The sequence below is a fragment of the Bradyrhizobium manausense genome (assembly GCF_018130615.1).
GTDB lineage: Bacteria > Pseudomonadota > Alphaproteobacteria > Rhizobiales > Xanthobacteraceae > Bradyrhizobium > Bradyrhizobium manausense_A.
The window spans coordinates 1-55,243 of sequence record NZ_JAFCKB010000004.1; the positions used below are offsets into that span (position 1 = coordinate 1).

Annotated in this window: 60 protein-coding genes; 7 read left to right on the forward strand and 53 right to left on the reverse strand. The window is 63.4% G+C overall.

Going from position 1 to position 55,243, the window contains the following annotated elements:
• On the reverse strand, window positions 1–185 hold a 185-nt coding region (locus tag JQ587_RS08795), incomplete at its 3' end, for a carboxyl transferase domain-containing protein (RefSeq protein WP_283815604.1).
• Between the two features lie 145 nt (window positions 186–330).
• Between JQ587_RS08795 and JQ587_RS08800 the strand changes: the two genes are divergently transcribed.
• The 3 genes from JQ587_RS08800 (at window position 331) to JQ587_RS08810 (ending at window position 2,561) form a co-directional block, all read left to right on the forward strand.
• Complete coding sequence (locus tag JQ587_RS08800) at window positions 331–735, forward strand: DUF4260 domain-containing protein (RefSeq protein ID WP_212301580.1); 405 nt, start codon at window positions 331–333, stop codon at window positions 733–735.
• 165 nt (window positions 736–900) lie between these two features.
• Window positions 901–1,497 (forward strand): hypothetical protein, encoded by a 597-nt coding sequence (locus tag JQ587_RS08805; RefSeq protein ID WP_212425053.1) that lies wholly within the window; start codon window positions 901–903, stop codon window positions 1,495–1,497.
• 71 nt (window positions 1,498–1,568) lie between these two features.
• Window positions 1,569–2,561, forward strand: a complete 993-nt coding sequence (locus JQ587_RS08810) for a dienelactone hydrolase family protein (protein ID WP_212425054.1) — start codon at window positions 1,569–1,571, stop codon at window positions 2,559–2,561.
• Window positions 2,562–2,683: 122 nt separating this feature from the next.
• Here the strand turns inward: JQ587_RS08810 and JQ587_RS08815 are convergent, their stop codons facing one another.
• From JQ587_RS08815 to JQ587_RS08825, 3 genes are read right to left on the reverse strand one after another with little or no spacing between them, the layout of a single operon-like run.
• Window positions 2,684–2,947, reverse strand: a complete 264-nt coding sequence (locus JQ587_RS08815; protein WP_212425055.1) for an EscU/YscU/HrcU family type III secretion system export apparatus switch protein — start codon at window positions 2,945–2,947, stop codon at window positions 2,684–2,686.
• A complete protein-coding gene (gene fliK / locus JQ587_RS08820; protein WP_212425056.1) occupies window positions 2,944–4,584 on the reverse strand; it encodes a flagellar hook-length control protein FliK in 1,641 nt (546 codons plus the stop codon). Before fliK ends, JQ587_RS08815 begins: the two co-directional genes overlap by 4 nt.
• A 54-nt stretch (window positions 4,585–4,638) precedes the next feature.
• Window positions 4,639–5,433: an ATP12 family chaperone protein gene (locus tag JQ587_RS08825; protein ID WP_212425057.1), complete on the reverse strand. Its 795-nt coding sequence runs from the start codon at window positions 5,431–5,433 to the stop codon at window positions 4,639–4,641.
• 75 nt (window positions 5,434–5,508) lie between these two features.
• Between JQ587_RS08825 and JQ587_RS08830 the strand changes: the two genes are divergently transcribed.
• Window positions 5,509–5,955 carry a hypothetical protein gene (locus JQ587_RS08830; RefSeq protein ID WP_212425058.1) on the forward strand — a complete coding sequence of 149 codons (447 nt, stop codon included), beginning with the start codon at window positions 5,509–5,511 and terminating at the stop codon, window positions 5,953–5,955.
• Between the two features lie 145 nt (window positions 5,956–6,100).
• Here the strand turns inward: JQ587_RS08830 and JQ587_RS08835 are convergent, their stop codons facing one another.
• From JQ587_RS08835 to JQ587_RS08855, 5 genes are read right to left on the reverse strand one after another with little or no spacing between them, the layout of a single operon-like run.
• Complete coding sequence (locus JQ587_RS08835) at window positions 6,101–7,318, reverse strand: RluA family pseudouridine synthase (protein ID WP_212301586.1); 1,218 nt, start codon at window positions 7,316–7,318, stop codon at window positions 6,101–6,103.
• Entirely contained in the window at window positions 7,315–7,632 is a 318-nt protein-coding gene (locus JQ587_RS08840; RefSeq protein ID WP_212301587.1) for a HigA family addiction module antitoxin, read from the reverse strand. Before JQ587_RS08840 ends, JQ587_RS08835 begins: the two co-directional genes overlap by 4 nt.
• 9 nt (window positions 7,633–7,641) lie before the next feature.
• On the reverse strand, window positions 7,642–7,926 hold the full coding sequence (locus tag JQ587_RS08845; protein WP_212425059.1) for a type II toxin-antitoxin system RelE/ParE family toxin: 285 nt from the start codon (window positions 7,924–7,926) through the stop codon (window positions 7,642–7,644).
• A gap of 57 nt (window positions 7,927–7,983) precedes the next feature.
• Window positions 7,984–9,318: a replication-associated recombination protein A gene (locus tag JQ587_RS08850; RefSeq protein ID WP_212301589.1), complete on the reverse strand. Its 1,335-nt coding sequence runs from the start codon at window positions 9,316–9,318 to the stop codon at window positions 7,984–7,986.
• Window positions 9,315–10,721, reverse strand: coding sequence for a DegQ family serine endoprotease (locus tag JQ587_RS08855; RefSeq protein ID WP_212301590.1), 1,407 nt, complete (start codon window positions 10,719–10,721; stop codon window positions 9,315–9,317). The genes JQ587_RS08850 and JQ587_RS08855 overlap by 4 nt, the downstream gene beginning before the upstream one ends.
• Window positions 10,722–11,037: 316 nt before the next feature.
• Between JQ587_RS08855 and JQ587_RS08860 the strand changes: the two genes are divergently transcribed.
• Complete coding sequence (locus JQ587_RS08860; protein WP_212425060.1) at window positions 11,038–12,669, forward strand: OprO/OprP family phosphate-selective porin; 1,632 nt, start codon at window positions 11,038–11,040, stop codon at window positions 12,667–12,669.
• A 156-nt stretch (window positions 12,670–12,825) separates the two neighbouring features.
• Here the strand turns inward: JQ587_RS08860 and JQ587_RS08865 are convergent, their stop codons facing one another.
• Entirely contained in the window at window positions 12,826–13,203 is a 378-nt protein-coding gene (locus tag JQ587_RS08865) for a winged helix-turn-helix transcriptional regulator (protein WP_212425061.1), read from the reverse strand.
• A 121-nt stretch (window positions 13,204–13,324) separates the two neighbouring features.
• Between JQ587_RS08865 and JQ587_RS08870 the strand changes: the two genes are divergently transcribed.
• On the forward strand, window positions 13,325–14,338 hold the full coding sequence (locus JQ587_RS08870) for a zinc-binding alcohol dehydrogenase family protein (RefSeq protein WP_212425062.1): 1,014 nt from the start codon (window positions 13,325–13,327) through the stop codon (window positions 14,336–14,338).
• A 48-nt stretch (window positions 14,339–14,386) separates the two neighbouring features.
• Here the strand turns inward: JQ587_RS08870 and JQ587_RS08875 are convergent, their stop codons facing one another.
• From JQ587_RS08875 to rpsL, 34 genes are all read right to left on the reverse strand, one after another.
• A complete protein-coding gene (locus tag JQ587_RS08875; RefSeq protein WP_212301822.1) occupies window positions 14,387–14,893 on the reverse strand; it encodes a hypothetical protein in 507 nt (168 codons plus the stop codon).
• 107 nt (window positions 14,894–15,000) lie between these two features.
• Entirely contained in the window at window positions 15,001–15,789 is a 789-nt protein-coding gene (locus JQ587_RS08880; RefSeq protein ID WP_212425063.1) for an SDR family NAD(P)-dependent oxidoreductase, read from the reverse strand.
• A gap of 198 nt (window positions 15,790–15,987) precedes the next feature.
• On the reverse strand, window positions 15,988–16,827 hold the full coding sequence (locus tag JQ587_RS08885) for a c-type cytochrome (RefSeq protein WP_212425064.1): 840 nt from the start codon (window positions 16,825–16,827) through the stop codon (window positions 15,988–15,990).
• Between the two features lie 123 nt (window positions 16,828–16,950).
• On the reverse strand, window positions 16,951–17,367 hold the full coding sequence (rplQ, locus tag JQ587_RS08890) for a 50S ribosomal protein L17 (protein WP_057745449.1): 417 nt from the start codon (window positions 17,365–17,367) through the stop codon (window positions 16,951–16,953).
• A gap of 143 nt (window positions 17,368–17,510) precedes the next feature.
• Window positions 17,511–18,542, reverse strand: a complete 1,032-nt coding sequence (locus JQ587_RS08895) for a DNA-directed RNA polymerase subunit alpha (protein WP_212301596.1) — start codon at window positions 18,540–18,542, stop codon at window positions 17,511–17,513.
• A 112-nt stretch (window positions 18,543–18,654) separates the two neighbouring features.
• Window positions 18,655–19,044, reverse strand: a complete 390-nt coding sequence (gene rpsK / locus JQ587_RS08900; RefSeq protein ID WP_007603045.1) for a 30S ribosomal protein S11 — start codon at window positions 19,042–19,044, stop codon at window positions 18,655–18,657.
• A 128-nt stretch (window positions 19,045–19,172) separates the two neighbouring features.
• Window positions 19,173–19,541, reverse strand: a complete 369-nt coding sequence (gene rpsM / locus JQ587_RS08905; protein ID WP_014494511.1) for a 30S ribosomal protein S13 — start codon at window positions 19,539–19,541, stop codon at window positions 19,173–19,175.
• Between the two features lie 189 nt (window positions 19,542–19,730).
• Entirely contained in the window at window positions 19,731–20,621 is an 891-nt protein-coding gene (locus JQ587_RS08910; protein WP_212425333.1) for an adenylate kinase, read from the reverse strand.
• Between the two features lie 269 nt (window positions 20,622–20,890).
• Window positions 20,891–22,222 carry a preprotein translocase subunit SecY gene (gene secY, locus JQ587_RS08915; RefSeq protein WP_212301597.1) on the reverse strand — a complete coding sequence of 444 codons (1,332 nt, stop codon included), beginning with the start codon at window positions 22,220–22,222 and terminating at the stop codon, window positions 20,891–20,893.
• Between the two features lie 150 nt (window positions 22,223–22,372).
• The gene (gene rplO, locus JQ587_RS08920; protein WP_212301598.1) at window positions 22,373–22,858 is read right to left on the reverse strand and encodes a 50S ribosomal protein L15; all 486 of its coding nucleotides are present in this window, start codon (window positions 22,856–22,858) and stop codon (window positions 22,373–22,375) included.
• Between the two features lie 75 nt (window positions 22,859–22,933).
• Window positions 22,934–23,140, reverse strand: coding sequence for a 50S ribosomal protein L30 (rpmD, locus tag JQ587_RS08925; protein ID WP_092294155.1), 207 nt, complete (start codon window positions 23,138–23,140; stop codon window positions 22,934–22,936).
• A gap of 25 nt (window positions 23,141–23,165) precedes the next feature.
• Window positions 23,166–23,762: a 30S ribosomal protein S5 gene (gene rpsE, locus JQ587_RS08930; protein ID WP_092228454.1), complete on the reverse strand. Its 597-nt coding sequence runs from the start codon at window positions 23,760–23,762 to the stop codon at window positions 23,166–23,168.
• Between the two features lie 44 nt (window positions 23,763–23,806).
• Window positions 23,807–24,169, reverse strand: a complete 363-nt coding sequence (rplR, locus tag JQ587_RS08935; RefSeq protein WP_007603036.1) for a 50S ribosomal protein L18 — start codon at window positions 24,167–24,169, stop codon at window positions 23,807–23,809.
• An 11-nt stretch (window positions 24,170–24,180) separates the two neighbouring features.
• Window positions 24,181–24,714: a 50S ribosomal protein L6 gene (rplF, locus tag JQ587_RS08940; RefSeq protein ID WP_212425065.1), complete on the reverse strand. Its 534-nt coding sequence runs from the start codon at window positions 24,712–24,714 to the stop codon at window positions 24,181–24,183.
• A gap of 16 nt (window positions 24,715–24,730) precedes the next feature.
• Complete coding sequence (gene rpsH / locus JQ587_RS08945; protein ID WP_188104669.1) at window positions 24,731–25,129, reverse strand: 30S ribosomal protein S8; 399 nt, start codon at window positions 25,127–25,129, stop codon at window positions 24,731–24,733.
• A gap of 14 nt (window positions 25,130–25,143) precedes the next feature.
• The gene (gene rpsN, locus JQ587_RS08950) at window positions 25,144–25,449 is read right to left on the reverse strand and encodes a 30S ribosomal protein S14 (RefSeq protein ID WP_014494504.1); all 306 of its coding nucleotides are present in this window, start codon (window positions 25,447–25,449) and stop codon (window positions 25,144–25,146) included.
• 46 nt (window positions 25,450–25,495) lie between these two features.
• Window positions 25,496–26,053, reverse strand: coding sequence for a 50S ribosomal protein L5 (rplE, locus tag JQ587_RS08955; RefSeq protein ID WP_212301600.1), 558 nt, complete (start codon window positions 26,051–26,053; stop codon window positions 25,496–25,498).
• Window positions 26,046–26,360, reverse strand: a complete 315-nt coding sequence (gene rplX / locus JQ587_RS08960) for a 50S ribosomal protein L24 (RefSeq protein ID WP_011088142.1) — start codon at window positions 26,358–26,360, stop codon at window positions 26,046–26,048. Before rplX ends, rplE begins: the two co-directional genes overlap by 8 nt.
• Window positions 26,360–26,728 (reverse strand): 50S ribosomal protein L14, encoded by a 369-nt coding sequence (rplN, locus tag JQ587_RS08965; RefSeq protein ID WP_007603030.1) that lies wholly within the window; start codon window positions 26,726–26,728, stop codon window positions 26,360–26,362. The genes rplX and rplN overlap by 1 nt, the downstream gene beginning before the upstream one ends.
• Before the next feature lie 84 nt (window positions 26,729–26,812).
• Window positions 26,813–27,061: a 30S ribosomal protein S17 gene (rpsQ, locus tag JQ587_RS08970; RefSeq protein WP_212301601.1), complete on the reverse strand. Its 249-nt coding sequence runs from the start codon at window positions 27,059–27,061 to the stop codon at window positions 26,813–26,815.
• A 13-nt stretch (window positions 27,062–27,074) separates the two neighbouring features.
• Window positions 27,075–27,281, reverse strand: a complete 207-nt coding sequence (rpmC, locus tag JQ587_RS08975; RefSeq protein ID WP_027535297.1) for a 50S ribosomal protein L29 — start codon at window positions 27,279–27,281, stop codon at window positions 27,075–27,077.
• Between the two features lie 5 nt (window positions 27,282–27,286).
• Entirely contained in the window at window positions 27,287–27,700 is a 414-nt protein-coding gene (gene rplP / locus JQ587_RS08980; RefSeq protein ID WP_008136349.1) for a 50S ribosomal protein L16, read from the reverse strand.
• 30 nt (window positions 27,701–27,730) lie between these two features.
• Window positions 27,731–28,456 (reverse strand): 30S ribosomal protein S3, encoded by a 726-nt coding sequence (gene rpsC / locus JQ587_RS08985; protein WP_128951223.1) that lies wholly within the window; start codon window positions 28,454–28,456, stop codon window positions 27,731–27,733.
• 18 nt (window positions 28,457–28,474) lie between these two features.
• A complete protein-coding gene (rplV, locus tag JQ587_RS08990) occupies window positions 28,475–28,864 on the reverse strand; it encodes a 50S ribosomal protein L22 (protein WP_057745488.1) in 390 nt (129 codons plus the stop codon).
• A gap of 10 nt (window positions 28,865–28,874) precedes the next feature.
• A complete protein-coding gene (gene rpsS, locus JQ587_RS08995; protein ID WP_008136357.1) occupies window positions 28,875–29,153 on the reverse strand; it encodes a 30S ribosomal protein S19 in 279 nt (92 codons plus the stop codon).
• A gap of 12 nt (window positions 29,154–29,165) precedes the next feature.
• On the reverse strand, window positions 29,166–29,999 hold the full coding sequence (gene rplB, locus JQ587_RS09000; protein ID WP_128951222.1) for a 50S ribosomal protein L2: 834 nt from the start codon (window positions 29,997–29,999) through the stop codon (window positions 29,166–29,168).
• Window positions 30,000–30,011: 12 nt separating this feature from the next.
• Window positions 30,012–30,314: a 50S ribosomal protein L23 gene (locus tag JQ587_RS09005; protein ID WP_027535292.1), complete on the reverse strand. Its 303-nt coding sequence runs from the start codon at window positions 30,312–30,314 to the stop codon at window positions 30,012–30,014.
• Window positions 30,311–30,931 carry a 50S ribosomal protein L4 gene (gene rplD, locus JQ587_RS09010; RefSeq protein ID WP_011088150.1) on the reverse strand — a complete coding sequence of 207 codons (621 nt, stop codon included), beginning with the start codon at window positions 30,929–30,931 and terminating at the stop codon, window positions 30,311–30,313. Before rplD ends, JQ587_RS09005 begins: the two co-directional genes overlap by 4 nt.
• Window position 30,932: 1 nt before the next feature.
• The gene (gene rplC / locus JQ587_RS09015; protein WP_200293126.1) at window positions 30,933–31,649 is read right to left on the reverse strand and encodes a 50S ribosomal protein L3; all 717 of its coding nucleotides are present in this window, start codon (window positions 31,647–31,649) and stop codon (window positions 30,933–30,935) included.
• 53 nt (window positions 31,650–31,702) lie between these two features.
• Window positions 31,703–32,011, reverse strand: a complete 309-nt coding sequence (rpsJ, locus tag JQ587_RS09020; protein WP_002712302.1) for a 30S ribosomal protein S10 — start codon at window positions 32,009–32,011, stop codon at window positions 31,703–31,705.
• An 82-nt stretch (window positions 32,012–32,093) separates the two neighbouring features.
• Window positions 32,094–33,284, reverse strand: coding sequence for an elongation factor Tu (tuf, locus tag JQ587_RS09025; RefSeq protein ID WP_212301602.1), 1,191 nt, complete (start codon window positions 33,282–33,284; stop codon window positions 32,094–32,096).
• A 40-nt stretch (window positions 33,285–33,324) separates the two neighbouring features.
• Complete coding sequence (gene fusA / locus JQ587_RS09030) at window positions 33,325–35,397, reverse strand: elongation factor G (protein WP_018322261.1); 2,073 nt, start codon at window positions 35,395–35,397, stop codon at window positions 33,325–33,327.
• Window positions 35,398–35,427: 30 nt separating this feature from the next.
• Window positions 35,428–35,898, reverse strand: coding sequence for a 30S ribosomal protein S7 (gene rpsG / locus JQ587_RS09035; RefSeq protein WP_092294138.1), 471 nt, complete (start codon window positions 35,896–35,898; stop codon window positions 35,428–35,430).
• A 15-nt stretch (window positions 35,899–35,913) separates the two neighbouring features.
• A complete protein-coding gene (gene rpsL / locus JQ587_RS09040) occupies window positions 35,914–36,285 on the reverse strand; it encodes a 30S ribosomal protein S12 (RefSeq protein ID WP_007603006.1) in 372 nt (123 codons plus the stop codon).
• A 663-nt stretch (window positions 36,286–36,948) separates the two neighbouring features.
• Here rpsL and JQ587_RS09045 point away from each other — a divergent pair.
• Window positions 36,949–38,199: an FAD-dependent oxidoreductase gene (locus JQ587_RS09045; RefSeq protein WP_212425066.1), complete on the forward strand. Its 1,251-nt coding sequence runs from the start codon at window positions 36,949–36,951 to the stop codon at window positions 38,197–38,199.
• On the opposite strand, the gene JQ587_RS09050 is transcribed toward JQ587_RS09045, so the two are convergent.
• The 9 genes from JQ587_RS09050 to rplK form a co-directional block, all read right to left on the reverse strand.
• Complete coding sequence (locus JQ587_RS09050; RefSeq protein ID WP_212301604.1) at window positions 38,115–40,142, reverse strand: ABC transporter ATP-binding protein; 2,028 nt, start codon at window positions 40,140–40,142, stop codon at window positions 38,115–38,117. The two genes, JQ587_RS09045 and JQ587_RS09050, sit on opposite strands and share 85 nt — an antisense overlap.
• A gap of 134 nt (window positions 40,143–40,276) precedes the next feature.
• Window positions 40,277–42,340, reverse strand: coding sequence for an FAD-dependent oxidoreductase (locus tag JQ587_RS09055; RefSeq protein WP_212425067.1), 2,064 nt, complete (start codon window positions 42,338–42,340; stop codon window positions 40,277–40,279).
• A gap of 192 nt (window positions 42,341–42,532) precedes the next feature.
• Window positions 42,533–46,729, reverse strand: coding sequence for a DNA-directed RNA polymerase subunit beta' (gene rpoC / locus JQ587_RS09060; protein WP_212301606.1), 4,197 nt, complete (start codon window positions 46,727–46,729; stop codon window positions 42,533–42,535).
• 129 nt (window positions 46,730–46,858) lie between these two features.
• Window positions 46,859–50,983 (reverse strand): DNA-directed RNA polymerase subunit beta, encoded by a 4,125-nt coding sequence (rpoB, locus tag JQ587_RS09065; protein ID WP_128951215.1) that lies wholly within the window; start codon window positions 50,981–50,983, stop codon window positions 46,859–46,861.
• A 484-nt stretch (window positions 50,984–51,467) separates the two neighbouring features.
• Window positions 51,468–51,845, reverse strand: coding sequence for a 50S ribosomal protein L7/L12 (gene rplL, locus JQ587_RS09070; protein ID WP_212301607.1), 378 nt, complete (start codon window positions 51,843–51,845; stop codon window positions 51,468–51,470).
• Between the two features lie 54 nt (window positions 51,846–51,899).
• Entirely contained in the window at window positions 51,900–52,418 is a 519-nt protein-coding gene (rplJ, locus tag JQ587_RS09075) for a 50S ribosomal protein L10 (RefSeq protein ID WP_092192758.1), read from the reverse strand.
• Between the two features lie 581 nt (window positions 52,419–52,999).
• Window positions 53,000–53,953: a 2-hydroxyacid dehydrogenase gene (locus JQ587_RS09080; protein ID WP_212425068.1), complete on the reverse strand. Its 954-nt coding sequence runs from the start codon at window positions 53,951–53,953 to the stop codon at window positions 53,000–53,002.
• Between the two features lie 90 nt (window positions 53,954–54,043).
• A complete protein-coding gene (gene rplA, locus JQ587_RS09085; protein ID WP_063682741.1) occupies window positions 54,044–54,736 on the reverse strand; it encodes a 50S ribosomal protein L1 in 693 nt (230 codons plus the stop codon).
• A 6-nt stretch (window positions 54,737–54,742) separates the two neighbouring features.
• Window positions 54,743–55,171: a 50S ribosomal protein L11 gene (gene rplK / locus JQ587_RS09090; RefSeq protein ID WP_027554142.1), complete on the reverse strand. Its 429-nt coding sequence runs from the start codon at window positions 55,169–55,171 to the stop codon at window positions 54,743–54,745.
• Between the last annotated feature and the right edge of the window lie 72 nt (window positions 55,172–55,243).

Consider the following 55,243-nt stretch of genomic DNA (forward strand, 5'->3'; position numbering starts at 1 on the left):
AACTCGGTGGAGCGATGCTCGACGAACATGTCGAACTCCTCGAACGATCCCTTGTCGAGCAGGAGCTCGATGCGCTCCCGCGCCGTCAGCTTGCCGCGGGCGTGCTGCGCCTCGATGCGCTTCTCGCCGCCGCCGAGCTTTGCACCGGCACGACGATCTTCAAGGGCATCCAGGATATGTTTCATTTGCTCCCGCCAGTTCTTAAGCCTTAAGTGACCTGGGTTCTAACACGGCATTTTGCAGGGCGGGAAGCGGCTTTCGGTGCCGCAGGGCTGCCCTGCCGCAGCGTGAAAGCGCAAGGAATTCCAGAGTTTTGCCCGGGAGACTAGCATGAGCGAAGCAACGGCCGAGACCGGCGCGGCAACGGGCGGCGTCAAGATCCTGCTGCGGCTGGAAGGCCTGACCTTGTTTGCTGGGATGGTGGTGCTCTACTGGGCCTGGGACGGCTCCTGGACGGTGTTCGCCCTGCTCTTCCTCGTCCCCGATCTCAGCTTCTTGGCCTATCTTGCCGACGCCAAATTCGGCGCGCTGGTCTACAATGCTGCCCACAGCTACATGGCGCCGGTGGCGCTGCTGACGCTGGGCTTCGGCGTCGCCTCGCCCCTCACCTTGTCCATCGCCTTGATCTGGCTCGCCCATATCGGCATCGACCGGGCGTTGGGCTACGGCCTGAAATATTCCGCCGGCTTCGGCTTTACCCATCTGGGGCGGATCGGCCGGCAGAGCCGCACCTGACCCGCGCGCGATTTGGCGGCGGATGGCCGTCATTTTGTCACGCCGCGCCGGTTGACCGGGTCCGCCGATTCAGGCTTGCTCACGTCACGATCAGGCGCCGAATGTTGCGTGAGCTCAGTCGGTACGGCGGCGGTCATCACGTCCGGCTGCAAGCAAGCATCGCCCATGTCCGCCACGGTCGTTCCCCTGCCTCCGAACAGCGCATCCGACACCACTGACTTCCTGCGGCGAATGGCCAGCATGGTGTCGGGACGGAATGGCGAGATGCTGCTGCGCGCGGCCAGCCTGATCGAGTCGCTGACGCAGCGGGCGATGTCGGCCGAGCGGCTGTTTCACGAACAGCAGGAAGAGAGCAAGCGCCATGCCGAGCGGCATCAGGCCGTCGAGCTTGCCTCCAACGCCATGGTCAGCCAGATCGCCGCGCTGCGGACGCAGCTTGCCGAAGTCACCGCGGCCGCCGCCGCCGAACGGGCCGCGTTCGACACCGAGCGCGGCAAGCTGCTCGGCCTGATGCGGGATGCCGAAAACCACATCGGCAAGCTCACGACCGAGCTCGATAGCCTGCGCGCCTCGGTCGACGCATTCAACGAGACCGTCGTCTCCGTGCCGATCGAGGTGCTGCGGTTGGCGCGGACCCAATTCGACTATCTCTCCAGCGGCTTTGCGCGGAAGGGCGACGTGATCTCGCAGGCAATGAGCGAGATCGGCGGCTTCGCCATCGACCAGGCGCTGACGGTAAAGCAGCCGACCGACAAGGCGTGATGCGCCCGCGCGCAAATTGACAGCGCGCACGCTCGTTGATCTACTTCCTAAAAATCACAAGGGAAGATCCCATGCCGACGGCATTCCGCGTCGTTGCAGCGCTCATCGCGCTTTGCGTTTCAACTGCGCTCGCCGGCGCCCAATCGCTGCCGAAGGAAGCCGCGGCTCGAGTCGAGATCTTCCCGATCCCGTCACTCACCCTATCCGACCAGCAATTTCTCAGCGGCGATGCAACCGCCGGTAAACCGGTCACGGTCGCCGGCGAATTCCGCGTCGCGCAGGGGGCAGGCAAGATGCCGGTCGTGGTGCTGATGCACGGCTCGAGCGGCGTCGGCGCCACCACTGAAGCCTGGGTGCACGAATTCAACGCCATGGGCATCTCGACCTTCGTGATCGACGGCTTTACCGGCCGCGGGCTCACCGTGGTTGGACCGAACCAGGCCCTACTCGGACGGCTCAATCTCATCATCGACATCTATCGCTCGCTGGAGATTTTGGCGAAGCATCCGCGCGTCGATCCCGATCGCATCGTGCTGATGGGCTTTTCGCGCGGCGGCCAGGCGACGCTCTATGCGAGCCTCGACCGCTTCCACAAGCTCTGGAACAAGTCCGGTTTGCAGTTCGCGGCCTACATTCCGTTCTATCCGGATTGCTCGACCACGTATCAGACCGACACCGAAGTCGCGGCGCGCCCCATCCGCATCTTCCACGGCACGCCTGATGATTATAACCCCGTGAGGAGCTGCAAGGCCTTCGTCGAGCGGCTCAAGACCGCGGGCCGCGATGTCGCGCTGACCGAATACCCCGACAGCGCACACGGCTTCGACAGCGGCCTGCTCGGCGTCAACACGGTGACGGTCTCGGCCAACGCGCAGACCGTGCGCAACTGCCATATCAAGGAAGGCGACGGCGGCGTGCTGATGAACGGCGATACCAATGCGCCCTTCACCTACAAGGATCCTTGCGTCGAGCTCAACCCACATGTCGGTGGCAATTCGACGACGGCTGCGGAGTCGCGAAAAGCAGTGGTGGAATTTTTGCAGGCGTTATTCAAGTTGGGGTAGCAGCCCTACACTCCGTCAGTGCGAGCGCAGCGAAGCAATCCAGAGTCCCTCCGCAGAAAGATTCCGGATTGCTTCGCCGCGCTCGCACTGACGCATGGAGAGATGCGCGCCAGTGTCGTGTGTCAGCGCCCCCGGCCTGACATGCGCAGCACGAACACCAGCACCTCAGCTACAGCCTTGTAGAGATCGGGCGGAATCTCCTCGCCGAGCTCGACCTTGGAGAGTGCGCCGGCCAGCACCTCATTCTCCTCGATCGGGATATCGTGGGCCTTGGCGATCTCGACGATCTTGGCACCGATCGTGCCCTTGCCCTTGGCGACGACGACAGGCGCGCCAGAGCCCTTCTCGTAGTGCAGCGCGATCGCGAGCTTGGATGGATCGCTCATGTGGCGCGATCCAGGAAATGGCCGGCGCGAGCGGGTGCCTGCTGCGGCGGTGTGCCGTCGCGCACCACGATGTCGCCAGGCTTGAGGTCCGCTTTGGTCAGTGCCTGATTGAGCTCACCGATCCCGGCGCGGAGCTGCTGTGCCGTCGCCGGCCGCTCGGCCCACATCCGCACAAAGGTCTTGTCGCCGTTGAGTGTGATCAGCGCGTGCACGGGACCGCTGGGCTCGACATTGAGCGTAAAGCGCGCGCGCCAGGCGCGCTTGGCGGGATCTGGCGTTTCATTGCCGCCATCGCGCGAAATCTCGAATTGCGCCATCGCGGTGCCCTGCGGGGTCGCAAATGGAATCTCGAAATTCCACTGCGGCACGGTCGGATCGACGCGATGCCCGCCGGCGTCGGTGCGGTCGGGCAGCGACGCCACCTGCAGCAGGGTCTGCCGCGCGATCGCGGCATCCGTCTCGTCGAGCAGCCGACGTACGGTCGCAGCGAGCGGCGCGTCCGGCGCGAGCGATGGCAAAGCGATCGGTTGCGACGACGGCAGTGCGCCGCGGAACGGCGGTGGCGTCGTGGTACGCGCGGCCGCTTCGAAGACGTGGCTGTCGGGCACGGCCTTGTTCGAGCCCGGCACATTGCCGGTCATGCGCGGCAGGCTTTGCGTGACCTCTTGCAGCAAGGTCGCGGCAAGACCCGCGGAGATGGTTCGCGGGAGGGCCGCCTGCGGCGTTTCGCGGGCCGTGCCTGCCAACACGACGGCCGTAGGCACAGCTTCGCGCGGCAATTGCGCGGGTTGGGCAACCCCCGCCTCCGGCGATGGCAACGCCGCCTGCGCAGCTTCGCCCGTCACCCGCAGCGCTGAAGCTGCAATCTGCGATGTGGCCGGAAGGCTGGACGGCAGTGCGATGCTTGGCGCTGCGACTTGTGGCGCGGCGGTCTCGAGCGCGCCCGATGTCGCCGCCAGCGTCTGGCGCAGCACCAGCAGCGCCGCCTTCAGGTCCGGCACCGGGCCTGACGGCAGCGTCGCGCCGGACGCAAGCGAGGCCTCGAGAAACAGGCCCGACTTCTGAAAGGCGGATTCGATATCGCCGCCATCGAGGGCGGTATTGAGCGGCGTCTGTTGCGCCAGCACGTCCAGCACGGCCTGCTTCAGGCCAGCAGGCAGATCGCTGCCGGTGACGACCGAGGCCAGATTGGCGAACAGCGGCGCCTGGCTGCCCTGCTTGGTTACGGCCTCGGCAGAAGCAACCGTAACGGCAACCTGCTCGGCCGGCGTCAGGGGATTGCGGACCGCGGTCGCGGATGGCGCAAGCGGCGGGCCGTCAACCAGCGAGGCCGCCGCCGGCGTCAGCGTGACCTGATCGGCGCTTGCCTCGCCTGCGCCGTTGACGACGGCAAGCCGGATGGTGCCGTCGTTCTGCGACACCGCGAGCTGGAGGTTTTGTCCTGGTGTCAGCGACACCTCCGACATCACGTCCATCGACAGATTGGCGATCGCAATCCGCACCAGATTGTCCGCGAGCACGCTGACAACCCTGGCATCGACCACGCTTCCGGCCTGAAGCACAAGATCAGGCGTCGTCGCATCAGCCACGGGGCTGGCGGCACTGACGGGAAGGATCGAGCTTATCGGCGTCGGCATCTCGGGGGCCCGGACATCTGGCCCCCACCCTAAGGCTCCGTCGTAAACCTCTCGTTAAGGACCTTTGACCGGGGCCGGATTAACGGCAGCCAGCACAGTCACGGCGGCCTCGAAGTCCCTGAGGCGCGTGGCCCGGCGGGCGGCCGCCTCCTCATCCACGCCCCATTGGTCGATGTTCCAGTCCTCATCGACGTGGGCAGCGGCCCAGACCTGGTCGGCGTCACGCACGCCATGGGCCAGGGCCAGCGCCAACAGCGCCGAGCCGGTTAGGGTCGTCACCACATGGAGGGCCGCGACCGACCAGGCATCCACCGGCAGCGCGGCGCGGGCAGCCCGGAGCGCCTCGTCCGGTTGCTTCACATGCATGATGCCTTCAGAGAGGATGAAATGCGCCCCCAGCGCCTCCGCGGCCCAGAACAGCACGGGGTCCCAGTGCTCGGTCTCGCGGGCGACCAGCCCCTCGGGATGGCCGGCACGATAAAACAGCAAATCCGTCTCGAAGTATTTCGCGAGGTCATCGGTGACGAGGTCGACGCGATCGACGACGCCCTCAACCACGCTGTTGGCGATCCGCGTCAGCGGCATGGTCACTGGATCGATCGCCTCGCCCTGGGCGGCCCATTCCGCGGCCACCGCATCGGCGAGCGTCCGCGAAGGTATCACCACCTGGCGGGCGGAGGGTGTGCGGATCGGCTTGCCGTCGAGCGTGATGGCAAAACCGCCCTCGGCCTCGGTGGCGCCGGCCTCCTTGTAGAAGCGCTTGCGCTGCGGTGTCCGTGCCGACGCGCGCGCCGATTCCCGGGGATCCGGCGGCGGCTGGCTGGCTGCATCTTCGAACAATTCGCGCATGTGAGTTTTCGGTCCCGGTCGCTGGATGCTAGGCTTTTAAAGTAAGACTTGCGGCCGATAAAGCGAGCGGCGGGCATGAGGGAACTTGCGGGGATTGTGGCCCTGTTCACCGGGCTTTGGCTGGCCGCGGCCGAAGCCGGCTTTCGCACCCCGGAATCGCTGATCCGTAACGTCTACGCTTATTACGGCGAGGGTGCGCCGGAGCTGTCCAAGGGCCTGCCGCGGGACGATGCGACCACCCGGCAATTCTTCGACCCAAGCCTGCGCAAGGCGTGGTCCGCGCCGCGCAGCGAACCCTATGATTTCCTGGTGCAGAGCCCGAGCTGGAAGCTCGGCGCGATCACGATCGCAATCGTCCGCAGGCAATACGACAAGACCTATGTGGCTGCGAATTTCGACAATCGCGGCCGGAAGGTCACGCTGAACTTCATCCTGGTCAACGGTCGCGAGGGCTGGCTGATCACGGATGTCGAAAGCCCGCATGACAGTTTGCGGATGTTTCTGGAGCAGTTTCGGAATTAGCCACCGCTGTCATGCCCCGGCTTGACCGGGGCATCCAGTACGCCGCGGCTTCTCGGTTCAACCACAGCCGTCTCTGGAATACTGGCTCGCCCGGTCCTGATCCGCAATTGCGCACAAGGCCGGGCGACGACATCGGAGAATGTGGCTACTCCTCCGGCGCGTTCTCGATCGGATCGAACCGGCTTGCATCCAGTCCGAGCAGATTCCAAGACTGCTGCATGTGCGGCGGCAGCGGCGCGGTCGCGTCGATCACGCCGCCGCGCGGATGCGGGATGACGATGCGGCGCGCGAGCAGGTGCAGCCGGTTCTGCAGGCCGCCCGGCAGCTGCCAGTTCTCGATGTTGAAATATTTGGGATCGCCGACGATGGGATGGCCGATATGGGCCATGTGGGCGCGCAGCTGGTGAGTACGACCCGTCACGGGCTTCAATGACACCCAGGTCAGCTTGTTGCCGGCGGTCTCGACCACCGCGTAATAGGTCACCGCGTGGCTGGCGCCCTCGTCGCCATGCTGGGCGATGCGCATGATGGTATCGTCCTCGCTCTCCTCCTTGGCAAGGAATGTCGAGATGCGGCCCTGCTTCGGCTTCGGCAGGCCCGGCACCAGCGCCCAATAGACTTTTCGTGCCGAGCGCGAGCGGAATGCCCCGGTCAGATGCGAGGCGGCAAAGCGCGTCTTGGCGATCAGCAGGCAGCCAGAGGTCTCGCGGTCGATGCGGTGCACGAGACGCGGCTTCTGGCCCTTGGAATCGCGCATCACCTCGAGCATCTGGTCGATGTGCCGCGTCATGCCCGAGCCGCCCTGCACGGCGAGTCCGGCGGGCTTGTTCAGGACGAGGACGTCGTCGTCCTCGTAGATCGTCATCTCCTTCAGCGCCTTGAGCGTCTTCTGCGCGGCCTCCGAGAGCTCGCCGACAACCTTCGGCGCGTCGAGCTTGAGCGGCGGAATGCGAACGCTCTGGCCCTCCTCCAGGCGATCCTTGCTGTCGACGCGCTTGCCGTCGACGCGCAGCTCGCCTTTACGCACGACGCGCTGAATGTGGGAGAACGACAGGCCGGGAAACCGCGCTTCGAGAAAGCGATCGACGCGCATATTATTCTCGTCAGCCGTCACCGTGACGGTCTGCACCTTGGTCGGCAACAGCGCCTCGACGGACTTGGCCGGCGCGGCCCTTTCCACTTCAGCCCTCTCGAGCTTAGCCTTGGGCGGACGCCGCTCGGCGCGCTCGCCCGCAAAGCGCGGCGGCTTGCCACCCGGGCGCGGCCCAGCCTTCTTCGCGCTCCGCGCCTTGAATGGACGCGATTCCTTGCGCTCATCGCGGTCCCGAGGCTGCGGGTTCATTCTCTTGATGCGACGACTCATGCGGTTTTTCCAAGCTTTCGTGTCGACTGCGCGTTGGCGCGGCGGGGCAGCGACGCAACTTTCGCGCCCACCTCTTTCTCCGCCAGTCGCAGCTCATATTGCTGTTGCAGGTTCATCCAGAACTGCGGACTCGTACCAAACCAGTGGCCCAAGCGCAGGGCCGTATCGGCGGTAACGCCGCGCTGTCCGTTGATGATACCGGTGATGCGATTGACCGGCACGTCGATCTGGCGCGCCAGCTCGGCGGCGGTAATGCCGAGTTCGTGCAGCTCTTCGGCAAGCTGTTCGCCGGGATGAATAGGCGTGCGGGGCATAAACTTCCTTCAGTGATAGTCGATGATCTCAACATCGATTGGACCGGGCGATCCCTCCGGCCAACCGAAGCAGATTCGCCATTGATCGTTGATCCGGATCGAGAACTGTCCAGCGCGATCGCCCTTTAGGGATTCAAGTCGATTGCCGGGCAATGCCGCCAAATCGGCCGGACTGGTCGCCGCGTCTAACCTGTCGAGGAGCGTCTCTGCCTGCCTGGCAAATCCTGTGAATTCCTTGACGTGCTGGCCAGCGGCAAATCGCTCGGTGCGCTTGTCGCGGTAGCTGACGATCATTGCCTAAATCTAAGCAGGATTTACGAGTTACGTAAATAGTAAACTTGATCGAAGCGCCTACTTTCCACCCCGCTCCTTGCGCAGCTTGGCCCAATAATCCAGCCGCTTGCGGATCTCGCGCTCGAAACCGCGCTCCGGCGGGTCGTAGAAGGTCTGGCGCCCCAGAGCCTCCGGGAAGTAGTCCTGGCCGGAAAAGGCATCGGGGGCGTCGTGATCGTATTCGTAAGCTGCGCCATAGCCCTCGGACTTCATCAGCTTGGTCGGCGAGTTCAGGATGTGCTTTGGTGGCAGCAGAGAGCCGGCCTGTTTTGCGACCTGCATCGCCGAGCCGAAAGCCGTATAGACCGCGTTCGATTTCGGCGCGGTGGCAAGATAAACGACGGCCTGCGCGATCGCGAGCTCGCCCTCGGGATGGCCGAGGAAGTCGAAAGCGTCTTTCGCCGCATTGGCGATGACCAGCGCCTGCGGATCGGCAAGCCCGATGTCCTCGACCGCCATGCGCACGACGCGGCGGGCCAGGAACAGCGGATCCTCGCCGGCGTCCAACATGCGGGCAAGGTAATACAGCGCCGCATCGGGATCGGAGCCGCGCACCGATTTATGCAGCGCCGAGATCAGATTGTAATGGCCGTCGGCGGATTTGTCGTAGATCGGCGCCCGGCGTTGCAGGATATCCTGCAGCTGCGCAGCGTTGAAGATCTCGTCCGCCCGCGCCGAACGCCAGACCTCTTCGGCGAGCGTCAGGGATGCGCGGCCATCGCCGTCGGCCATGCGCACCAGCACCGCCCTCGCCTCCGCGTCGAGCGGCAGCTTGCGGCCCTCGACTTGCTCGGCATGCACGAACAGCTTTTCGATCGCGGCGGCGTCGAGCGAGCGAAACACCAGCACGCGCGCGCGAGACAAAAGCGCCGCGTTGAGCTCGAAGGACGGATTCTCCGTGGTGGCGCCGACCATCACCACGGTGCCGTCCTCCATGACAGGCAGAAACGAATCCTGCTGGGCGCGGTTGAAGCGATGCACCTCGTCGACGAACAGCAGCGTGCCCTTGCCCATCTCGCGGCGCGCACGTGCGGCATCAAACGCCTTCTTGAGGTCCGCGACGCCGGAGAACACCGCCGAGATCTGCTCGAAATGCAGATCGGTGGCATCCGCCAAGAGCCGCGCCACCGTGGTCTTGCCGGTGCCGGGCGGGCCCCAAAACACCAGAGAACCGAGCGTGCGCGTCTCCAGCATGCGTGTCAGCGCGCCGTCGGGGCCAAGGATATGATCCTGGCCGACGACCTCCGACAACGCACGCGGCCGCAGCCGGTCCGGCAGCGGATGCGGGGCCTCGTGATCGAGCCCCGCCGCGGCAAAGAGAGTTGGCGTCTCCTGTGGTCGCTTCGGACTCATCCGCCCAGCGTAACGTTGATCTGCTGACCGCCGCGCACCAGCGCGATACGCCAGAGCCGTGGCTGCTCCTTGGCGGCTTTCTCCAGGTCGCTGGTCTTGGCAATCTTCTGGTTGTTCACGGACAGGATGATGTCGCCCTTCTGGAAGCCGACATTTTGCGCCGCCGTACCATCGCCGATGTCGGTCATGACGACGCCCTCGGTGTCGGCATCGAGATGCAGCTCGTCGGCCACCGCCGGCGTGATGGTGGAGATCCTTGCGCCCTGGAACGGCGAACGCGTGGTGATGACGAGCTCATTGCGGCCGCTGTCCGGCGCGGTCTCGAGCGCGATCGCCAGCTTGAGCGGCTTGCCGCCGCGCTGCACGTCGATCTGCGCGGCACCGCCGAGTGGACGGGTGGCGAAACGGTAGTCGAAGGCGTTGGGATCATCCACGACCTGGCCATCGATGCCGGTGATGAGATCGGACGACTTCAACCCGGCCTTCGCCGCAGGACCGTTGGGAACGACGCTCGCGACCAGTGCGCCGGTCGGCGAACGCAGGCCGAGGCTCTCGGCGATCTCGGGCGTCACCGCCTGCAGCTTCGCACCGAGCCACGGCCGCTTCACCGCCGTGCCGCCGCTCTTGGCGGAGGCGACGACGACGCGCACCATGTTGGCGGGGATCGCAAAGCCGATGCCCTGCGAGCCACCGGAGCGCGAGTAGATCGCAGTGTTGATACCGGCGAGCCGGCCGTTCATGTCGACCAGCGCGCCGCCGGAATTGCCGGGATTGATCGCAGCGTCCGTCTGGATGAAGAACTGGTAGTCGGTGATGCCGACCTGCGTACGCGCCAGCGCCGAGATGATGCCGTGCGTCACGGTCTGGCCGACACCGAAGGGATTGCCGATCGCCATCACGACATCGCCGACCATCAACTCATCAGAATTGGTGAATTCGAGCGCCGGAAACTTCTCCTTGGTGTCCTTCAGACGCAGCACGGCGAGATCGCTGCGGGAATCCTTCAGCACGATCTCGGCCTCGAACTCGCGCTTGTCCGACAGCGACACCTTCACCTGGTCGGCGCCCTCGATGACATGGACGTTGGTGACGACGAGCCCGGACGCATCGACGATCACGCCCGACCCCAGCGACCGCTGCACCTGCTCCTGCTGCTGGCCCGGCACACCGAAGAAGCGGCGGAAGAGCGGATCGTCCAGCAACGGATTGCGGTTCTGCACCACCTTGGCGGCATAGACGTTGACGACCGCCGGCTGCACCCGCTGCACGATCGGCGCATAGGACAGCCGCAGCTCGGCCTGCGACGACGGCACGCGACGGTCCTGCGCGGCAGTCGGATTGAAGTGGGCCGAAAAGGCTATGCACAATGCCGTGACGACGGCAGTCGGGATCGATCGAAACATTCCTACCTCTTGGAAAAGACGCCGGAATATAGGCGCGTTCGCCCTCCAATAGAAGGGCGCCGAGCGGCAATATTCAGCCCTCCTCCGGCGCTTCGGGCGCACAAGCTTTGCGTGCGGAATCACAATTTGCTTGGGGCGGTGGATTGGCATGATGCCCGTCATCCTGCATTCTCATCCCGGGCGGATTCGGTTGCGGCGAATTGGCATCAGTGGGAACCGCGCAGCCGAACGCACATCGTCGCGGGGCAGTCATCGATCGCTTCTAGGCTCTCCCGTTCTCGACTTGGGGAAGTTCGTCAAACGATGGAGTCATGACGTGAGCAAAACAAGGATTGCAGTCACGGCGATTGGTCTCGCCGGTGCGCTGGCGGCCTCACAGGCCCAGGCCCAATCGGCAAGCAACAGCGAGCAGGAAATCGCGCTGTTGAAGCAGCAGTTGAAGATGCTGGAGCAGAAGCTCGACAAGCTTCAGAACCAGACCGCCGCAAACACGGCGGCCACGGCGAAAGCCAGAGCCGATGCGAAGGCCGAGGCCAAGGCTGAAGCGCGCTCGGAGGCGAAGGCTGCCGTCGCAAACGCCAACGCGGCAATTCCGGTCAAGGGCCCGGTAGCCCCGTCCGGCGTCGTGGTGACGATGCCGAACAACCGGCCGACCATCTGCACTGCAGACGAGCAGAACTGCGTTGCCATCACCAGCCGCGTGCACTGGGACGTCGGCGGATACAACTACCGTCCCGACACGGCTTCAACAGTGCCGCAAAAGCTCGACAGCGGCGAGAACGTCCGACGTGCGCGTATCGGCATCGTCGGCAAGTTCTTCGGCGATTGGAATTACGCCTTGATCTACGACTTTGGCGGCACGGCCGACGGCTTTGGCGGTACCGGCGCGGCCGGCGCGACCTCGGTCGGCTTCCTCCCGGGTGGCGGGACGTCGGGCATCGAAAACGCCTATCTGAGCTACACAGGGCTCAAGCCGTTCGGCGGCAAGATGGCGATCGAAGCCGGCGTGATGGACATCCCCTGGACGCTCGACGAATCCACCAGCTCCAACGACATCATGTTCATGGAGCGCGCCTCGGCGGGCATCATCGCGCAGAACATCGCGGCCGGCGACTTCCGCTCGGCCGTCGGTACCCGCTGGTGGAATGACCAGCTCTGGATGGGAGCCTACGTCACCGGACCGACCACGGGCCAGATCCACTCCGCCTCCAGCGTCTCCCCGCCCGGCACCAGCGAGCAATATGGTGCGGTCGCCCGCATCGCCGGCAACCCGATCAGCGGCAACGGCTATTCGGTGCATATCGGCGCCGACGCCGAATGGCTGATCCAGCCGCCGCGCAATCTGGTGACGCAGGCGCAAACGCTGACGCTCAGTGACCGGCCGGAGCTGCGGATCGACCCGACGACGCTGATCTCGACTGGCGCGATCGCGAACGTCTCAGGCGCCCAGGTCTACGGCGTCGAGGCGGCCGCGACCTATGGCTCCTTCATCGCACAGGGCGAATATTACTGGTTCAATGTCGACCGCACGGCGAATACGGGTCTGCCGCCGGTCGGCGCGTCGAGCCTGAAATTCGATGGCGGCTACGCGCAGGTCGGCTACGTCCTGACAGGCGAGAGCCGCGCCTACAATCCTGCGACGGCCTCCTACGGCGGCATCAAGCCGGCCAATCCTTTCTCACTCGCCGGTGGCGGCTGGGGCGCCTGGGAAATCGCCGGACGCGTGAGCACGATGAACCTGAACGATCAGCTCGCGACCGCGGCCGGCATCGCGGGTGGACGGCAAACCATCTACACCGCCGCGCTGAACTGGTACGTCAACAACAACGTTCGCTTCATGCTGGACTATCTGCATGGCGATATCTCCAAGCAGGCGAGCGCCACCTCCGCGGTGAATGCGGGCTCGACGTTCAATGCAGTGGCGATGCGCACGCAGGTCGCGTTCTGAGGCTCGACACCTCTCCCATTGGGAAAGGTCGCGCCGAAGGCGCGGGTGAGGGGTTACGCACGATAGAGGATAGCGGCGCCCCCTCACCCGAATTGCTTCGCAATTCAGCCTCTCCCCGCTGGGGAGAGGTAAAGAACGCCGGCGTCCTTCAAATATTCACGCCGCCCGCTTCGGCTTCTTCACGACCACCGGCGGCGGCGCACAGGACAGCCGCTGCTGATGACTCTCGCCCCAGGCCTTGAGGATATCGATCACCGGCTTGAGGCTCTCGCCAAGCTCGGAGAGGCAGTATTCGACGCGCGGCGGCACTTCGGCATAGACCTTGCGAACGACAAGCTTGTCCTCCTCCAGCGCGCGCAGCTGTTTCGTCAGCATGCGCTGGGTGATGCCGGGCATCCGGCGGCGCAGTTCGCCGAAGCGCTGGGTGCCGCTCTGCAAGTGATAGAGGATCACGCCCTTCCATTTGCCGTCGATCAGGTCCAGCGTCGCCTCGACCGAGCAGCCCGGACGCCGGGCAAAATTGCGCCGTTTCATCTATGTTTTCCCAATAGTATCCAAACAGGGACTATATCCCCGAATTTACAGTACTTGCCAAACGGGAGCCAGAGCGACAGTTAGGGTGGCAGGCGAATACGCCATCTGATGGAGACAAGTCATGAAGGCCGTCGGCTACAAAAAATCGCTTCCGATCGAGGATCAGGACGCGCTGATCGATTTCGAGACCGCCAAGCCAGAGCCCAAAGGACGCGACATCCGCGTTGCCGTGAAGGCAATCTCGGCCAACCCGGTCGACTACAAGGTGCGCAAGCGCGCCGCCCCGCCCGAGGGCGAGACCAAGATTCTCGGCTATGACGCCGCCGGCGTGGTCGATACCGTCGGCCCGGAGGTCTCATTGTTCAAGCCTGGCGACGAGGTGTTCTATGCCGGCTCGATCCTGCGCCAGGGCACCAATGCCGAATTCCATCTGGTCGACGAACGCATCGTCGGCAACAAGCCGAAATCGCTTTCGTTCGCGCAGGCCGCCGCCCTTCCCCTCACCTCCATCACCGCCTGGGAATTGCTGTTCGACCGCCTCGGCGCGGTCCCCGGCAAGAGCGTCGATCCGCGCACGCTCTTGATCACCGGCGGCGCCGGCGGTGTCGGCTCGATCCTGATCCAGCTCGCCCGCCGCCTCACCGGTCTCACCGTGATCGCGACTGCGACGCGGCCGGAGTCGCAGAAATGGTGCCTCGATCTCGGCGCCCATGCGGTGATCGATCACGGCAAGCCGATGAAGGAGCAGATCGAGAAGCTGAAGCTGCCGCCGGTCGCACTGGTGGCGAGTCTCACCTTCACGGATCAACACTACAAGGGCATCGCGGAATTGATGGCGCCGCAGGGCCGCTTCGGTCTGATCGACGATCCCCCGGAATTCGCCATGAGCACCTTCAAGGGCAAGGCGCTCTCGGTGCACTGGGAATCGATGTTCACGCGCTCCTCGTTCCAGACACCCGACATGATCGCCCAGCATCATCTGCTCAACGACGTCGCCGACCTCATCGACAAGGGCGTGCTGCGCACTACGCTCGATCAGACCTTCGGCACGATCAACGCAGCCAATCTCAAACGCGCGCACGCGCTGCTCGAGAGCGGCAAGTCGCGCGGCAAGATCGTGCTGGAGGGGTGGTAAATATGACCGCGTAGGGTGGGCCCACCCACCCTACGCGATCTCCCCAGATCACTGCTTCTGGGCTGCGGCCTGAAGCGCCTTCCAGTCGAACTTGTCCGCCAGCGCCAGGGCCTCTTCCTCGGCCAGGCCCTCATAGGCGAAATTGAACATCGCGTTCTTGTCGAGTGCCACCATCAGGTTGCCCGACTTGTCCTTGGTGTTGAAGGCCTTCAAAACGGGCACGCCGCGCACGGTCGTCGTGACCATATGCCCTTCCGGCGTCTGGAGATTCATGCCGCTCTGAAGCGGAGCCAATGCGCCCTCGGCGCTCTGGCCCACCATGATGATGGCATGAATCTTGGCCCCGCTGCGCTCGTAGTCACGGGTCGCAGTCGTCATGCTGGTGTCGGACATCTGCATCGACATGCCGTCCGCTTTGCCGCCCTGCCATCCACTCAGATCAACCAGAAGGGGCAGGAAGCGCTGAAACGGCTGGTCGGCCTTCGCGATGCCATGCGGCAAGATCGTTGCAAGGGCCAAGAACACAAACAAAAACAAGTATCGCGGTCTGAACATCGGTTTCCCCCGGAGGTTGAACGCCGGAAGATAGGGTTCCATTCATGGCGCGATAAAGGCGGCGCGCCCCGCGCGCCTCGCCTTCCCGGATGAGCAGATGTCGCCGGCTAGGCGATCGTATTGACGATGCCGCCTTCTGCGCGAAGCGCCGCACCGTTGGTGGCGGAGGCTTCCTTGGAGGCGACGTAGACCACCATATTGGCGATCTCGTCGACGCTGGCAAAGCGCTGGATCAGCGAGCTCGGACGGTGCTGCTTGACGAAATTGGCGGCGGCCTCGTCGACCGACTGACCGTTCTGCTTCGCGAGATCCCTCACAAAGGTCTCCACGCCCTCGGACATCGTCGGGCCAGGAAGCACTGAGTTGACGGTAACGCCGGTGCCGCGGGTGAGCTGCGCGAGGCCTCGCGCGACCGCGAGCTGAGCCGTCTTGCTCATGCCGTAGTGAATCATCTCGACGGGAATGTTGAGCCCTGACTCCGAGGAGATGAAGACGATGCGGCCCCAGTTGCGCTTGAGCATACCCTTCATATACGCACGCGACAGCCGCACGCCGCTCATCACATTGACCTCGAAGAAGCGGCTCCAGTCCTCGTCCGGAATGTCGAAAAAGTCTTTTGGCTCGAAGATGCCGGCATTGTTGACGAGGATGTCGACGTCCGGGAGCGCCGCCACGAGCGCGGCGCATCCTGCCGCGGTCGAGACGTCGGCGGCGATGCCGCGAACCTTGGCACCCGTCCCTTCCAGCTTGCGCACGGCCGCATCGACCTTGTCCTGGCCGCGCCCGTTGATCACCACGCTCGCGCCCGAGCCCGCAAGGCCCTTGGCGATGGCGTGGCCAATGCCGGCGGTCGAGCCGGTCACGAGGGCGGTCTTTCCGGAAAGGTCGATCTTCATAATCATCTCCATTGATGCTGAAGCGGATATCGTGCGCTGCACCGGCAGGCGCAATCACTGCTCACCGACGCGTGAGTATCTGTCACCGCAATAACGGACTTGTAGGGCGGGCAAAGCGCAGCCGTGCCCACGACTTCGTCGCTATTAGAGTGAGATGGCGGGCACGGCGCTTCGCGCCTTTGCCCCACCCTACGGCAGCTATTTCTTGGGCGGCAGCGTTCTAACAAACGCGACGATGGCATCGAGATCCTGCGGCGTCATGCTGGCATAAGCAGCATATGCCATCGGCGGCTTGAGCTTGCGACCGTCACGCGCAATGCCTTGCGCAATCGCACGTTTGATTTCGTCGTCGCCCCACTGCCCGAGGCCCGCCACGGGATCTGAGGTGATGTTGGGTGAGACGGACTCGCCCCATGGGCCCTTGAAGGTGCGACCGCCTTTGCCGGTCGCCGCGGTGAAATCGTGCACGGCGGACGGGCCTTCCGGCGTGTGGCATTCGAGGCAATGGGCGATGGTGAGCAGATAGCGCCCGCGCGCGAGCTTGTCGGAGAGTTCCTGCTCGCTCGCCTGCTTGCCGGCATAGGTCGGCATCTCCGGCTTCAAGGCGATCCTGTATTCCGGCGCCGGCATCTCGCGGCGCACCGGCGACACCGCGCGCAAGTAAGCCGCGAGCGCGTCGAGATCGTGGGCCGTGAGCACCGTGTAGAACGCGGTCGGCATGATCGGCGCGACCTTGGTGCCGTTCGGCCTGACACCGCTGACGAGGAAACGCTTCAGCTCGGCATCGCTCCAATTGCCGATGCCGGTGTCCTTGTCAGGCGTGATGTTGGAACCGGAGACCTTGAAGGCGGGCACGTCAAAAACCTGACTGCCGCCGGAGAGTGCGCGCGAGAGGTCGAGCCCTTGCGGCCCGCGCGGCGTGTGGCAGTTGTGGCAGACCATCACGCTATTGACGAGATAGGCGCCGCGCTCGGCCAGGGTCTCGCCCATGGCCGGCGAGGTCAGCAGCACGAGCGCAGCGGCAATCGCAGTCCTCATCAGATCCCCCAGACAAAAACCGTCCCTGCAAAATCATCGTGCGCGGCATGAGAAAATGGCCGTGTCATACAAAAAAAGCGGCGCCCTTGGGCGCCGCTTTCTGAAAACTTCATGCCGTCCGGCTTACGCCGCCTCGGCTTCCTTCGCCTGCACCGGACCCGAGTCCTGGCCCTTGGCATCGACGTCGCGGTCGACGAACTCGATCACGGCCATCGCGGCGTTGTCGCCGTAGCGGAAGCCGGCCTTGATGATGCGGGTGTAGCCGCCCTGGCGATCCTTGTAGCGGGGCGCCAGCACGTCGAACAGCTTCTTGACCTGGTCCTTGTCGCGCATCTCGGAGATAGCCTGACGGCGCATCGACAGGCCGCCTTTCTTGCCGAGGGTGACGAGCTTCTCGACGATCGGACGAAGCTCCTTGGCCTTGGGCAGCGTGGTGACGATCTGCTCGTGCTTGATCAGCGCGGCCGCCATGTTGGCGAACATCGCGCGGCGGTGCTCGGCCGTGCGGTTGAGCTTCCGATGAACCTTGCCGTGACGCATGTGTGTAGTCCTTACTTAAAACTGCCGCGACGGTTCGTCGGACATGTTGCTCAGGTGGGCTGCCTGCGTTCGCCCAAATAGCGACTGGCGAATGGCGAGTAGCGAGTTGTTATTCGCTATTCGCCACTCCCAATTCGCCAAACTCAGTAGTGATCCTCGAAGCGCTTGGCGAGCTCGTCGATGTTCTCCGGCGGCCAGCCAGGCACTTCCATGCCGAGATGCAGACCCATCTGGGCCAGCACTTCCTTGATCTCGTTCAGCGACTTGCGGCCGAAGTTCGGGGTGCGGAGCATTTCCGCTTCGCTCTTCTGCACGAGGTCGCCGATGTACACGATGTTGTCGTTCTTCAAGCAATTGGCCGAACGCACCGACAGCTCGAGCTCGTCCACCTTCTTGAGGAAGGCCGGGTTGAAGGCGAGGTCCGGGATGATCTCCTGGGCGACTTCCTTGCGCGGCTCTTCGAAGTTGACGAACACGTTGAGCTGATCCTGCAGGATGCGGGCGGCGTAAGCCACCGAATCATCGGGCGAGATCGCGCCGTTGGTCTCGATCGTCATGGTCAGCTTGTCGTAGTCGAGGATCTGACCCTCGCGGGTGTTCTCGACCTTGTAGGAGACCTTGCGGACCGGCGAGTACAGGCTGTCGACCGGGATCAGGCCGATCGGCGCATCCTCGGGACGGTTGCGCTCGGCGGGCACGTAGCCCTTGCCGGTCGAGACCGTGAACTCCATGCGGATCTCGGCGCCCTCGTCGAGCGTGCAGATCTGCAGGTCCGGGTTCAGCACGGTGACGTCGCCGACGGTCTGGATGTCGCCGGCGGTGACGACGCCCGGGCCGCTCTTCTTCACGACCATGCGCTTGGGGCCTTCGCCCTGCATCTTGATCGAGATGTCCTTGATGTTCAGCACGATGTCGGTGACGTCCTCACGAACGCCAGCGATCGAGGAGAACTCGTGCAGCACGCCGTCGATGTGCACCGACTGCACCGCCGCGCCCTGGAGCGAGGACAGCAGGATGCGACGCAGCGCATTGCCGAGCGTCTGGCCGAAACCACGCTCGAGCGGCTCGGCAACGATGGTCGCGAAACGCGAGGGGTCGCCGCCGGGCGTGACCTGGAGCTTGTTCGGCCGAATCAGTTCTTGCCAATTTTTCTGGATCGTCACTGTTTCACCCATACAGGCCAGTCGATTTGAAAATTCAAATACTGGCGTTGGAGAAAGGCCGCAGATCAATCCCGCGGCTTCTTAAAAAACGCTTTGCGGGCGACGATGCGCCCGCAACTTCGTATCAGACGCGCCGACGTTTGCGCGGACGGCAACCGTTGTGCGGGATCGTGGTCACGTCGCGGATCGAGGTGACGGTGAAGCCCGCGGCCTGCAGCGCGCGCAGCGCCGACTCACGGCCCGAACCGGGACCGGCGACCTCGACTTCCAGCGTGCGCATGCCGTGCTCCTGCGCCTTCTTGGAGACGTCCTCGGCGGCGACCTGCGCGGCATACGGGGTCGACTTGCGCGAGCCCTTGAAGCCCATCGTGCCGGCGGAGGACCAGGCAATCGTATTGCCCTGCGCGTCAGTGATGGTGATGGTCGTGTTGTTGAACGACGAGTTCACGTGCGCAACGCCGGAGGCGATGTTCTTGCGCTCACGACGGCGAACGCGGGTGGCTTCCTTGCCCATTGATGACCTTTCCTGGAGATCTCAAACGCCGCCGTAATGCCAGCGGCTACACCTGTGAAAATGCGAGTGGCGAATGGCGAGCAGCGAATGAATCCATTCGCCACCCCCAATTCGCCATTCGCGTCGAATTACTTCTTCTTGCCGGCGATGGCCTTGGCCGGGCCCTTGCGCGTACGCGCATTGGTGTGGGTGCGCTGGCCGCGCACCGGCAGACCGCGACGATGACGCAGGCCGCGATAGCAGCCCAGGTCCATCAGACGCTTGATGTTGATGCCGACTTCGCGGCGCAGATCGCCCTCGACGAGATAGTCGCGGTCGATGACTTCGCGGATCTGGAGCACTTCAGCATCGCTGAGCTGATTGACGCGACGATCCTCGGGGATCTTCACCTTTTCGAGGATCTCACCAGCGATCTTCTGGCCGATGCCATGGATATACTGGAGCGCGATCAGGACGCGCTTGTTGGTCGGAATGTTCACGCCGGCAATACGGGCCACGGCCTTCTCTCCTGTTGCCGATCCCTCGTCAGGAATCGGGCTTTAAGTGCTTATGTTTCTCGGGCAGGTGTTCACAAACGCGAACACGACGCCCACCCCCTGGTCTTCCTGGGGCCCGGCATCGTTTGAAACTATCCGACTTGGATGCGGGGCTTATTAAGGGATTCAGGGGGCTTACGTCAACCGCCGCTAGCGTTTAGCTCGCTTTTTCGTGACCTTTTTTGGTCCCGTCTTCGAACCTTTTTTGACGGCCTTCTTGACGGCCTTCTTGGCGGTCTTTTTGACGGCTTTCTTGACCGTCTTCTTGACGGTCTTCTTGGCCGCCTTTTTGGCGCCTTTCCCGGCTTTTTTCGCGGGTTTGGCTGGTTTTGCAGCCTTCTTGGCCGCTTTCGCCGGCTTTTTCGCCGCTTTCTTGGCTGCCTTGGCCTTTTTGGCCGCCTTCTTGGCAGGCGCCGCCTGGGCCGCGCTGCGGGCATGTGTCTTGGGCTCGACCGCGCCCAGCGCCAGCAGCTGGCGGTGGACGGCGCGGGTGACCTCGTCGATGGCCATCATACCGTCGATGGTCGAGAGCTTCCGGCGCTCGGAATAGTAGTGAATCAGCGGTTCCGTCTGGCTTCGGTAGCTGGCGAGTCGGCGGGTCAGGACCTCCGGGGTGTCGTCGACCCGGACCTCCTCCCCGCGCTCGCGCATCTGGGCAACACGGGTCTCCACGCGGCTCAGCAGCGCGCTCTCGTTGACGCGGAGCTCGATCACGGCGTCAAGCTTGAGGTGCTTGTGGCGGAGCAGGTCATCCAGCGCCTCGGCTTGCGGCACGGTGCGCGGGAAGCCGTCGAGGATAAAGCCGTTCTTCGCATCCGGCTGATCGATGCGGTCGGAGATGATCCCCACCACGACCTCGTCCGGAACGAGCCCGCCGCCAGCCATGATCTCCTTGGCCTTCAGCCCGACGGGCGTCCCGGCCGCAACCGCTGCGCGCAACATCTCGCCGGTCGAGAGCTGAACGATGCCATAGCGCTGCACCAGCAGCTGCGCCTGGGTCCCCTTGCCCGATCCTGGCGGTCCCAGAAGTATAATTCTCATCGGCGTACGCCCCCCGGATTGGTGAGCGATACGTCGCGCACCATTGTTTGAAACTTCAGAAACAGTGCAAATCATAATCAGCGCCGCACCGCTACCCATATCATAGGGGAGCAAATGCCCGGACGCCAAGCAGAGCTTTGAAATCAGTGATTGCGCTGCAGTGAAGCAGCTCTGCCGATGCGAGCGGAAGGTTGTCGATCGCTTTCCGCAGGCGCCTCGCGCGGCGAATCGGCGGCGCAGGCGCGCCGCCTCGAGAGGACGCCGCGGCTCTACCTGCGGCGGCCCCGCAGCTTCGACTTACGGATCAGGCCTTCATACTGATGCGCCAGCAGATAGCCTTGCACCTGCGCCACCGTATCCATGGTAACGCTGACCACGATCAGCAGCGAGGTACCGCCGAAGTAGAACGGCACCGAGGCGTAGGAGATCAGGATTTCCGGAATCAAGCAGACGATCGCCAAATAGATCGCGCCGAGCACGGTGATACGCGACAGCACGTAGTCGATATATTCAGCGGTGCGCTCGCCCGGACGGATGCCCGGAATGAAGCCGCCATGCTTCTTCAGATTGTCCGCTGTCTCGGTCGGGTTGAACACGATCGCGGTGTAGAAAAACGCGAAGAACACGATCAGCGCGAGATAGAGGATCAGAAACAGCGGACGGCCGTGGCCGAGCTGGGTCGTGATCCACTGAAACCATTCCGGCCCGCTGCCCGCGTTGAAGTTCGCAACCGTCGTCGGCAAGAGCAACAGCGAGGACGCGAAGATCGGTGGGATCACGCCGGAGGTGTTGAGCTTGAGCGGCAGATGCGAGGACTGGCCCTCGAACATCTTGTTGCCGACCTGGCGCTTCGGATACTGAATCAGGAGCCGGCGCTGCGCACGCTCCATGAACACGATGAAGGCGATCACGGCGACCGCCATCACGATCACGATCAGGATCAGGCCGGTCGACATCGCGCCCTGACGGCCGAGCTCGAGCATATTAGCGAGCGCCGCGGGCAGCTCGGCGACGATGCCGGAGAGAATGATCAGCGAGATGCCGTTGCCGATGCCGCGCGAGGTGATCTGCTCACCCAGCCACATCAGGAACATGGTGCCGCCGGTCAGCGTGATCGCGGTGGAGAGGCGGAAGAACATGCCGGGATCGCTGACGACATTGCCGGCGCCTTCGAGGCCGACGGCGATGCCGTAGGACTGGAACGCGGCCAGAATCACCGTCAGGTAGCGGGTGTACTGGTTCAGCGTCTTGCGGCCCGCCTCACCTTCCTTCTTCAAGGCCTCGAGCTGCGGCGAGACGGTGGTGAGGAGCTGGATGATGATCGAGGCCGAAATGTACGGCATGATGTTCAGCGCGAAGATCGCCATGCGGTGGATGCCACCGCCGGCGAACATGTTGAACATGCCAAGGATGCCGCCTGCCTGCGACTTGAACACCTGCTCCCAGATGTTGGGATCGATGCCCGGCAGCGGGATGTAGGTTCCGAGCCGGTAAACGAGCAGCGCACCCAGGGTGAACCAGATGCGCTTCTTCAGTTCGTCGGCCTTGGCAAACGCGCCGAAATTCAGGTTGGCTGCCAGTTGTTCCGCTGCTGAGGCCATTTTGGACTTTCTCCCGCCGCCTTTTGCGCCGTCATACCCGCGGCCGGGCTATTCTAGCGGACGCCGGACATTATCTGGGGCTTCGGCTTCGATAAGTCCATCGTCCCGCATGCGCAAAGGCCCGCGAGGCGCGGGCCAATGACGCAGTTGTTACGCCGCCTCGCCTTCTTCCTTGGCAGGGGCGAGGATCTTCACCGAACCGCCGGCCTTCTCGACCGCCTCGATCGCGGACTTGGTGGCGCCGTGCACTTCGATGTTCAGCTTGGCCTTGAGCTCGCCGCGGCCGAGCAGCCGCAGGCCGGCCTTGGCGCGGCGCAGCACGCCGGCCTTCACCAGCGCCTCGACATTGACGACGGCACCGGCCTCGAGCTTCTTGGCATCGACCGCATCCTGGAGACGGTCGAGATTGATCTCGGCGTACTCGACGCGGAAGATGTTGTTGAAGCCGCGCTTGGGCAGACGGCGATGCAACGGCATCTGACCGCCTTCGAAGCCCTTGATGCGCACGCCCGAACGCGCGGTCTGGCCCTTGCCGCCGCGGCCGGACTGCTTGCCCTTGCCCGAACCAATGCCGCGGCCGACGCGCATACGCTTCTTGCGCGAGCCGGCGTTGTCGGCGATATCGCTGAGCTTCATCGCCCTGCTCCTTGTGTTTTGCGCATGATCTGGCCCGAAAACCGGGATCCACTTTTCGGGATCATGCGCGCAATTTTACTTCTCGTCGACGATGCGAACGAGATGGTGAACCTTTTCGATCATGCCGCGGACCGCCGGGGTATCCGGCAGTTCGCTGGTGCGGCCGATCTTGTTGAGCTTGAGCCCGATCAGCGTCGAGCGCTGCGAGTGATGGCGGCGAATTGCGCTGCCGGTCTGCTCAAGCTTGATCGTCTTTGCGGACTTAGCGGCGTCCTTGGCCATCGTGGTCTACTCCGAAAAGCGTTGGTTAGTCCGCAGCCGCCTCGGCATCGCCGCCGACGCGACGACCCTGAAGGGTGGACACCTTGATGTTGCGGCGTGCCGCGACCGAACGCGGGCTGTCCTGGTGCTTGAGCGCATCGAAGGTCGCGCGAACCATGTTGTATGGGTTCGACGAGCCGATCGACTTCGCCACCACGTCCTGGACGCCGAGCGTCTCGAACACGGCGCGCATCGGACCGCCGGCGATGATGCCGGTACCGGCCGGAGCTGCACGCAGGTAGACACGGCCCGCGCCATGACGGCCGGCGATGTCGTGATGCAGCGTACGGCCCTCACGCAGCGACACGCGGGTCAGGTTGCGCTTGGCGGATTCGGTGGCCTTGCGGATGGCTTCCGGCACTTCGCGCGCCTTGCCGTGACCAAAGCCGGCACGGCCCTTCTGATCGCCGATCACGACGAGCGCGGCGAAACCGAAGCGTTTACCGCCCTTGACGACCTTGGCGACGCGATTGATGTGCACCAGCTTGTCGACGAACTCGCTGTCGCGCTCCTCGCGCTCCCTGCGTTCACGTCCGCCGCCGCCGCGTTGATCGCGTCCACCACGTTGTTCGCGTTCTGCCATTTTTCCAATCCTTCAGAGGCTTGCGCCTCAATCCTCAAATTCTGTTAGAAGCTCAGCCCGCTCTCACGCGCTGCGTCGGCAAGAGCCTTGACGCGCCCGTGGTAGAGGTAGCTGCCGCGATCGAACACGACTTCCTTGACGCCCTTCTCGGCGGCGCGCTCGGCCAGCAGCTTGCCGACCGCCTTCGCCGCATCGATATCGGCGCCGGTCTTGCCGCCGTCGCGCATCGACTTCTCGAGCGACGAGGCAGAGGCCAGCGTCTCGCCCTTCAGGTCGTCGATGACCTGAGCGTAGATGTGCTTGGACGAGCGGAACACCGACAGACGCGGACGACCGCCACCGGAGCGGCGCAGCTTCAGCCGCACACTCCGCTTGCGCCGGGCATTGGTAACCTTGGCTTTGGACATGACCGGCTCCGTTACTTCTTCTTGCCTTCCTTGCGGAAGATGAATTCGCCAACATACTTCACGCCCTTGCCCTTGTAGGGCTCCGGCGGACGATAGGAGCGAATCTCGGCGGCGACCTGGCCGACGCGCTGAATGTCGCTGCCCGTCACCGTGATCTCGGTCGGCTTCGGCACGGTGATCGTGATCCCTTCCGGGATCGCATAGACCACGTCGTGGCTGTAACCGAGCGCGAGTTGCAGGTTCTTGCCCTGCATCGCGGCGCGGTAACCGACGCCGGTGATTTCAAGCTTCTTCTCGAAGCCCTTGGTGACGCCTTCGACCAGATTCGCGACCTGGGCGCGAGCGGTGCCGTACAGCGCCCGCGCGCGATTGGTCTCGGCCCGCGGCTTGACCTTGATCTGGCCGCTCTCGAGCTTCACCTCGACATCGTCATGGACGACGAACTGAAGCTGGCCCTTCGGCCCCTTCATCTTGACGGTCTGCCCTTCGACGGTCGCGGTCACACCGGACGGCACCGCCACAGGCCTTTTGCCAACACGTGACATGGATCAAAAATCCTTCTCAGAACACCGTGAAGAGGACTTCACCGCCCACGTTCGCTTCACGCGCACTGTGGTCGGCCATGATCCCCTTCGGCGTCGACAACACCGAAATACCGAGTCCGTTATTGACCCGCGGCAGGTTCTTCACCGAGGCGTAAACGCGACGCCCGGGCTTGGAGACACGTTCGATCTCGCGGATGACGGGCTCGCCGTCGAAATACTTCAGCTCGATCTCGATCTCGCTGCGGCCCGAGGAGTGCTCGAGCGTCGCGTAACCGCGGATGTAGCCCTCGCTCTTCAGCACTTCGAGCACGTTCTCGCGCATCTTCGAGCCGGGCGTGGACACCTTGGTCTTGGAACGCATCTGCGCGTTGCGGATGCGGGTGATCAGATCGCTGATTGGATCGTGCGTAGACATCTAAACGACCCTCCTTACCAGCTCGACTTCACGAGGCCCGGGACCATGCCCTTGGAGCCAAGGTCGCGCAGCGCGATACGGGACAGCTTGTTCTTGCGGTAGTTCGAGCGCGGGCGGCCCGACAGCTCGCAACGCAGACGGACGCGGGTGGCCGACGAATTGCGCGGCATTTCCGCGAGCTTCAGGGTCGCGGCGAACCGCTCCTCCATCGGCAGCGTCTTGTCGGCGATGATCGCCTTCAGGCGCTCGCGCTTCGGGGCGGCATTCTTCACCATCCGCTTGCGCCGGTTGTTCTTCTCGACTGAACTCTTCTTTGCCATGCTTGGCTCCTGGGTATCCGCGTTTGAGAGGCTTTAGGTCAGCGTCTCACTGCCGGAACGGGAAATTGAAAGCGGTCAACAAGGCCCTCGCCTCTTCGTCGGTCTTGGCCGTGGTGCAGACGGTGATGTCCATACCGCGGGCTTCCGTGACCTTGTCGAAGTCGATCTCGGGGAAAATGATGTGCTCCTTGATGCCGAGCGAGTAGTTGCCGCGGCCGTCAAAGCTCTTCGGGTTCAGGCCGCGGAAGTCGCGGACGCGCGGCAGCGCGACCGTCACCAGGCGATCCAGGAACTCGTACATGCGGGCCTTGCGCAGCGTGACCTTGCAGCCGATCGGCTGGTTCTCACGCAGCTTGAAGGTCGCGATCGCGATACGCGAATAGGTCACGATCGCCTTCTGGCCGGCGATCTGGGTCAGCTCGGCAGCGGCGGTCTCGGCCTTCTTGCGGTCGTTGACCGAATCGCCAACGCCCATGTTCAGCACGATCTTGTCGAGGCGCGGAACCTGCATCACGTTCTCATAACCGAATTTCTCGGTCATGGCCGTGCGGATCTTCGCGTCGTATTCCGCGCGCAGGCGCGGGGTGTAAGCGGCCTCAGCCATCGATCTCAGCTCCCGAGCTCTTGGCGATGCGGACCTTCTTGCCGTCCGCCAGAATCTTGAATCCGACGCGGGTCGGCTTTCCGTCCTTGCCGACATACGCGATATTGGACAGTTGGATCGGCGCCTCTTTCGAGATGATGCCGCCCTCCTGGGCCTGCGTCTGCTTCTGATGACGCTTGACCATGTTGATGCCGCGCACGAGCGCCGTGCCGGCGTCGGGGCGAACTTCGAACACTTCGCCAGTGCGGCCCTTGTCGCGACCGGTCAGCACGACGACCTTGTCGCCCTTGCGGATCTTCGCAGCCATCACAGCACCTCCGGCGCGAGCGAGATGATCTTCATGTGGTTCTTGGCGCGCAGCTCGCGCGGCACGGGCCCGAAGATACGGGTGCCGACCGGCTCGGACTGATTATTGATCAGGACGGCGGCGTTGCGGTCGAAGCGGATGACCGAACCGTCGGCGCGGCGGATGTCCTTGCGGACACGCACCACGACGGCCTTCATCACGTCGCCCTTCTTCACCTTGCCACGCGGAATGGCTTCCTTGATCGAGACGACAATGATGTCGCCGATCGTGGCATAGCGGCGCTTGGAGCCCCCGAGCACCTTGATACACATGACACGGCGTGCGCCAGAATTGTCGGCCACGTCGAGGTTGGTCTGCATCTGAATCATTGATGCACCTCGTCCTCTTTCTCTTTGCGCCAGCCTAGCCGGCGCTCAACATTTCCCTGAAGTCAGTCGGCCAAGGCCAACAGATCAGGCGGTTTTCTTGTGCTCGCCCCGGATCACGATCCAGGACTTCAACTTCGAAATCGGCTTCGATTCCTCGATCCACACCATGTCGCCCGGCTTGAACTCGTTGTTCTCGTCGTGCGCGTGGTAGTTCTTCGAACGGCGGATCGTCTTCTTGTAGATCGGGTGCGTGAAGCGGCGATCGACGCGCACCACGACGGTCTTGGCAGTCTTGTCGCTGACGACCACGCCTTGCAAAGTACGTTTCGGCATATCCGTTAGCCCCTTACTTCTTCTTCGCGCGCGCTTGAGCGGCGACGGTCTTGATCCGGGCGATGTCACGACGGGCCTCGCGCAGGCGCGAGGTGTTCTCGAGCTGCCCGGTGGCACGCTGGAAGCGCAGGTTGAAGCGCTCCTTCTTCAGGTTCAGGACGGCGTCGTCCTGCTGGTCGGGGCTCATCGCGCGGATGTCTTCGATCTTCATCTGGGCCATGGCCATTACTCCGCAATGCGCTCGACGAAGCGCGTCTTGATCGGCAGCTTGGCGGCCGCCAGCGTCAGCGCCTCACGCGCCGTCTGGGTGTTGACGCCGTCGATCTCGAACAGCACCCGGCCCGGCTTGACGCGGGCCACCCACAGTTCCGGCGAACCCTTGCCGGAGCCCATGCGGACTTCGGCCGGCTTCTTCGACACCGGAACGTCGGGGAACACGCGGATCCAGACGCGGCCGGCGCGCTTCATGTGGCGGGTCAGCGCGCGGCGGGCGGCTTCGATCTGGCGCGCGGTGACGCGCTCAGGCTCGGTCGCCTTCAGGCCGAACTGGCCGAACGCCAACGTCGCGCCCGAAGACGCGACGCCGTGGATGCGGCCCTTATGCGCCTTCCGGAACTTCGTTTTCTTAGGTTGCATCATGGCTTTAAGCCCTCAAATTCCTGTGCGGCTTTAGGCTGCAGCATTGTCGCGGCGCCCACGGCCACCACGATCACCGCTGCCACCCGTCTCGCCTTCGGCCATTCTCTTGTCCTGGGCCATCGGATCGTGCTCGAGGATCTCGCCCTTGAAGATCCAGACCTTGACGCCGCAGGTGCCGAAGGTCGTGAACGCGGTCGCAACGCCGTAGTCGATGTCGGCGCGCAGCGTGTGCAGCGGCACGCGACCTTCGCGGTACCACTCCATGCGCGCGATTTCCGCACCGCCCAGACGACCCGAGCAGTTGATGCGGATGCCTTCCGCGCCGAGACGCATCGCCGACTGCACGGCGCGCTTCATGGCACGGCGGAACGCCACGCGGCGCTCCAGCTGCTGCGCGATCGACTCGGCCACCAGCGTCGCATCGAGCTCCGGCTTGCGGATTTCGACGATGTTGATGACGACGTCGGACGAGGTGATGTCCGCGACCTTCTTGCGAAGCTTGTCGATGTCGGCGCCCTTCTTGCCGATCACCACGCCCGGACGAGCCGAGTGAATGGTGACGCGGCACTTCTTGTGCGGACGCTCGATCACGATGCGGGCGACGGCCGCCTGCTTGAGCTCCTTGTGCAGGATCTCGCGGATCTTGACGTCCTCGTGCAGCAGCTTGCCGTATTCCTGCTTGCCGGCGAACCAGCGGGAATCCCAGGTCCGGTTGATGCCGAGACGCAGACCGATCGGATTGATCTTTTGACCCATCGTTTTCTCCTGCGACCCTTAAGCCGCTGCTGCTTCGGCTTCGACCTGACGAACAATGATCGTCAGCTGCGAAAATGGTTTGTAGACACGGCCCGAGCGGCCGCGGCCGCGGGCGGCAAAGCGCTTCATCACGAGGCCGTTGCCGACGAAGGCCTGCGCCACGACGAGATCGTCGACGTCGAGGTCGTGGTTGTTCTCGGCATTGGCGATAGCCGATTCCAGGCACTTCTTCACGTCAACCGCGATCCGCTTGCGCGAAAACTGCAGGTCGGCGAGCGCAGCGGAAGCCTTCCGGCCGCGAATGAGCTGGGCGACCAGGTTGAGCTTCTGCGGGCTCACCCGCAGCATCCGGGCGACCGCCTTGGCCTCGTTCTCGGCGAGGCTCCGTTCGCGCTTAGGTTTGCTCATCGTTTAATCCTCAAGCCTTCTTGGCTTTCTTGTCGCCGGAGTGGCCATGGAAGGTCCGGGTCGGCGAGAACTCGCCGAACTTGTGACCGACCATTTCCTCGTTGACGGCCACCGGCACGTGCTTCTGACCGTTGTAGACGCCGAAGGTCAGGCCGACGAACTGCGGCAGGATCGTCGAGCGACGGCTCCAGATCTTGATGACGTCGTGACGGCCGGACGCGCGCGCGGCATCTGCCTTCTTGAGCAGAGAACCCTCGACGAACGGGCCTTTCCAGACTGAACGAACCATGTCCGTCGTTCCTTACTTCTTCCGCTTGTGGCGGCTTAGGAGAATGAATTTGTTGGTCGACTTGTTGGAGCGGGTCTTCTTACCCTTGGTCGGCTTGCCCCACGGGGTGACCGGGTGGCGACCGCCCGAGGTACGACCTTCACCACCGCCGTGCGGATGGTCGATCGGGTTCATCGAAACGCCGCGGTTATGCGGCTTACGGCCCAACCAACGGTTGCGGCCGGCCTTGCCGATCGAGGTGTTCATGTGGTCCGGGTTCGACACCGCACCGATCGTGCCGCGGCACCGTCCGTGCACCAACCGCTGCTCACCCGAGTTCAGACGGATGATGACGTAGTCCTGGTCGCGACCGACGAGCTGGGCGTAGGTACCGGCGGAACGGGCGAGCTGGCCGCCCTTCCCGATCTTGACCTCGATGTTGTGGATGATCGTGCCGACCGGCATGTTGCCGAGCGGCATGACGTTGCCCGGCTTCACGTCGACATAGTTGCCGGCCACCACCGAATCGCCGACCGCCAAGCGTTGCGGCGCCAGGATATAGGCCTGAGTGCCGTCTTCATACTTGACCAGCGCGATGAACGCGGTGCGGTTCGGATCGTATTCCAGCCGCTCGACGGTCGCGGGCGCGTCGACCTTGTCGCGCTTGAAGTCGACGATGCGCAGCGTCTGCTTGTGACCGCCGCCGCGGAAGCGCACGGTGATGCGACCGGTGTTGTTGCGACCACCCGAGGAGTGCTTGCCTTCGGTGAGCGCCTTGACCGGCTTGCCCTTGTAGAGGGCTGAACGATCGACCATGACCAGCTGGCGCTGGCCCGGTGTCGTGGGATTGAATTTCTTCAGTGCCATCGTCGTGCGACCTTACAGACCGGTGGTCACGTCGATCCGATGACCCTCTTCGAGGGTCACGATCGCGCGCTTGGTGTTCGACTGCGAGCCGAGATTGCCGCGGAAGACCTTGGTCTTGCCCTTGCGGACCAGCGTGTTGACGCTCTTGACCTTGACGTCAAACAGCTTCTCGATCGCTTCCTTGATCTGCGGCTTGGTCGCCTTCGCGGCCACCTTGAACAGAACCTTGTTGTGCTCGGACGCCAGCGTCGCCTTTTCGGTGACGACCGGGGCGACGATCACGTCGTAGTGGCGGGCCTCGATGTTCTTCGTCATTTGAAGCGCGCCTCCAGCGCATCGATGGCGGCCTTGGTCAGAACGAGCTTCTGACGGCGCAGGATGTCATAGACGTTGATGCCCTGGATCGGCAGCACGTCCATGTTCGGGATGTTGCGGGCCGCAGCGGCAAAGCCGTTGTTGAGCTCGGCGCCGTCGATGATCAGCGCGTTGGTCAGACCGAGGCCCGAGAAGTGACCGAGCAGCGCCTTGGTCTTGGCGGCTTCCAGCGCGGCCTTGTCGATCACGAGCAGATCGCCGTCCTTGGCCTTGGCCGAGAGCGCATGCTTCAGAGCGAGCGCACGGACCTTCTTCGGCAAGTCGGTGGCGTGCGAACGCACGACCGGACCGAAGGCACGACCGCCGCCGCGGAACTGCGGCACGCGGGCCGAGCCGTGACGAGCACCGCCGGTGCCCTTCTGCTTGTACATCTTCTTGCCGGTGCGCCAGATCTCGGCGCGCCCCTTGGCCTTGTGCGTGCCGGCCTGACGCTTGTTGAGCTGCCACTGCACGCAACGCGCAATGATGTCCTGGCGCGGCTCAAGGCCGAAAATGGCGTCGGAGAGCTGGACCGAGCCCGCTTCCTTGCCCTCGAGGGTGGTGACCTTCAATTCCATCTCACGCACCCTCTTGCTGGGCCGCAGCCTCGGCTTCGCCGCCCGCAACCTTGAACTTGCCGGGCTTCGGAGCATCCTTCGGCAGCGGCTTCTTGACGGCGTCGCGCACACGGATCCAGCCGCCCTTGGAGCCGGGAACGGCGCCTTCGACGAGGATCAGGCCACGCTCGACGTCGAGCTGAACGACGCGGAGGTTGAGCGTGGTGATGCGGTCGACACCCATGTGGCCGGGCATCTTCTTGTTCTTCCAGGTCTTGCCGGGGTCCTGACGACCACCGGTCGAACCGATCGAACGGTGCGAGACCGACACACCGTGCGTGGCGCGCAGACCGCCGAAGTTCCAGCGCTTCATACCGCCGGCGAAGCCCTTACCCACCGAGGTGCCGGTGACGTCGACGAACTGGCCGACGACGAAGTGGTCGGCCAGGATCTCGGCGCCCACGGGGATCATGGCATCCGCGGAGACGCGGAATTCCTCGACCTGCCGCTTCGGCTCGACCTTGGCGACCGCGAACTGGCCGCGCTCTGCCTTGGGCATGTACACGGTCTTGCGGCTGCCAGAACCAAGCTGGAGCGCGACATAACCGTTCTTCTCTTCAGTGCGGTGGCCTACGACCTGGCAATTGCCGAGCTTCAGCACGGTCACGGGGATATGTTCGCCGGCCTCTGTAAAGACCCGCGTCATCCCGACCTTTTGTGCGATCACTCCGGAGCGCATCGGCGTGCTTCCTGTTCTTTCTGTCCGCTAGGTGCGAACGTGATCCAAAAATCTTAGAGCTTGATCTCGACGTCGACACCGGCGGCCAGGTCGAGCTTCATCAAAGCATCGACGGTCTGCGGGGTCGGATCGACGATGTCGAGCAGACGCTTGTGGGTGCGCATCTCGAACTGTTCGCGGCTCTTCTTGTCGACGTGGGGCGAACGGTTGACGGTGAACTTCTCGATGCGGGTGGGCAGCGGAATGGGTCCGCGGACCTGCGCACCGGTGCGCTTCGCCGTGTTCACGATCTCGCGGGTCGACGTATCGAGGATACGATGGTCGAACGCTTTGAGACGGATGCGAATATTTTGGCCGTTCATTGCCGTGGTCTCTCTTCGTTGGGTGGCGAATAGCGAATAGCGAATGTCACCATTCGCTACTCGCCGATCCCTATTCTCGTAATTACTCGATGATCGAAGCGACGACGCCGGCGCCGACGGTGCGGCCACCTTCGCGGATCGCGAAGCGGAGCTTCTCTTCCATCGCGATCGGCACGATCAGGTGCACTTCCATCGCGATGTTGTCGCCCGGCATCACCATCTCGGTACCTTCCGGCAGATGCACGACACCGGTCACGTCGGTGGTGCGGAAGTAGAACTGCGGACGGTAGTTGGTGAAGAACGGGGTGTGGCGACCGCCCTCTTCCTTGGTGAGGATGTAAGCCTCAGCCTTGAACTTGGTGTGCGGCTTGACCGAACCCGGCTTGCACAGCACCTGGCCGCGCTCGACGTCTTCACGCTTGGTGCCGCGGAGCAGCGCACCGATGTTGTCGCCGGCCTGGCCCTGATCGAGCAGCTTGCGGAACATTTCGACGCCGGTGACGGTGGTCTTCTGGGTGGCGCGGAGACCGACGATCTCGATTTCCTCGCCGACCTTGACGATGCCGCGCTCGACACGGCCGGTCACGACGGTGCCGCGGCCCGAGATCGAGAACACGTCTTCAACCGGCATCAGGAACGGCTGGTCGATCGGACGCTCCGGCTGCGGGATGTAGCTGTCGACGTTCTTCATCAGCTCGATGATGGCGTCGTGGCCGAGCTTCTTGTCCGAGTCTTCGAGAGCGGCGAGCGCCGAACCCTTGATGATCGGGATCTTGTCGCCCGGGAAGTCGTACTTCGAGAGCAGCTCGCGGACTTCGAGCTCGACGAGCTCGAGCAATTCCGGATCGTCGACCATGTCGCACTTGTTGAGGAACACGACCAGCGCGGGCACGCCGACCTGGCGGGCGAGCAGGATGTGCTCGCGGGTCTGCGGCATCGGGCCGTCAGCGGCCGACACGACCAGGATCGCACCGTCCATCTGGGCGGCGCCGGTGATCATGTTCTTCACGTAGTCGGCGTGGCCGGGGCAGTCGACGTGGGCATAGTGGCGGTTCGGCGTCTCGTACTCGACGTGCGCGGTCGAGATGGTGATGCCGCGCGCCTTCTCTTCCGGCGCCTTGTCGATCTGGTCGTACGCGGTGAACGTCGCACCGCCGGCTTCGGCGAGAACCTTGGTGATCGCCGCGGTCAGCGACGTCTTGCCATGGTCGACGTGACCGATGGTGCCGATGTTGCAGTGCGGCTTGTTACGTTCAAACTTTGCTTTGGCCATTTGACTCTCCGTTCAATCGTCAGCTTTAGACCGACGACAATCAGGCAAACTTCTTTTGGACTTCTGCCGACACGTTAGCCGGCGCTTCTGCGTAGTGATCGAACTGCATGGTGAAGGTCGCGCGCCCCTGGCTCATCGAGCGCAGGTTGTTCACGTAACCAAACATGTTCATGAGCGGCACCATCGCGTTGATGACGTTGGCGTTGCCGCGCATGTCCTGCCCCTGGATCTGACCGCGCCGGGAATTCAGATCGCCAATGACCGAACCGGTGTAGTCTTCCGGGGTCACCACCTCGACCTTCATGATCGGCTCGAGCAGGACGGACTTGCCCTTCTGCAGCGCCTCGCGGAAAGCCGCGCGCGATGCGATTTCGAAGGCGAGCGCCGACGAGTCGACGTCGTGATACTTGCCGTCGACGAGCTGCACCTTGACGTCGACCACGGGGAAGCCCGCGACCACGCCAGAACTCATCACACTGTTGAGGCCCTTTTCGACGCCGGGAATGTATTCCTTCGGCACCGCGCCGCCGACGATCTTCGACTCGAACTCGTAACCCTTGCCGGGCTCGTTCGGCTCGACGACGATCGACACTTCGGCGAACTGACCGGTACCGCCGGTCTGCTTCTTGTGGGTGTACTTGACCTCGGCCTTCTTGGTGACACGCTCACGGAACGCAACCTGCGGCGCGCCGATGTTGGCATCGACCTTGTAGGTACGCTTGAGAATGTCGACCTTGATGTCGAGATGGAGTTCGCCCATGCCCTTGAGGATGGTCTGGCCGGACTCCTGGTCGGTCGACACGCGGAAGGACGGATCCTCCGCAGCGAGCTTCGCCAGCGCCACGCCCAGCTTTTCCTGGTCGGCCTTGGACTTCGGCTCGATCGCGATCTCGATGACCGGCTCGGGGAATTCCATCTTTTCCAGGATCACCTGCTTGTCGGGGTCGCACAGCGTGTCACCGGTGCGCGCTTCCTTCAGGCCGGCCAGCGCGACGATGTCGCCGGCATAGGCTTCCTTGATGTCTTCGCGGTTGTTCGCATGCATCAGCAGCATGCGCCCGATGCGCTCCTTCTTCTCGCGGGTCGAGTTCACGACGCCGGTGCCGCTCTGCAGGACGCCGGAGTAGATGCGGCAGAAGGTGATGGTGCCGACGAACGGGTCGTCCATGATCTTGAACGCGAGCAGCGCGAGCGGCTCCTTGTCATCGGCCTTGCGCACGACCTCGTTGCCGCGGTCGTCGGTGCCCTTGATCGCAGGCACGTCGATCGGCGACGGCAGATAGTCGACGACGGCGTCGAGCAGCGGCTGCACGCCCTTGTTCTTGAAGGCCGAACCGCACAGCACGGGATAGAACGCGCCGGTGAGCACCGCCTTGCGGATCAGTCGCTTCAGCGTCTCTTCGTCCGGCTCCTTGCCGTCGAGATAGGCAGCCATGGCATCGTCGTCGAGCTCGACGGCGGCTTCCACCATCTTCTCGCGGTATTCCTTGGCCTGCTCGACCAGATCTTCGGGAATATCGACATAGTCGAACTTCGCGCCGAGCGATTCATCGTTCCAGATGATGCCCTGCATCTTCACGAGGTCAACGAGACCCTTGAAGTTGTTCTCGGCGCCGATCGGAAGCTGGATCGCAATCGGCTTGGCACCAAGGCGATCAACGATGTCGGCCAGACACTTGAAGAAGTCGGCGCCGGTCTTGTCCATCTTGTTGGCGAAGACGATGCGCGGAACCTTGTACTTGTCGCCCTGGCGCCAAACGGTCTCGGTCTGGGGCTCAACGCCCTGGTTCGAGTCGAGCACGCAGACGGCGCCGTCGAGCACGCGCAGCGAACGCTCGACTTCGATGGTGAAGTCGACGTGGCCAGGGGTGTCGATGATGTTCAGGCGCTTGCCGGCCCAGAACGCGGTGGTCGCAGCCGAGGTGATCGTGATGCCACGCTCCTGCTCCTGCTCCATCCAGTCCATCGTCGCGGCACCTTCGTGCACTTCGCCGATCTTGTGGCTCTTGCCGGTGTAATAGAGGATGCGCTCGGTCGTCGTGGTCTTGCCGGCATCGATATGCGCCATGATACCGAAGTTGCGGTAATTCTCTATGGCATGAACGCGAGGCATGGGCTGTTCCTTAGATTCCGTGTTTCGCCGTTACCAGCGATAGTGCGAGAAGGCGCGGTTGGCTTCCGCCATCCGGTGCACGTCTTCGCGCTTCTTGACGGCGTTGCCACGGTTGTTCGATGCATCCAGGAGCTCGGCCGAAAGCCGCTCCGTCATCGTCTTCTCGTTACGCTCGCGCGCCGCCGAGATCAGCCAGCGGATGCCCAGCGCCTGACGGCGGGTCGAGCGAACTTCGACCGGGACCTGGTAGGTCGCACCACCGACGCGGCGGGAGCGCACTTCGATCGTCGGCATGACGTTCTCGAGCGCCTGCTCGAACACGCCGAGCGGGTTCTGCTTGGTCTTGCTTTCGATGAGACCGAACGCACCGTAGACGATGCCTTCGGCGACCGACTTCTTGCCGGCGTACATCACCGAGTTCATGAACTTCGTGACGATGATGTTCCCGAACTTCGGATCGGGAAGAACTTCGCGCTTTTCCGCTGAGTGGCGACGAGACATTGAGCTGGTTCCCGCTTACTTCGGACGCTTGGCGCCGTACTTCGAACGACGCTGCTTACGGTTCTTGACGCCCTGGGTATCCAGTACGCCGCGGAGGATGTGGTAGCGCACGCCAGGCAAGTCCTTGACGCGACCGCCGCGGATCATGACCACCGAGTGCTCCTGGAGGTTATGGCCTTCACCGGGGATGTAACCGATCACCTCGAAACCGTTGGTCAGGCGCACCTTGGCGACCTTACGAAGCGCCGAGTTCGGCTTCTTCGGGGTCGTCGTATAGACGCGGGTGCAAACACCACGCTTCTGTGGCGACTGCTGCAGCGCCGGCACCTTCTTGCGCGACTTCTGCACTTCACGCGGTTGAGCGATCAGCTGGTTGATCGTCGGCATCCTGGCCTTACCCTTTGTTATCGCAACCCCTTGCGGGTCTGCTGTCTTGCCGCGGCCCATTGGGACCGCAAATTCTTTCGAGCTACCCGCTCGCCGGGGCCCGCCCTGCGCAGAACAATCCACACAAAGCGAAATCGCGCCAACCGCCCATCGCTGAGTGGAAAGCGCTTCGACGCCACAGAGGACCGCAGTATTGAGGCCGATCAGCGTAAAGCCGCGGCCCGCGCACTGAGGTCATGCATCCGAATTCGGTCTCACGAGAACAGGCTCGAGAGACCTAAAATCGCACTGGCATTGCCTAGCTATTATCGACAGCGTTTGAGCGGCATTCGTCGAGGTTGGTGCCCGTTTTGCGATCCCTGAGGATCAACGGGTGGCCCGTTCCGACGTTGGCAATGCTCACCGCCTGTCGTTAAGTGAGGCGCTTTCTATAAGTGAGAATCGATCAAGTCAAGGCGAAACGACAGTCACAAAGCGCTTCTCGCACCTTGGGAAATCGCCCGCTTGGCGCCCTCACTGCGCGCCCCGGATATGGGAAGGAAGCGCAGGTTCCGCTAGCCCTAGACCGGTTTATATCCGGGTGAAATATACTTTTATAACCAATGCTAAGGCTTTTTTTCCTGTTGATGCGTCAATCTGCCGCCTTCGGCAGAGACAGGCGCCATGCGGTACACCGACATTGCCATCATCGGCGGAGGACTCGCCGGATCAACGGCCGCCGCGATGCTCGGGCGCGCCGGCATTTCGGCGGTGCTGATCGACCCGCACGAGGCCTATCCAGCCGATTTTCGCGTCGAGAAACTCAGCGGTCATGGGCAAGTCGAGCGATTCCAGCGCACGGGAATCGCCGACTCAGTCCTGCGCCGCGCGACTTTCTCCGGCGAGAACTGGATCGCGCGCTTCGGTCATCTCCTCGACAAGGCGCCAAGCCGGCAGTTCAACATCCTCTACGATTCCCTGGTTAACGCGATCCGCGACGAGATTCCCGACACAATCGAGCGAATCTGGAGCAAGGCGGTGTCGGTCGAGACCAGCACCGAGCGGCAGAGAATCGCGCTCGGCAACGACGAGACGATCTCAGCCCGTCTGGTCGTGCTCGCCAACGGCCTGAACGTCGGCCTGCGCCACCAGCTTGGTATCAAGCGAACCGTCATCAGCACCTGCCATTCGATCTCGATCGGCTTCGACGTGGTGCCGGCCGGGCGGAATTCGTTCGACTTCCCGGCCCTGACCTATTTCTCGGAGCAGCCAAGCGACCGCATCCCCTACATCTCGCTGTTTCCGGTCGGCACCCGGATGCGGGCCAATCTGTTCGTGTATCGCGGCTTCGACGATCCCTGGCTGCGCGAATTTCGCCGTGCGCCGGCCGAGACGTTGAACGCCGCCCTGCCCCGGCTCAAGCGCATCACCGGTCCGTTCGACATCATCGGCGAGATGAAGATCCGCCCGGTCGATCTCTATGTGAACGACTCCAGTCACCAACCGGGCGTGGTGCTGGCGGGCGACGCTTTCGCGACCTCCTGCCCCGTTGCCGGCACCGGCTGCGACAAGGTGTTCACCGACGTCGAGCGGCTCTGCAATGTCCACATCCCGCAATGGCTTGCGTCCGACGGGATGGATACGGGCAAGATCGCCGCCTTCTACGCCGATCCGGTCAAGCGGGCCTGCGACCAATGGGCGGCAGCCAAAGCCTTCGACTTCCGCTCGGTTTCGGTTGCGACGAACCCCTACTGGACCGCACAGCGCTGGGCGCGCTTCATGGCGTGGTCGACCCAGGGATTATTGCGGAGGCTCGGAGGCGCGTTCCATCTCGAGCCGAACTTCCTCGGTCACTCCTCGTCGTCCTCGTCCTCATCATCCTCGTCGAGGTCATCCTCATCGTCTTCGTCATCGTCGCTATCGTCGTCGGCCTGAGCGGCCGCGCCGTGGGGCTGATGGATCTGGTCGTTCCACAGCTTGCGATAGGTGCCGTTCCTGGCGAGCAGCTCGGCATGCGAGCCGCGCTCGATCGCCCTGCCCCCTGAAATCACGATGATCTCGTCCATCTCGACCACCGACGTCAGGCGGTGTGTCGACCAGATCATGGTGCGGCCCTTGGCGACCTTGAGCAAGGTGCGGTTGATCGCGGCCTCCGTGGTCTGGTCGAGCGCCGAGGTGGCTTCATCGAGCAGCAGCACGGAGGGATTGCGGATGATCGCGCGCGCGATCGCGAGGCGCTGGCGCTGGCCGCCCGAAAGCGTATCGCCACGCTCGCCGACCGGGGTGTCGTAGCGTTGCGGCAGGCTCATGATGTAGCGGTGGATCTCCGCCTTCTTGGCAGCGTCCTCCACCTCCTCGTCAGTCGCACCCTCCTTGCCGAGCCGGATGTTCTCGCGGATCGACATGTTGAACAACATGTTCTCCTGGAACACCACTGCCATGCTCCGGCGCAGCGAATCCAGCGTTACCTTGCGGACGTCGACACCATCGATGGTGACACGCCCCTCGTCCGGCACGTAGAGCCGCAGGATCAGATTGAGCAGCGTGCTCTTGCCGGAGCCGGAGGGACCGACGATGGCGATGCTCTTGCCGACATTGAGCTTGAGGCTGAGATTGTCCAGCACCGGCGTCTGGCCGCCCTCGTACTGGAACGTCACGTGGTCGAAGGTGATGTCGTTGGTGATGCGCGGCAGATCGGGCGCGCCGGGGCGATCGGCGCCCCGCGTCGGCTCGTCAAGCAACTCCTGGATGTGGCGGATCGCAGCGGCCGAGGAAATCGACACCGGAATGAAGTGCATCACGTGGGCGATGTTGTAGGAGACCTCCCAGAACGCGCTCTCGAAGGTGACGAAGGTGCCGATGGTGATCTGGCCCTTGGTCGCCAGATAGGCACCGATCGCAAGCACGACGAGGTGCAGCAGCAGCACCGAGATGGTGACCGTCCGTTCCACCATCGTCGACAGGAACCCGGCGGCCGCAATCCTGTTGCGGGTCTCGTCGTTGCGGAAGTTGAAGAAGCCGAACATCTTGCGCTGCAGGCTGAACGCCTTGATCACGGCCTGCGCCGCCACGTTCTCCTGCACCATGCCGAGCAGCGCGCTTTCGTTGAGCTTCTGCTCGTAATTGGCCTGCACCGCCTTCGGCGTCAGGATGCGCGGGCCGATCAGCGTGATCGGAAACACCAGCAGCGCGACCACCGCGAGCTGCCAGTTCAGGAACAGCATCAGGATGATGCCGGCGATCAACTCCAGGAACGGCAGCGCGGCACTGTTGGCAAAGGTCTTGACCGAGCCTTCGAAGGCCGAGAGGTCGACCGAGAAGCGCGACAGGATCTCGCCGCGCTTGGTGCGCCCGAAATAGGCCGCCGGCAGGTCCTGGACGTGCTCGAACAGGCGCTTGCGGACGTCGGAGATGACGCAGGCCGCCAGCCGCGCGTCCCAGCGCTCGTACCAGACCGCGACGATCGAGGTGAAGATGCCGGCGACCGCGAGCACGCCGAGGATCTTGTACAGCGCCTGGAAATCCTCCTCGCCGAGCGCATCGTCGATGAGGAACTTGAGGCTGAGCGGCATGATGACGTTGAACAGCGTCTCGACCAGAACGCCGAACGCCACATAGCCCAGGATGCGCTTGTAATTGGACAGGAACGGCTTGACGAAGCCCAGGATGGTCGCAAGCGCGCCGGCGGCTTCCCGGGCGGTAAAGACGACGAGATCCTCGTCATCATCGTCGTCAAGTTCGAGCTCGTCGTCCTCGTCTTCGTCGTCCGCGTCGTCTTCCGGCTCGGGCTCGTGACCGGCGGCAAGCTTGTCCTCGAGCTCGGCTGCCTCTTGCGCGGCGAGCTTCTGTTTGTCGGGAGAGAGGGGCTTGGACGCCATGAAACCAACCGATGCTGACGGCCGGCATGACCGCAGAGAAAGCAGGGAAATAGCGGAGCGCCGCTATGACACCGATTCTATGCGATCAGGATGAATTCGGCAAAACAATTGGCGAATTCATCCGCCCTGTGATTCTAGTCGTCGTCTTCGTCCTCGACCTTGTCGAAGAAGGAATAGCGCAGGCTGTCGGCGTCGGCATACCACTGCCCCGGCCCCTTGTTGGCGGCGAGCGTCGCGGTCCAGAGCGCGTCGGTGCAGTCCTTGCGGTGCATCGACAGATCGAAACCATTGCCGAAGAACAGTTCAGACCATTCCCACCAGGTGCCGAGCTTCTTGACCCCGCGCAGCAGATCATAGCGGTCGATCACGGCTGATGCCATGTCCGAGGTGATCGAGCCGAACACGAGGCCGGTCTTGACCACGCGGTTCAACTCACGGATCGCGCGGACCACCTGCTTCGGGGCCACATGGCAGAGGCTGGTCTCGAACACGTAGTCGAACGCGCCATCCTTGAACGGCATGTCGGTGATCGAACCGAGCTTGTTGTACTTCTTCAGCGCCTTCGGCGTCTTGGCATGAATGGCGCGGTTGTTCTCGATGCCCCAGGCATCGATGCCGCGCTCACGCAGCGCGCCGACCAGTTCGCCACTGGCAGAGCCTGCAACCAGGAGCTTGGCACCTCTCGCCTTGCCCCAGACGATGCCGATCAGCCTGGTCAGATAGTCGGGATCGGTGAAGTGGCTCCACGCCTCGCTATAGGGCCCGAGGCCGCGATAATTATCGAAATAGTCGCGGTCGATCTTGTCGGAGATCGGCTCGCCGTCCTCCTGCGCGCGCTCGCGGCGCAGCCGCATCATCTCGGTCAGGATAATGTCGGTCGCCGCATCCGAGGAGTCGAGCAGGCCGTTCAGCGTGGAGTCGAACAGATAATCGCCGACCACGACGATGCCGGGATGCTCCTTCGGCTCGGGCCGGTGATTGGTCATGACGTCGCGCACCGGCAGACCGCCCGGGATCGCGTTCACCGACGACAGCCAGCGGTGGATCTTGCCTTCCATGAAATGCGCACGCGCATTGCCGAGCGAGGCCGGCAGCGATTTCAGTGCGGCGTCGATCAGCTCCTGGTCCGACAGATTGGCGAAGGCCAGCGCATCGGAGCCGGGGATGAGCCAGTTCAGGACGCCGTGCTTGCCGACGTCATGGCGTGCGCCCTCGTTGTAGACGCAGCAGCCGCCGAATGCTTCCGACATGAACCAGGCGCCAGGAATCTTGTCGCCCCAGAACGGGGAGTCGAACAGGATCGAAACGCGCAGGTAGTGCGCGGGACGGTCGAAATAGGCGACGTGCTTGACCATCGACTTGCGCAGCTGCTCGCCTTCCCACCCCATCGTGGAGAGCCAGGAATGCGGCAGGCAGACCAGCACGAGATCGAAGTCGCGCGTCTCCGGTCCCTTCCCGTTCATCATCTTGAGTTGATAGCGGCCGGTCGCCGCCTTGCCGACCGCGAGGACGCGATGATTGAGCTGGATGTCGGCATTGACCTCCGACTGCAGGCATTCGATCAGCTGCTCGTTCCCGTTCTGGATGGAATAGAGGCCGATATAGCCGTCGACATCCATCAGATAGTTCTTGAGCGCGTTGAGGCCGTTGGTGTTGTGGCTCTCGGTTGCGATGTCCGAGCGCGCCATCACCTTGAAGAAACGCTTTGCGGTCTCGTCCTCGACCTCCTCGTCGAGCACCTGCTCGGCGGTCTTGTAGGCCCAGGGGTTCTCGTTGTCGTGCGCGCCGACGCCCTCGTAATATTCGATTGGCGACATCGCTTCGGCACAGCGCTTGCGGAAGGCCTCGATCGCAGCCGCGGTCTTGGCGCCGTATTTGCGGCGCATGCCGGGGACGTCGTTCAGCAGTTCGCCGCCAAGGTGCACCTGCTCGGCGTCCATCGGAATGGTCTGAAGTCCGAAATGCTGGATCAGCTCGCGCAGCGGATCGGGACCCGTCATCGAGTAGTCGTAGATCTCGGCAACGCCGGCCTCGTACATCGCCGGGGCGGAATCGAATTTGCGCGTGACGATCTTGCCGCCAAGCCGGTCGGACGCTTCGTAGATGGTGATGCGGCAGAGGTCGCCGAGCTTACGCTTCAGGTACCAGGCGCTCATCAGCCCGCCGGGGCCGCCGCCTACGATTGCGAGATCAAGCATATCAGTTCCGTGGTCTCCGGCCCTGCCCCCGTCACGGGACCACCGGTCTAAGCTCCCCTAGCAGAAGCGCTTTTCTGACTGAAGGGAAGATGAACAAAGGTTGATCCCGCATCGCAACAGGTAATCAAAGCAGCAAAAAGGCCGGCTTTCGCCGGCCTTTTCGTTGTCCTCGGTATTCCTACGGATGAACCATCATTCCGCCGGCGGCAGCGCAGGAAGCTCGGCTTCCGGCGCCGGCGACACGACCGCCGCCTGCTTCTCGCGCTCGTCGAGAATCAGCTTGTCGCGCTTCATCGCGACTTCGCGGATCTTGGCCATGGAGGCGCCCGTGCCCGCCGGGATCAGCCGGCCGACGATGACGTTCTCCTTGAGGCCTTCGAGCGGATCGACCTTGCCGTTGACCGCCGCTTCCGTGAGGACGCGGGTGGTCTCCTGGAACGAGGCCGCCGAGAAGAAGGAGCGGGTCTGCAGGCTCGCCTTGGTGATGCCGAGCAGAACCGGCGTCCCCGTGGCGGGCTTCTTGCCCTCTTCCTTGGCCTTCTCGTTCAGCGCGTCGAACTCGATCTTGTCGACCTGCTCGCCGGAGATCATGTCCGTGTCGCCCTGGTCGGTGACTTCCACCTTCTGGAGCATCTGACGGACAATCACCTCGATGTGCTTGTCGTTGATGAGCACGCCCTGGAGCCGGTAGACCTCCTGGATCTCGTTGACCAGATAGGCCGCGAGCTCTTCGATGCCCTTGACCGCGAGAATGTCGTGCGGCGCCGGGTTGCCTTCCACGATGAAGTCGCCCTTTTCGACGACGTCGCCGTCCTGAAGGTGGATGTGCTTGCCCTTCGGGATCAGGTACTCGCGCGGCTCGTCGGTCTTGTCCATCGGCTCGATCGAGATGCGACGCTTGTTCTTGTAGTCGCGCCCAAACCGGATGGTGCCCGCGATTTCGGCGATGATCGCCGCATCCTTCGGACGCCGTGCCTCGAACAGTTCCGCCACCCGCGGCAGACCGCCGGTGATGTCACGCGTCTTGGCGCTTTCGGTCGAGACGCGGGCGAGGATGTCACCCGGGTTGACCTTGGCTCCGACGTCGACCGAGAGAATGGCGTCGACCGACAGCATGTAGCGAGCGTCGCCACCGCGGGCGAGCTTGAGCACCTTGCCGTCCTTGCCCTTCACCACGATGGCCGGACGCAGGTCCGAGCCGCCGCGGGTCGAGCGCCAATCGATGACCACGCGCTTGGCGATACCGGTGGCCTCGTCCAGCGTTTCCGAGATCGACTGGCCTTCGACCAGATCCTCGAAGCCGATGGTGCCTTCCACCTCAGTGAGAAGCGGACGGGTGTACGGGTCCCATTCGACGATGCGCTGGCCACGCTTGACCATGTCGCCTTCGTCGACGTGCAGGCGCGAACCGTACTGGACACGGTGCGTCGCACGCTCGGTGCCGTCGGCATCGACGACCGCCACCACCATGTTGCGCACCATCGCGACCAGATGACCTTCGCTGTTGCGGGCGATGGCCTTGTTCCGGATCACGATCTTGCCGTCGAAATTGGCTTCGACGAAGGACTGCTCGTTGAGCTGCGCCGCACCGCCGATGTGGAAGGTGCGCATGGTGAGCTGGGTGCCCGGCTCGCCGATCGACTGCGCCGCGATGACGCCGACCGCTTCGCCGTGGTTGACCGGCGTGCCGCGGGCGAGATCGCGACCGTAGCACTTGCCGCAGATGCCGTTGACGAGCTCGCAGGTCAGCGCCGAGCGGATCTTCACCTCCTGCACACCACCCTGCTGGATGGCGTCCAGGTGGCTTTCTTCCATCAGCGTGTCGCGCTTGATGATCACCTTGCCCGAGCTGTCACGAATGTCGTCGCAGGCCGTGCGTCCGAGGATGCGCGAACCGAGCGAAGCGACCACGGTGCCGGCATCGACGATGGCGCGCATCTTGATGCCGAGCTTGGTGCCGCAGTCGGACTGCGTGATGATGCAGTCCTGCGCGACGTCGACCAGACGACGGGTCAGGTAGCCGGAGTTCGCGGTCTTCAACGCGGTGTCCGCGAGACCCTTACGGGCGCCGTGGGTCGAGTTGAAGTACTCGAGAACCGAGAGGCCTTCCTTGAAGTTCGAGATGATCGGCGTCTCGATGATCTCACCCGACGGCTTGGCCATCAGGCCGCGCATGCCGGCGAGCTGGCGCATCTGGGCCGGCGAACCGCGGGCACCGGAGTGAGCCATCATGTAGATCGAGTTGATGTCGGCATCAGCTCCGGCCGCCGTCTTCTTGGTGGCGGAGATCTCCTTCATCATCGCCTTGGCGATTTCTTCCGTGGCCTTCGACCAGGCGTCGACGACCTTGTTGTACTTCTCGCCGTGCGTGATCAGACCGTCGTTGTACTGCTGCTCGAAATCCTTCGCCAGCGTACGGGTGGTATCGACGATCTTCCACTTGCCGTGCGGCACGACCATGTCGTCCTTGCCGAACGAGATGCCGGCCTTGAACGCGTTGTAGAAGCCGAGCGCCATGATGCGGTCGCAGAAGATCACCGTCTCCTTCTGGCCGCAGTGACGGTAGACCTGGTCGATGACGCCCGAAATCTCGCGCTTGGTCATCAGCTTGTTGATGATCTCGTACGAAATCCGCGGGTTCTTCGGCAGCAGATTGCCGAGCATGACGCGCCCCGCGGTGGTCTCGATCCAGCGCTTGGAGACCTTGCCGGTCTCGTCCATGCCTTCCCACCGGTACTTGATCTTGGTGTGGAGGTGGATGACCTTCGCGTGCAGGGCGTGCTCGAGCTCGGCCATGTCGCCGAACAGCTTGCCCTCGCCGGGCAGGCCTTCGCGCATGATCGAGACGTAGTAGAGACCGAGCACGATGTCCTGCGACGGCACGATGATCGGCTGGCCGTTCGCGGGATGCAGGATGTTGTTGGTCGACATCATCAGCACGCGCGCTTCCAGCTGCGCTTCCAGCGACAGCGGGACGTGAACGGCCATCTGGTCGCCGTCGAAGTCGGCGTTGAACGCCGAGCAGACCAGCGGGTGAAGCTGGATCGCCTTGCCCTCGATCAGCACCGGCTCGAACGCCTGGATGCCCAGACGATGCAGCGTCGGCGCGCGGTTGAGCAGCACGGGATGCTCGCGGATCACCTCGTCCAGGATGTCCCAGACCTCGGGCCGCTCCTTCTCGACCAGCTTCTTCGCCTGCTTCACGGTGGTGGAGAGGCCCTTGGCGTCAAGACGCGAGTAGATGAACGGCTTGAACAGCTCGAGCGCCATCTTCTTCGGCAGGCCGCACTGATGCAGGCGCAGTTCGGGACCGACCACGATCACCGAACGGCCCGAATAGTCGACGCGCTTGCCGAGCAGGTTCTGGCGGAAGCGGCCCTGCTTGCCCTTCAGCATGTCGGCGAGCGACTTCAGCGGGCGCTTGTTGGCACCCGTGATGACGCGGCCGCGGCGGCCGTTGTCGAACAGCGCATCGACCGCTTCCTGAAGCATGCGCTTCTCGTTGCGGATGATGATGTCGGGCGCGCGCAGCTCCATCAGCCGCTTCAAGCGGTTGTTGCGGTTGATGACGCGGCGGTAGAGGTCGTTGAGGTCGGAGGTCGCGAAGCGGCCGCCGTCCAGCGGCACCAGCGGACGCAGGTCCGGCGGGATCACGGGAACGACGGTCAGGATCATCCATTCCGGCTTGTTGCCGGAGTGGCGGAAGGCCTCGACGATCTTCAGGCGCTTGGCGAGCTTCTTGTGCTTGATGTCGGAGTCGGTCTCCTGCATCTCGGCACGCAAAGACACTTCGAGCTTCTCGAGGTCCATGCCCTTGAGCAGCTCGCGGATCGCTTCCGCGCCGATCATGGCGGTGAAGGAATCCTGGCCGTACTCGTCCTGCGCCTTCAGGTACTCGTCTTCCGACAGCAGCTGACGGTCCTTCAGCGCGGTCAGGCCCGGCTCCAGCACGACGTAATATTCGAAGTAGAGGATCCGCTCGAGATCCTTCAGCGTCATGTCGAGCAGCAAGCCGATGCGCGACGGCAGCGACTTCAGGAACCAGATGTGGGCGACCGGAGCCGCGAGCTCGATATGGCCCATGCGCTCGCGCCGGACCCGCGAGAGCGTGACTTCGACCGAGCACTTCTCGCAGATGATGCCCTTGTACTTCATGCGCTTGTACTTGCCGCACAAGCACTCGTAATCCTTGATCGGCCCGAAGATGCGGGCGCAGAACAGGCCGTCGCGCTCGGGCTTGAAGGTACGGTAGTTGATGGTCTCCGGCTTCTTGATCTCGCCGTAGGACCAGGACAGAATCTTCTCCGGGGACGCGATCGAAATCCGGATCTGGTCGAAGACCTGAGCCGGCGTCGTCGGGTTAAAGAGATTCATAATTTCTTGGTTCATCGTCTTCTCCTCGCGTACCGGTCGCCTCCGGCCGCAAATTCGAAAATCACTCGAGCGGGGCGCCCTGCCCTCAAGGCATCGGGAGGGGCGCCAATGCCCGGCCGCGAAGGCCGGGCATGAAAGGTCGCGTTACTCGGCCGCTTCCGACGTCGGCGCCGGACCCATCTTGGAATTGTGCAGGTCGACGTTGAGGCCGAGCGAGCGCATTTCCTTGACCAGCACGTTGAACGATTCCGGAATACCGGCCTCGAAGGTGTCGTCGCCGCGCACGATCGCCTCGTACACCTTGGTACGGCCGGCGACGTCGTCCGACTTCACGGTCAGCATTTCCTGGAGCGTGTAGGCCGCGCCGTAAGCTTCGAGCGCCCACACCTCCATTTCGCCGAAGCGCTGGCCGCCGAACTGCGCCTTGCCGCCCAGCGGCTGCTGGGTGACGAGCGAGTACGGACCGATCGAACGCGCGTGGATCTTGTCGTCGACGAGATGGTGCAGCTTGAGCATGTAGATGTAGCCCACCGTCACCTTGCGATCGAAGGCATCGCCGGTGCGGCCGTCATAGACGGTCGACTGACCCGAAGCGTCGAGACCCGCGAGCTTCAGCATCTCCTCGATGTCGGTCTCCTTGGCACCATCGAACACCGGCGTCGCGATCGGCACGCCGCGGCTGAGATTGTGGCCGAGTTCGAGCAGCTCGTTGTCGTTGAGCGTCTTGATCGTCTCGTCCTCGCCGTAGACCTTCTTCAAGGTTTCCTTCAGCGGCTTGATGTCCTGCTTCGACAAGTAAGCATCGACCGTCTGGCCGATACGCTTGCCGAGGCCGGCGCAGGCCCAGCCGAGATGGGTCTCGAGGATCTGTCCGACGTTCATGCGCGAAGGCACGCCGAGCGGATTGAGCACGATGTCGGCATGCGTACCGTCCTCGAGGAACGGCATGTCCTCGATCGGCACGATCTTCGACACCACGCCCTTGTTGCCGTGACGGCCGGCCATCTTGTCGCCGGGCTGGATCTTGCGCTTCACCGCGACGAAGACCTTGACCATCTTCATCACGCCGGGCGGCAATTCGTCACCGCGCTGAAGCTTCTCGACCTTGTCGAGGAAGCGCTGCTCGAGCCCCTTCTTCGACTCGTCGTACTGCTTCCGCATGGCCTCGATCTCGGCCATCAGCTTGTCGTTCGGCGAGGCGAACAGCCACCACTGCGACTTCGGATACTCCTCGAGCACCGCACGGGTGATCTTGGTGTCCTTCTTGAAGCCCTTCGGGCCGGCGATGCCCTGCCGCCCCTCGAGGAGCTCGGCAAGACGGTTGTAGACGTTGCGGTCCAGGATCGCCTGCTCGTCGTCGCGGTCCTTGGCCAGACGCTCGATCTCTTCCCGCTCGATCGCCAGCGCACGCTCGTCCTTGTCGACGCCGTGGCGGTTGAACACGCGGACTTCGACGATCGTGCCCTGCACGCCCGGGGGAACGCGCAGCGAGGTGTCGCGAACGTCGGAGGCCTTCTCGCCGAAGATGGCGCGCAGAAGCTTTTCTTCCGGCGTCATCGGGCTTTCGCCCTTCGGCGTGATCTTGCCGACCAGGATGTCGCCGGCGCGCACTTCCGCGCCGATGTAGACGATACCGGCTTCGTCGAGGTTCTTCAGCGCTTCTTCCGAGACGTTCGGAATGTCGCGGGTGATTTCCTCGGGCCCGAGCTTGGTGTCGCGGGCCATCACCTCGAACTCCTCGATGTGGATCGAGGTAAACACGTCTTCCTTCACGATCCGCTCGGAGAGCAGGATCGAGTCTTCGAAGTTGTAGCCGTTCCACGGCATGAACGCGACGAGCACATTCCGGCCGAGCGCGAGCTCGCCGAGATCGGTCGACGGACCGTCTGCGATGATGTCGCCCTTCTTGACGATGTCGCCGACCTTCACCAGCGGACGCTGGTTGATGCAGGTCGACTGGTTGGAGCGCTGGTACTTCATCAGCCGGTAGATATCGACGCCCGACTTGGTCGGATCGAGATCTTCGGTGGCGCGGATAACGACGCGGGTCGCGTCGATCTGGTCGATCACGCCCGAACGGCGCGCCGCGATCGCAGCACCCGAGTCACGCGCAACCACGCCTTCCATGCCGGTGCCGACGAACGGCGCCTCGGCGCGAACCAGCGGCACCGCCTGGCGCTGCATGTTCGAGCCCATCAGCGCGCGGTTGGCGTCGTCGTTCTCGAGGAACGGGATCAGCGCCGCGGCGACCGAAACGAGCTGCTTCGGCGACACGTCCATGTAGTCGACCTTGTCGGGCGTCATCGGCACGACGTCGCGGGTGCCGCTCGCGCGGCAGACCACCAGGTCTTCGGTGAAGCGGCCCTTGGCGTCGACCGGCACGTTGGCCTGCGCGACGGAATAGCGGCCTTCCTCCATCGCCGAGAGGTACACGACCTCGTCGGTGACGCGGCCGTCCTTGACCTTGCGATACGGCGTCTCGACGAAACCGTACTTGTTGACGCGCGCGAAGGTGGCGAGCGAGTTGATCAGACCGATGTTCGGACCTTCCGGCGTCTCGATCGGGCAGATGCGGCCGTAATGCGTCGGATGCACGTCGCGCACTTCGAAGCCGGCACGCTCGCGGGTCAGACCGCCCGGTCCAAGCGCCGAGAGACGACGCTTGTGGGTGATTTCCGACAGCGGATTGGTCTGGTCCATGAACTGCGAGAGCTGCGAGGAGCCGAAGAACTCGCGCACGGCGGCAGCCGCCGGCTTCGCGTTGATCAGGTCCTGCGGCATGACCGTGTCGATGTCGACCGAGGACATGCGCTCCTTAATCGCGCGCTCCATGCGCAGGAGGCCGATGCGGTACTGGTTCTCCATGAGCTCGCCGACCGAGCGCACGCGGCGGTTGCCGAGATGGTCGATGTCGTCGATCTCGCCCTTGCCATCGCGCAGATCCACCAGCGTCTTGATGACGCAAAGGATGTCTTCCTTGCGCAGCGTGCGCTGGGTGTCGGGCGCATCGAGGTCGAGGCGCATGTTCATCTTGACGCGGCCGACCGCGGAGAGGTCGTAACGCTCGGCGTCGAAGAACAGCGACTGGAACATCGCCTGCGCCGAATCCAGCGTCGGCGGCTCGCCCGGGCGCATCACGCGGTAGATGTCGAACAGCGCGTCTTCACGCGTCATGTTCTTGTCGGCCGAGAGCGTGTTGCGGATGTAGGCGCCGACATTGACGTGGTCGATGTCGAGCAGCGGCAGTTCCTTGTAGCCGTGCTCGTTGAGGGCCTTCATCGACTTGTCGGTGATTTCCTCACCGGCTTCGGCATGGATCTCACCCGTCTTCGGGTTGACGAGGTCTTCGGCGAGGTAGTTGCCGACGAGTTCCTCATCCGACAGGCGCAGCGCCTTGAGCCCCTTCTCCTGGAGTTGGCGGGCGGCACGGACGGTGAGCTTCTTGCCGGCCTCGAGCACGACCTTGCCGGTGTCGGCATCGATCAGGTCGTTGATGGTCGAATAGCCGCGGAAACGGTTGGCGTCGAACGGGACGCGCCAGCCTTCCTTGGTCCGCTTGTAGAGAATCTTCTTGTAGAACGTGGACAGGATCGCCTCGCCGTCGAGGCCGAGGGCGAACATCAGCGACGTCACCGGAATCTTGCGGCGACGGTCGATACGCGCATAGACAATGTCCTTGGCGTCGAACTCGATGTCGAGCCAGGAACCGCGATACGGGATCACGCGCGCGGCAAACAGCAGCTTGCCCGACGAATGGGTCTTGCCCTTGTCGTGATCGAAGAACACGCCGGGCGAACGGTGCATCTGCGAGACGATGACGCGCTCGGTGCCGTTCACGATGAAGGTGCCGTTCATCGTCATGAGCGGAATGTCGCCCATGTAGACGTCCTGCTCCTTGATGTCCTTGACCGACTTCGCGCCGGTTTCCTCGTCGATATCGAACACGATGAGGCGCAGCGTCACCTTGAGCGGAGCCGCGAAAGTCATGCCGCGCTGGCGGCACTCGTCGACGTCATACTTCGGCTGCTCGAACTCATAGCGGACGAATTCCAGCATCGAGGTGCCCGAGAAGTCGGAGATCGGGAACACGGAGCGGAACACAGCCTGCAGGCCCTCGTCGAGGCGCCCACCTGCGGGTTCGTCGACCATCAGGAACTGATCATAGGACGCCTTTTGAACCTCGATGAGGTTCGGCATCTCGGCGACTTCCTTGATGTGTCCGAAGAACTTGCGAACGCGTTTGCGACCGGTGAATGTCTGCTGCGCCATCGTGGCCTCTCATTTTCGTCGCCCGCTCTGGGCGAACCGTCCGGAACGCGGCTGCCGCCGCTCCCCGGGTTGAATTTTTCGAACCCGTTTTGGGGACCGGAGACTCAGCTTCAGGCGGGGAATGTCCTGAATCTGTTCTTCAGACCTTCAAAACGCAAAACGACGCGCGGGGCGCTGGTGCGCGCCCGCCCGTCACAACGATCGTCTTCACGGACTGCAAAAGCCCGAAATAGCCTGCTCTCCCAACGGCTTACAGGGAAATCCGGCATCCCTGCCCACCGCGCTTTCGTGCTGCCGAACCGATATGGGGCGACAATAGTGCAGATTCGAGGGGTAAACCCTCAAATCCCCACACTTTTTCGTGTTCGGCCTGCGTCGGGACGTTCCGTCGCACGCCTTTTGCATCTGGCCCACCCTTTTGAGGGATGGACCAAGACCCCAGGCTCGCGCGAGGCTCGCCTGGGATCCGGCCAGTAAGCGTTGCTTACTTGAGCTCGACCTTGGCGCCAGCCTTCTCGAGCTGCACCTTGATCTTGTCGGCCTCTTCCTTGTTCACGCCTTCCTTGACAGGCTTCGGCGCGCCCTCGACGAGGTCCTTTGCTTCCTTCAGGCCCAGGCCGGTGATGGCGCGGACTTCCTTGATGACCTCGATCTTCTTGTCGCCAGCCGAGGCGAGAACGACCGTGAACTCGGTCTTCTCTTCCGCCGGGGCAGCAGCGCCACCGCCAGCAGCCGGGCCGGCCACGGCAACAGCCGCGGCAGCCGAAACGCCCCACTTCTCTTCGAGGAGCTTCGCGAGTTCGGCAGCCTCGAGCACGGTGAGGCTCGAGAGGTCGTCAACGATCTTCTGCAAGTCAGCCATTGTTCAGTTTCCTTGAGTGTAAGTCTGGTTCGGGTTTGAGTTTTGCGAAGGGCGTCAGGCCGCTTCGCCCTTTGAGGCATGAGCCTGGATGACGCGCGCGAGCTTGCCCGCGGGCGCGTTGGCGAGCTGAGCGAGCTTGGTCGCCGGGGCCACAAGCAGGCCGACGATCTTGCCGCGCAGTTCATCAAGCGACGGCAGCGAGGCAAGCGCCTTCACGCCGTCGACATTCAGGACGGTCTTCCCCATCGAGCCGCCGACGATGACGAACTTTTCGTTCGCCTTGGCGAATTCGATGGCGACCTTTGGCGCCGCTACCGGATCGTTCGAAGTGGCGATCACGGTCGGTCCCTTCAGCATGGGGCCGATGGCAACGACGTCAGTGCCTTCAAGAGCAATTTTGGCGAGACGGTTCTTCGAGACCTTTACCGAGGCACCCGCCTGCTTCATCTGCTGGCGCAGCTTCTGCATCTGGGCGACGGTAAGGCCGGAATATTGAGCAACGACCGCGACGCTCGTGGTCTTGAAGACCCCGTTGAGCTGTTCGACCGCTTCCTTTTTTGCCGCTCGTTCCACAGCAAGCTCTTTCCGGTTGGCGGTCATCGCGAAAAGCGGGACCGCCGGGTTGCACCCATCGTCCCACCCAAACCTGAACCTCAGGGCCAAAACCCATCGGACACGCCGGGCAAGACGACAATTCAAAGCCTGCCCTCCGGGAACCCGTTGGGGCCCACGGCGTGTCGAGGTCCGAACCAGACCCGTTCCGCAACCACCCCTTAAGGTGGAAGGCGAAGTGAAATCCGGTCTTCACCCGTCTATGCAGGCCATGCGATTAAGCCTTTGGGAAATCGAAGCTTCCCGCGGGCGCCTGCAGTCTTGGACAGGACAAGGCCAGCCGGCGAACCGCCTGACCTCTGCCCGCACCCCAGCCGACCGATGGATTTTCCTTCCTTTTCGGGCAAATCCTTGCGGACGTCCTGAGAAGGAATGATCTCCTGCGTGTCGGGTTTTCGGAATGCGTGCACGGACGCGCCAGCCAAGGCCGGCACGTCCGGAGTCGGTTCTTTAACCGCTCTCTGCCGGCTTGCCAAGAGCAAAATTCACACCAGTTCCAATCCGTTGCCATCAGGGCTTGAGGTGGCCCGACAAGGGCCGATTCAGGCCAATTTGACCCCGTAAGGCAGCGACCTTCCCGCGAAAAACGCGGTCAGGTTGGCCAGCACGCAGCTCTGCATGGCAACGTGCGATTCGAGGGTGTGGCCGCCGAGATGGGGGGCGAAGACCACGTTCGGCAGCCCCGTCAGCGCGTCGGGAGCATGCGGTTCCTTCTCGTAGACATCCAGGCCAGCGCCGGCGATGGTTTTGTCGATGAGCGCTGCGACCAGGGCTTTCTCGTCGACCACCGAGCCGCGCGCGATGTTGACGACATAACCGTCCGCGCCAAGGCGCTTGAGGATGTCGGCGTTGACTACATGCTGGGTCTCGGCCCCTGCCCGGACCGCGATCATCAGCACGCTGCACCAGTCGGCGAGTGCCTCGAGGGTCGGGAAATACTGATAGGGCAGATCGTATTTGCTGCGGCTGAAATAGCCGACCTCGCTCTCGAAAGCGGCGCAGCGCGCCGCGATCTTGCGGCCGATCTCGCCCATGCCGTAAACGCCGATGCGGCGGCCGGGCATGCCGGCCTGCGGGCGCATCATCGGCGATTGCTTTGACGCCGCCCAATCGCCGCTGCGGACATATTGGTCGGCGACCAGGATCCGCCGTGTCGCCGCCAGCATCAGGGTCATCGCGATATCGGCGACCGAGGCCGCGTTGGCGCCGGGGCTATGGCCGACCGCGATGTTGCGGGCCGCGGCCGCCTTCAGGTCGACGCCGTCATAGCCGGTGCCATAGCAGACGATTGCCCCGAGCTTCGGAAACAGGTCCATCGCCTCCGCACCGAGTGGCGAGCTGCCGGCCGTCAGCATGGCGCGGATATCGCCGAGCTCGTCCGCCGAAAACACCTCGCGCGCGGGCTTGCCACCGGTGTCGAGCAGTTCGAACCGCTCGGCGAAGCGCGCCATCATCGTCTTGGGAAAGCGCGAATAGATCAGGACCTTGTCAGCCATTGTTCGTGTTTCCGGTGAGTGCCGCCCACAAACGACGAGGGGCGGAACCGGTTGCCCGATTCCGCCCCTCACCTCATGCAATTTCCAGACTTAGCCGAGAATGGTGCCCGGCTCGACCTTCACGCCCGGGCCCATCGTCGAGGACACCGCAACGCGCTGGATGTAGGTGCCCTTGGAGCCGGCCGGCTTCGCCTTCGAGACAGCATCGGCGAGAGCCTTGATGTTCTCGACCAGCTTCTCCTCGGAGAATGAGGCCTTGCCGACGCCGGCCTGCAGGATGCCGGCCTTCTCGACGCGGAACTCGACCGAGCCGCCCTTGGCACCCTTCACCGCACCGGTGACGTCCATGGTCACGGTGCCGATCTTCGGGTTCGGCATCAAGCCGCGCGGACCGAGCACCTTACCGAGACGGCCGACCAGCGGCATCATGTCGGGGGTGGCGATGCAGCGGTCGAAATCGATCGCGCCGTTCTGCACCTTCTCGACCAGGTCTTCGGCGCCGACGACGTCGGCACCTGCGGCCTTGGCTTCGTCAGCCTTGGCGCCACGGGCGAACACGCCGACGCGCAGCGTACGGCCGGTACCGTTCGGCAGGGTCACGACGCCGCGGACCATCTGGTCGGCGTGACGCGGGTCGACGCCGAGATTGATCGCGACCTCGATGGTCTCGTCGAACTTCGCTTTCGCGCGTTCCTTGACCATCTTGATGGCGTCCGCGAGCGGGTAAAGCTTTTCGCGGTCAACACCTTCGCGGGCTTTGTTCAAACGCTTTCCGATTGCCATGACCGCTTACCCCGCTACTTCCAGACCCATCGAGCGGGCGGAGCCCTCGACCATCTTCATGGCCGATTCGATGGTGTCGCAATTGAGATCCTTCATCTTCTTCTCGGCGATCTCGCGCACTTGCGCCTTGGTCACCTTGCCGGCCTTGTCACGGCCCGGCGCCTTCGAGCCGGACTGGATCTTGGCAGCCTGCTTGAGGAAGAAGGACATCGGCGGGGTCTTCATCTCGAAGGTGAAGGAACGGTCCGCATAGATGGTGATGATCACCGGGATCGGGGTGTTCTTCTCTTCCTTCTGGGTCTGGGCGTTGAACGCCTTGCAGAACTCCATGATGTTGAGACCGCGCTGACCGAGCGCGGGACCGATCGGGGGCGAGGGATTCGCCGCACCGGCCGGGACCTGAAGCTTCAGGTATCCGGTCACTTTCTTTGCCATGTATCACTCCTGTTGTGCCGGCTAAGGCCGGCGGTTTCAGGTTCGTGGTCTGGGTCGGATGCGGCTGGCAAC

Bases quoted from the DNA above. Each gene is read 5' to 3' on its own strand.
- JQ587_RS08800 (WP_212301580.1), top strand. From the start codon at position 331: ATGAGCGAAGCAACGGCCGAGACCGGCGCGGCAACGGGCGGCGTCAAG.
- JQ587_RS08805 (WP_212425053.1), top strand. From the start codon at position 901: ATGTCCGCCACGGTCGTTCCCCTGCCTCCGAACAGCGCATCCGACACC.
- JQ587_RS08810 (WP_212425054.1), top strand. From the start codon at position 1,569: ATGCCGACGGCATTCCGCGTCGTTGCAGCGCTCATCGCGCTTTGCGTT.
- JQ587_RS08815 (WP_212425055.1), bottom strand. From the start codon at position 2,947: ATGAGCGATCCATCCAAGCTCGCGATCGCGCTGCACTACGAGAAGGGC.
- fliK (WP_212425056.1), bottom strand. From the start codon at position 4,584: ATGCCGACGCCGATAAGCTCGATCCTTCCCGTCAGTGCCGCCAGCCCC.
- JQ587_RS08825 (WP_212425057.1), bottom strand. From the start codon at position 5,433: ATGCGCGAATTGTTCGAAGATGCAGCCAGCCAGCCGCCGCCGGATCCC.
- JQ587_RS08830 (WP_212425058.1), top strand. From the start codon at position 5,509: ATGAGGGAACTTGCGGGGATTGTGGCCCTGTTCACCGGGCTTTGGCTG.
- JQ587_RS08835 (WP_212301586.1), bottom strand. From the start codon at position 7,318: ATGAGTCGTCGCATCAAGAGAATGAACCCGCAGCCTCGGGACCGCGAT.
- JQ587_RS08840 (WP_212301587.1), bottom strand. From the start codon at position 7,632: ATGCCCCGCACGCCTATTCATCCCGGCGAACAGCTTGCCGAAGAGCTG.
- JQ587_RS08845 (WP_212425059.1), bottom strand. From the start codon at position 7,926: ATGATCGTCAGCTACCGCGACAAGCGCACCGAGCGATTTGCCGCTGGC.
- JQ587_RS08850 (WP_212301589.1), bottom strand. From the start codon at position 9,318: ATGAGTCCGAAGCGACCACAGGAGACGCCAACTCTCTTTGCCGCGGCG.
- JQ587_RS08855 (WP_212301590.1), bottom strand. From the start codon at position 10,721: ATGTTTCGATCGATCCCGACTGCCGTCGTCACGGCATTGTGCATAGCC.
- JQ587_RS08865 (WP_212425061.1), bottom strand. From the start codon at position 13,203: ATGAAACGGCGCAATTTTGCCCGGCGTCCGGGCTGCTCGGTCGAGGCG.
- JQ587_RS08870 (WP_212425062.1), top strand. From the start codon at position 13,325: ATGAAGGCCGTCGGCTACAAAAAATCGCTTCCGATCGAGGATCAGGAC.
- JQ587_RS08875 (WP_212301822.1), bottom strand. From the start codon at position 14,893: ATGTTCAGACCGCGATACTTGTTTTTGTTTGTGTTCTTGGCCCTTGCA.
- JQ587_RS08880 (WP_212425063.1), bottom strand. From the start codon at position 15,789: ATGAAGATCGACCTTTCCGGAAAGACCGCCCTCGTGACCGGCTCGACC.
- JQ587_RS08885 (WP_212425064.1), bottom strand. From the start codon at position 16,827: ATGAGGACTGCGATTGCCGCTGCGCTCGTGCTGCTGACCTCGCCGGCC.
- rplQ (WP_057745449.1), bottom strand. From the start codon at position 17,367: ATGCGTCACGGCAAGGTTCATCGGAAGCTCAACCGCACGGCCGAGCAC.
- JQ587_RS08895 (WP_212301596.1), bottom strand. From the start codon at position 18,542: ATGGGTGAAACAGTGACGATCCAGAAAAATTGGCAAGAACTGATTCGG.
- rpsK (WP_007603045.1), bottom strand. From the start codon at position 19,044: ATGGGCAAGGAAGCCACCCGCGTTCGCCGTCGTGAGCGCAAGAACATC.
- JQ587_RS08910 (WP_212425333.1), bottom strand. From the start codon at position 20,621: ATGAGAATTATACTTCTGGGACCGCCAGGATCGGGCAAGGGGACCCAG.
- secY (WP_212301597.1), bottom strand. From the start codon at position 22,222: ATGGCCTCAGCAGCGGAACAACTGGCAGCCAACCTGAATTTCGGCGCG.
- rplO (WP_212301598.1), bottom strand. From the start codon at position 22,858: ATGAAGCTCAGCGATATCGCCGACAACGCCGGCTCGCGCAAGAAGCGT.
- rpmD (WP_092294155.1), bottom strand. From the start codon at position 23,140: ATGGCCAAGGACGCCGCTAAGTCCGCAAAGACGATCAAGCTTGAGCAG.
- rpsE (WP_092228454.1), bottom strand. From the start codon at position 23,762: ATGGCAGAACGCGAACAACGTGGTGGACGCGATCAACGCGGCGGCGGC.
- rplR (WP_007603036.1), bottom strand. From the start codon at position 24,169: ATGTCCAAAGCCAAGGTTACCAATGCCCGGCGCAAGCGGAGTGTGCGG.
- rplF (WP_212425065.1), bottom strand. From the start codon at position 24,714: ATGTCACGTGTTGGCAAAAGGCCTGTGGCGGTGCCGTCCGGTGTGACC.
- rpsH (WP_188104669.1), bottom strand. From the start codon at position 25,129: ATGTCTACGCACGATCCAATCAGCGATCTGATCACCCGCATCCGCAAC.
- rpsN (WP_014494504.1), bottom strand. From the start codon at position 25,449: ATGGCAAAGAAGAGTTCAGTCGAGAAGAACAACCGGCGCAAGCGGATG.
- rplE (WP_212301600.1), bottom strand. From the start codon at position 26,053: ATGGCTGAGGCCGCTTACACCCCGCGCCTGCGCGCGGAATACGACGCG.
- rplX (WP_011088142.1), bottom strand. From the start codon at position 26,360: ATGGCTGCGAAGATCCGCAAGGGCGACAAGGTCGTCGTGCTGACCGGT.
- rplN (WP_007603030.1), bottom strand. From the start codon at position 26,728: ATGATTCAGATGCAGACCAACCTCGACGTGGCCGACAATTCTGGCGCA.
- rpsQ (WP_212301601.1), bottom strand. From the start codon at position 27,061: ATGCCGAAACGTACTTTGCAAGGCGTGGTCGTCAGCGACAAGACTGCC.
- rpmC (WP_027535297.1), bottom strand. From the start codon at position 27,281: ATGGCCCAGATGAAGATCGAAGACATCCGCGCGATGAGCCCCGACCAG.
- rplP (WP_008136349.1), bottom strand. From the start codon at position 27,700: ATGATGCAACCTAAGAAAACGAAGTTCCGGAAGGCGCATAAGGGCCGC.
- rpsC (WP_128951223.1), bottom strand. From the start codon at position 28,456: ATGGGTCAAAAGATCAATCCGATCGGTCTGCGTCTCGGCATCAACCGG.
- rplV (WP_057745488.1), bottom strand. From the start codon at position 28,864: ATGAGCAAACCTAAGCGCGAACGGAGCCTCGCCGAGAACGAGGCCAAG.
- rpsS (WP_008136357.1), bottom strand. From the start codon at position 29,153: ATGGTTCGTTCAGTCTGGAAAGGCCCGTTCGTCGAGGGTTCTCTGCTC.
- rplB (WP_128951222.1), bottom strand. From the start codon at position 29,999: ATGGCACTGAAGAAATTCAATCCCACGACACCGGGCCAGCGCCAGCTG.
- JQ587_RS09005 (WP_027535292.1), bottom strand. From the start codon at position 30,314: ATGACGAAGAACATCGAGGCCCGCCACTACGACGTGATCGTCGCCCCG.
- rplD (WP_011088150.1), bottom strand. From the start codon at position 30,931: ATGGAATTGAAGGTCACCACCCTCGAGGGCAAGGAAGCGGGCTCGGTC.
- rplC (WP_200293126.1), bottom strand. From the start codon at position 31,649: ATGCGCTCCGGAGTGATCGCACAAAAGGTCGGGATGACGCGGGTCTTT.
- rpsJ (WP_002712302.1), bottom strand. From the start codon at position 32,011: ATGAACGGCCAAAATATTCGCATCCGTCTCAAAGCGTTCGACCATCGT.
- tuf (WP_212301602.1), bottom strand. From the start codon at position 33,284: ATGGCCAAAGCAAAGTTTGAACGTAACAAGCCGCACTGCAACATCGGC.
- fusA (WP_018322261.1), bottom strand. From the start codon at position 35,397: ATGCCTCGCGTTCATGCCATAGAGAATTACCGCAACTTCGGTATCATG.
- rpsG (WP_092294138.1), bottom strand. From the start codon at position 35,898: ATGTCTCGTCGCCACTCAGCGGAAAAGCGCGAAGTTCTTCCCGATCCG.
- rpsL (WP_007603006.1), bottom strand. From the start codon at position 36,285: ATGCCGACGATCAACCAGCTGATCGCTCAACCGCGTGAAGTGCAGAAG.
- JQ587_RS09045 (WP_212425066.1), top strand. From the start codon at position 36,949: ATGCGGTACACCGACATTGCCATCATCGGCGGAGGACTCGCCGGATCA.
- JQ587_RS09050 (WP_212301604.1), bottom strand. From the start codon at position 40,142: ATGGCGTCCAAGCCCCTCTCTCCCGACAAACAGAAGCTCGCCGCGCAA.
- JQ587_RS09055 (WP_212425067.1), bottom strand. From the start codon at position 42,340: ATGCTTGATCTCGCAATCGTAGGCGGCGGCCCCGGCGGGCTGATGAGC.
- rpoC (WP_212301606.1), bottom strand. From the start codon at position 46,729: ATGAACCAAGAAATTATGAATCTCTTTAACCCGACGACGCCGGCTCAG.
- rpoB (WP_128951215.1), bottom strand. From the start codon at position 50,983: ATGGCGCAGCAGACATTCACCGGTCGCAAACGCGTTCGCAAGTTCTTC.
- rplL (WP_212301607.1), bottom strand. From the start codon at position 51,845: ATGGCTGACTTGCAGAAGATCGTTGACGACCTCTCGAGCCTCACCGTG.
- JQ587_RS09080 (WP_212425068.1), bottom strand. From the start codon at position 53,953: ATGGCTGACAAGGTCCTGATCTATTCGCGCTTTCCCAAGACGATGATG.
- rplA (WP_063682741.1), bottom strand. From the start codon at position 54,736: ATGGCAATCGGAAAGCGTTTGAACAAAGCCCGCGAAGGTGTTGACCGC.
- rplK (WP_027554142.1), bottom strand. From the start codon at position 55,171: ATGGCAAAGAAAGTGACCGGATACCTGAAGCTTCAGGTCCCGGCCGGT.